Source organism: Pedobacter rhizosphaerae (genome assembly GCF_900111155.1).
Taxonomy (GTDB): domain Bacteria; phylum Bacteroidota; class Bacteroidia; order Sphingobacteriales; family Sphingobacteriaceae; genus Pedobacter; species Pedobacter rhizosphaerae.
In genome coordinates, this window is the sequence record NZ_FOGG01000001.1 from 230,208 (window position 1) to 287,878 (window position 57,671).

Consider the following 57,671-nt stretch of genomic DNA (forward strand, 5'->3'; position numbering starts at 1 on the left):
AACAGTTGCGAATACACGAATTCCTGAGCCAAAATCCCTTCATAAGGCTTAAGTGTGAGGCTGGGATCCAGAAACTTTAATGCCGCACCAATTACATTTTGTTTATAGGCATCTTTATAGGCATGCAGTTCATCACCTATGCGGTAAAGAATGATACCCCCAACAAGGCCAAGCGCAATTAATGCGACCACACCGGCAGCTGGAAAGCCCAAAACAAAGCCTAAAATAAGCAGTAAAACCCCTAACCCAATGCCCAGGTAGCCTTTGGTTTGGGCCGCAGAAATTTTCTTGCGTTCAACTTCCATTGCAGCCAATACATTTTGCAAGGCTACATTGTTCTTTACGTCAAATTGCATTAATTGTTAAAAAGCTCTTTTGCACTGATGTTTTTACGCTCTTCAGCTGCGGTTTCTAAAACCGTTTCCGGACGGAAATTCAGCATACCAGCAAATAAACTTCCCGGGAACATCATAATGGCATTATTATAATCGGTTACTGCCGAATTATACGTTCTGCGGGCTGCTGCAATCTGTTCTTCACTTTCTGTCCAGGTGGTTTGCAGGTTAATAAAATTGGTATTGGCCTTTAAATCCGGATAGTTCTCTACATTAAGCATCAGCCCATTAATGCTGCTGCCTAGCTGCGTATCAATTTGCGCTCTTTCCGCATCGCTCACGTTGCCAGAGGTGGCTTTAGCCCTGAGTTCTACTATTTTAGTTAGCGTACCTTGCTCGTAGTTGGTGTATTGCTTTACCACCTCAACCAAATTGGGGATAAGGTCAAAGCGCTTCTTAAGCATAACATCAATAGCCGAAAATGCATTGGTAACCTGGTTTTTTTTACCAATAAGAGAATTGTAGAAGAAGATACCGATTAACACCAGGAAACCGATAACAATTGCGATAATCATAGTTTGTTTTTTTAAGGTTTAGAGTATAAATATAAAAAAAGGTTACAATTGTTTGGGTGTTACCGGCGATGCTGTTTTTCTAAACGCTCTTTTTGTTGCCTTCTTTTCAGCCTTTTTTGTTTGCGTAACAGGTGGTTTTCTCTCATTTGCTTAAAATTGGCAATGTGTTGCTGTATTTCTGCCTGCTTTTCTTCGGTAACGCCTACGCTGTGTTTAATTCCAATGTAAAGGCTACGCCAGATGAGATTAAAGAATGAGGTATTGGAAGGGCGTTGATAGTTTACATCTGCGGAGATGAATTTTCCATCTCTTGATGGATTTTCGGAATTAATAATCAGTGCATTGGCCAATATAGACAGCAGCCCCCGGGTAACCAGGTGGTCTTTTTCCGGATCATTACGCATTAAGGCAACCGAGAGGTCGTAATAAGAGAAATCTACTTTACCCCTGGCACCAAAGTCGTTGGCGTTAAAATTGAATTTAAGCTTCTCCACATTGCCGCGATTAATTCTAACTAAACCTAGCGGCTTTGTAATGGAATTTAAAACTCGGGCATTAAAGTTTTGTAAAACACCGCTGTAGGCAAAAGTGCCATCCCGGGCTAATAGGTTGAATTTAAAATCTACGTCGAGCTTTCCTTCGCCAAGTAAATAGGACGTAAGCTTTACATCCATAATGGGCTTCCCGGCTTTAATTTTAGCAATGTTGGTCGCATTGCGGATAATTCCTGAAGTTTTTTCAAAACTAATTTTTCCGCGTTGATTACTCTCCTTGTTATAGGCCGCGTAGGTAATGTCAATATCCTTTAACTGTATTTTCTCTGCCAGTATGGGCGCATTTATTTTTTGCAAAAGCTGATGCGGAAAGCGGCCAATTTTGTTTACATCGGGTTTTGGTTGAAGTGCGTTATTAGCGAAAACAGAAACAAAACCATTGGCAATGGCCATTTCTTTGGTTCGAAGCTCTTGTTTGCTGATGTAAAGGGGAAGATTAATTCCGTTCATCATGATGTCGTTCATCTGAATGCTGAATCGATCTCTGGCATAACCTGCTACCTGGCCAAATTCCATTTCGCCATGTAAAGGCTCCAAGGCAAATTTATTTATCCGCAGTTTTCCTGTTGAAGCCCTAAAATCCAGCTGGTTCAATTTAATGTGGTACATTTTATCGGGTGTAGGATAAACGTAATCTTTAAGGTTGATCACCACATCTTTAAGTAGATACAATCGTTTAGGATCATCGGCCGAGGTAGAATCTACCAGTAAATCGATCAAAGAAATATTCAGGTCGTCTATGGTAAACGGAACCTCGTTACCAGCATTTTTGTTGATGTATTTAAAGCTCGCGTCCCTAAAAAGGATGTTTTTGATGCTGAATTCCTTTAAGTTTTTTGAGATGTATTCGTATGGCGATTTCATGGGTCTAAGCGGACGATCTTCATTGAAATCGAATTGCCTGTTTACCATGGTCACCTCTGGTTTATCAAACACCACTTCTTCCAGCTGTAATTTATGTTCGCGATAAAGTGTTAAGGGATGAAACCGGTTAACCACCAGTTTTTTTAGTTTTATACTGTAGAGGTTATTGGGGGCTTTTTTCAGTTTAATCAGTTCATTATACCTTAGGGTGTCTGGCGTAATGATTACATTTTTGAGTGTGGCGTGCCCGGTGAAGATATTGGTAGTAACCGTTGTAAAGTTTATGGTATAGAGGCTATCAGTAGAGGTGTACAGCAAGGTTTTAATTCTATCTGTAAGTAAAGGCCTCGATTTAACATTTAAAAACCATGCCGTAGCCGCTAAAACGGCAAAAACCACTAAAGATATGCCTGCAAGCCATTTTATTAGTCTGAAGCGATGATTAGAAGTATTCGGCATTTAAAAAATGGGAAATGTTTACATAGCAATATACATTTTAAATTGCTTTGTTGAAAAGTGTCAATCAATTTTTCTCTCGCCTTGCTTTTCTGGCTTCCTTTCTATCGGCCCTTTTCTGTTCTCTTATTTTCTTGGCAACCACCTTTTGTTGTTTCACCGGGTCTTTAACGGGTACAATTCCTACGCCTACAATATCTCTGATGCCAACGAAAATGGTTTTCCACATCAGGTTAAAGAAAGAGGCCGATTTTATTCTCGTGTTGGTCATGGTAGCCGTTCTTGGGCTTTCTCCTTTGGAAGGGTTTTCATCCTTCACCAGGATGGTGTTGGCCAAAAAGGAGAGTAATCCCTTTTCCTTGGTGCCTTCGCCATCAATATTATCAGAAAGCATTTTAACTTTTAAATTGTTATACCGCATATTCAGCGTTCCCGAAGCATTTCTTTGGTTCCCGTTAGCCTTAAAATCTATATGTTGCACGCGGCCACGCTCAATCTCTACCAGCCCCAGTGGTTTTGAAAGTGGGTTAAGTTGAGTAAGATCGAAGTTGTCCATGCTGCCACTGTAAGCAAATGCCCCATTTTTATCGTTCAGGTTGAAATCAATTTTTACATGCAGTGCCCCGCTTCCCATTAAGCTGGTGTGCAGGCTGGCAATGGCATGATTTTGTTTCAATAACCTTAAACTATCATTGGTTACGTTGAGGATGTCTCCATGGAGCGATTTGAAATCAACCGACCCTGTCTTTTTACTGGCAGGGTTGTACTCCCCGTATTTCACATCCACGTTTTTTAACCTAACGGTATCTATGCGAATGGGGAATGCTAATCTCCTTAAGGCTACATGAGGAAAATTTCGCCCCTTATCCAATCCTGAAGATGGCGGAGATTCACGACTCATAAATACCGCTACCTGTGCCGGACCAATTCTTAGCGACCCTGCATGGAGTTTTTGATCGGTATTGAGCGCTACAAAGTCTACCTGCCTCAGTTCTATCTGCTGGAAATTTAAGTTGTAGCGGTCTTTCTGAACATTGTATTTTCTGCTGAAGGCAAGTTCTGGATAAAGTGGAGTTAGCTTTAAACCTTTAATGGTTATTTTTTTTTTTGCTGTAGATCCATTGATGCTATCTATCCGCATGTTGTACATTTTATCTTTAGTAACCGATTTGTACCCAGCAATATCAAAGGCAATATCTTTGGTGTAATAAAAACGGGTGGTATCGTTGGCCGATAAAGAATCTAAAAGAAAGTCTTTAACCGATACATTGAGGTGTTTTATAGAATTCACCACTTTTTTACTTCCCGCTTTATTGATGTAATCGAAATCGGCATCAACAATTTTAATGGTGTTAATGTGGATGGATTTTAGGGTTTTGGATAGCTGTTCGTATAGGGACTTTTCTACTTTGGTGGTATCTGGTTTTTTAGTCACCTTACTAAAGGTTACATTAATGGACGGTTTTTCGAGGATAATGGCACCTACAATTGCCTGTTTTTTAAAATAGGCCGTTAAAATACCAACGCGACTAACCTGGAGCTTCTTCAGTTTAAGCTCAAAGGTATGCGCTGGTGCACGATGCTGGATTTTTAAACTATCGTATACCTTTTGGTTTGTGCTGAGGGTAACATTTTGCAATGCCATGCTCCCGGTAAGAATATTGATGCGAACATCTTTAAAATCTATATTATACAAATGATTGGAGCCGTTATATACGCCTTCCTTAATTTTTTCCGTAAGAATAGGTTTCCATTTGGCATTGATAAATATGGCTCCAAAGGCTAAAATTAATACTAATGTGCCGAATATGGAACCAATCCAAACCCAAATGCGGTTTCTTTTCTGAACATCCATTTTTTTTGGTTTTCATTTAGAACAGATATAGGGGGTAAAGGTTTGTTTTTCTTGGATAGCTTTCTCTTAGATGAACTTAGGAGGTGACTATTTGTTGTGAGTTATGTGTTGCGGATCATGATGTTTAAACTAATTAGCCACGGAAACACGGAATACACGGAGGGGAAATTGGGGAATTTTGGTACTGATCTTAGGTTCCTTAGATGCCTAAGGTGGTTGGATTTGTTGTGAGTTACGGGTTGCGGGTTATGGGGCATGATGCTTAAGTTTCTCTGTGAAATACTTGGTGGGCTTTGTGGTTGAAAAGTGGTAAGTTATAAGTTATAAGTCTGGGCGAATAACTAAGGTGCCTAAGGCGGCTTAAATGGTTACGGGTTGCGTGTTTTGGGTTGTGGGGCTGGAAGCATAACTGAGCTGCCTGAGGTGGTAAAATATGTAAGATAGTTTGATGGAAGATGGACTCTTTTTCTCTGTGAAATACTTGGTGGGCTTTGTGGTTGAAAAGTGGTAAGTTATAAGTTATAAGTCTGGGCGAATAACTAAGGTGCCTAAGGCGGCTTAAATGGTTACGGGTTGCGTGTTTTGGGTTGTGGGGCTGGAAGCATAACTGAGCTGCATGAGGTGGTAAAATATGTAAGATAGTTTGATGGAAGATGGACTCTTTTTCTCTGTGAAAAACTTGGTGTTCTCCGTGGTTAAACGTGCCGCGCTCACTAATTTGCTTAAATCTATTCAAAATAATCAAAGTGTAAACATTTCAACTAAATATGTCAATTTGTCACTTTTAATTAAATTTATGTATTTTTGCAATCCCAAAATCTTTTTATGAAATGTTAGATTTACAAGTACAGGATAAAACGCACGATGAGGCTAGACAAGGAGAGGCTTTAATTATAGAAACGCCTCAAAAAGCAGATGCCCGTAAATTATATATTGAGAGTTATGGTTGTGCGATGAATTTTGCAGATAGCGAAATTGTAGCTTCTATTCTTTCTGAAACTGGTTTTGAAACCACTGGCGATTATCACCAGGCAGATGTTATATTTATCAACACCTGCTCGATTCGCGAAAATGCAGAAACGCGCGTAAGAAATCGCCTGTCGCAGTTTGGTGTAGAAAAACGCCGTAACCCGAAATTAATTGTTGGGGTTTTAGGCTGTATGGCAGAGCGTTTAAAATCTAAATTTTTAGAAGAAGAACGTTTGGTTGACGTGGTTGTTGGCCCGGATGCTTACCGTGATCTTCCTAACTTAATTGAACAGGTAGAGGAAGGCCATAAAGCGGTTAACGTTTTATTGTCGAGAGAGGAAACTTACGCAGATATTAGTCCGGTACGTTTAAACAGCAATGGCATCACTGCCTTTATTTCGATCACCCGTGGTTGTAATAATATGTGTTCATTCTGTGTGGTGCCATTTACCCGCGGACGAGAGCGTAGCCGTGATGCACATTCTATTGTGGAAGAGGCCAAGAGCTTGTTTGCAGGGGGATATCGTGAAGTAACATTACTGGGGCAAAATGTCGATTCTTACACCTGGAAATCAGAAGATGAAACAGAAACGGTAAACTTCGCCCAGTTGTTGGAAATGGTGGCTTTGGTTGATCCATTGTTGAGGGTTCGTTTCTCTACATCACATCCTAAAGACATTACCGATGAGGTTTTATACACCATCGCCAAATACGATAACATTTGTAACTATATTCACCTGCCTGTACAATCGGGAAATACCCGTGTATTGGAGTTGATGAACCGTACCTATACACGTGAGTGGTATATCAACAGAATTGATGCAATTCGGAATATTATTCCTAACTGCGCTATTTCTACAGATATCATCGCAGGGTTCTGCACTGAAACGGAAGAAGAACACCTGGAAACTTTAAGCATGATGGATTATGTGCAATATGATTTTGCGTATAATTTCACCTATTCTGAGCGTCCGGGTACTTTGGCTGCCAGAAAACTTGAAGATGACATTCCTGAGGATGTGAAAAAACGCCGCTTAGCTGAAATTTTGGCGAAGCAACAAGAACATTCTTTAATGCGTTTACAAGAGTGGGTGGGTAAAACTATTCATGTATTGATTGAAGGAACATCTAAAAAATCTGACAAAGACTATTGCGGTAGGGGAGACAGCGGTGCTATGGTAGTATTTCCTGCCATTGATGGCGTTAAACCTGGCCAATATGCAGATATTTTAATAGAGAAATGTACTTCAGCTACTTTAATCGGTAAAATCATCTAGTTGCAGGTGGTAAGTAATAAGTTACTTAGCCAGTACCTAACACCATTTGATCGAAAATAGAAAGCTACAAACCAGATTTAGGCATTTAGGCTTATAACTTACAACTTATAAGTCTTTACTGCAACCCATAACACAATAAGGAATGGATACACAAAATATAAAACAGCGTTTCGGAATTATTGGCAACTCGCCATTATTAAACCGTGCTATTGATATTGCCAGCCAGGTTGCGCCTACAGACATGTCGGTATTAATAACCGGAGAGAGTGGGAGTGGTAAAGAGGTTTTTTCGCATATTATCCATCAGCTAAGTGCCCGTAAACATGGTGCTTTCATTGCCGTAAACTGTGGCGCTATACCAGAGGGTACAATAGATTCAGAATTGTTTGGGCACGAGAAAGGCTCTTTTACCGGTGCGCACGAAGCGAGAAAAGGTTATTTTGAAGTAGCCAATGGCGGAACCATTTTCTTAGATGAAGTGGCCGAGCTCCCTTTGGGTACACAAGCCCGCTTACTGAGGATTTTAGAAAGTGGTGAATACCTTCGCGTAGGATCATCTAAAGTGCAGAAAACCGATGTAAGGATTATTGCCGCAACAAACGTTGATGTATATAACCGCGTTAAAAACGGTAAATTCAGAGAAGATTTATACTACAGATTAAATACAGTTCCTTTACGTATACCGCCTCTGCACGAGCGTAAAGAAGATATTTATCTTTTATTTAGAAAGTTCGCAGCAGATTTTAGCGATAAATACCGCAGTCCGGGCTTACAATTGGAGCCAGATGCGATTCAGATTTTAACCAACTACAGCTGGCCGGGTAACGTGCGCCAATTGAAAAATATTGCCGAGCAGATTTGCGTGCTGGAGAAAGACCGTAACGTAACAGGTCAGGCTATTTTAAACTATATCCCCAACGAAGCCGGAAGTAATTTGCCAATGGCGATCAATTCCACATCAAAGGAAGATTTTACAGAAAGAGATATTTTGTATAAAGTGCTTTTTGATATGAAGAAGGATATGGTGGAGCTTAAAAAGCTGGTGGCAGAAATTATTCAGCATGGCGGCAATACCGCTACGGTGCTGGCCGATAATCCACAGTATATTAACCAACTTTACCGGGATGTAGAGTTGCCGGTTGGCCAGGAGCATGCCTTTACCATTCAACAACCGACACCTAACAACAACAATAGCAACAACGATTACTTTGCGCATGATGCAGAGGAGGTAGAAGAATCTTTGTCGCTGGTAGATAAAGAGTCGGATTTGATTAAAAAAGCACTGAAAAAGCACAAGGGCAAGCGCAAATTTGCTGCGCAGGAACTGGGTATTTCAGAACGTACGCTCTATAGAAAAATTAAAGAGTTAAATTTATAAGTACTGGCCAACTAGGTTTATGAAGATTAAGTTATTTGGATTACTGATTATTGCTGCACTAAGCTCTTGCGCTTATTCTTTCGGAGGAGCCTCCATCCCTGCAGAAATGAAAACGGTAACCGTTCGGATATTTGAAAATAATGCCCCTTTGGTGGTGCCTACATTGAGCAATCAATTTACAGAAGCGGTAAAAACCCGAATCAGGAACCAGACGCGTTTAAGCATTACACCAAATGAGGGACAAGCTGTTTTTGAAGGGAGAATTACAGGCTACGATATTAAACCTATTGCGCTACAATCTAACAGTATGCCTACCGCTGCAGGAAACCGCTTAACCATTACAGTTGCGGTAAAGTTTACCAATACCTTAGATAGTAAAGGTAGTTTTGAAGAAAGCTTTACCCGTTACTACGATTTCTTAAACGGGGCATCTATTCAGTCGCTTTTACCTGCGGCGATAGAAAACATCAATAAACAGTTAACAGAAGATATATTTAACAGGGCATTTGCTCAGTGGTAGTTGTAGCTGTATTGAGCTGATTAATTTGAGCTTAACTGCACATTTTTCCGTTCGGCCGTTCACAACCTGAAACTAAACTTTTCAAAAACCACCTACATTTTTTAACTTAGCAGCAAACCGTAAAAATGGATAACAAACAGCTTTTGGCAGATTTACTCTCACAACCGGGCAAGGTTTCGCCAGAGCATGTGCCTTTTTTGCAAGAAATGCTGCAGCAATATCCATTTGCACAACCCATTCATCAATTATTGGCGAAGGCCGATGCACAATTTGTTCCGAAGGCAGCACTTTACAGTACAGGAGCTTCTTTATACCATATTTTGCAAACTACATTTACCCCTGAGGAGGTGGAAGTAGAAGCAGAACCTTTAATGGTTGAAGAAAAGGAGGCAGATGAGCAAGAGGTTTTTGAAGAGATTACAGAACATCAACCGGAAATACAAAATACTGCTCAGCCTGTAAATACAGAAGCGCCTAACCCTATTCCGGGAGTGGATAGCCAGCTGGTTGATTTACCTGCACAGGATGATTCTTTTATTGAAAGCGCAGCGGCGATTGATTTCTTTGCCTTTGAAGAAAAGGAAGAGCTGATTACCGTGCCGGCAGCACCTTTAATTGAAACCATTGTTCCTGATGAGCCGGAAGTTAATTTTGTTTCCAAGTATGATGATGACCAGTTGCCCTACACTTTTTTGTGGTGGCTGGCCAAGACCCGTAAGGAGCATGAGCAAATTTTTCAGCCTTATGCGCAACCGCGACCTGCTGTTGCCCGCAGACCAGAAAATAATCAGGTGCAAAATCAGGCTGAGTTTCAACAGCAATACGTAGAGCATATTTTTCATATTCAAACCCCATTTGAAGTAGCAGATCATTTGGCAGAATATCCTGTTGCTGATGCAAAAGATGCTAAGGGGGCAGAAATTATAGAAAGATTCTTAAAAGAAGACCCCACTATAAAGCCGCCAAAGCCAGAGCAGATTGATAATGAAAATAAGGCGAAGAAAAGCGCTGAAGATCACTACGACCTCGTTTCGGAAACACTGGCCAAAATTTATATCGAGCAAATGCTTTATCACAAGGCCATAGATACTTATAAAAAATTAAGTTTGAAATATCCAGAAAAAAGTGGTTACTTTGCCGACCTTATCCAATCTATAGAAAAGAAATTTTAAAACATATTTTACAATGGTAACCTTTTTAATCATTTTATTAATTATTGTATGTGTAGCCTTAGGCTTATTTGTATTGATACAAAACCCTAAAGGTGGCGGTTTAGCTGCTGGCGCTGGAAGTAGCAATATGTTCGGTGTACAACGTACAGGTGATGTTCTGGAAAAAGGCTCATGGATTTTGTTAACCCTAATTGTAGTGTTAACCTTAGGAATTACTACCGTTGCAAAAACAGGTGGTAGTGCTACAGCTGTTGGAAATTCAGCTATTCAAGAGCGTTTAGATAAAACACCTTCTCCATCTCCAATTGGTGGTGCGTTAAACAACAGTAAGCCTGCGGCACCTGCTCCAGCTGCTGATACAACAAAGAAATAGTCAATTTATTTTGATCAAATGAAAAGCTTTCCTCCAAAGGGAAAGCTTTTTTTGTTGGTTCATTAGTTCATTGGCTCATTGGCTCATTTGGTTCATTGGGAAGTAACATCGCCAGCCTGAGGTGGGTGGGTAAGGATTAGCCGTCGATTCGAGGACAGTACAAGTTCTGCTGTCATCATTCTCGCACATGCGGGAATCTTAATGCCATCCCTGGTGCTTTAGATGGACAAGTATCTCACCGCCTTACATTAACCTGTACCTCCTTGAATAAAACCAGGCGAGTTATGATCGCCATTGCACTTTCTGGTTTAAAAAGATTAGCCACGGAAGCACAGAATACACGGAAAATTTAAATCTTTTTGCTTTGGGGCTTAAAAGCCTGATTTTGTACTTCAACGAACCAAAATCTAATTTTTACTCTGCCAAGCTGACACTTTAATTAATCTATATTCTACATTTGTTTATAAAATTGACAGAAGGGGTGAAAATTTGTCCCTGAAAACTACTTGGCACAAAAAGTGTTGTTTGACTGACTGTTAAAAAAAATTAAAACAATATATAAAATAATAAAAGTTATGGCATTAAACCTAAAACCAATTGCCGGCACATCGAACAGGGTAATTGTTGAACCCGCTGCGGCAGAAGAAAAAACTGCATCAGGTTTGTATATTCCTGATACTGCTAAAGAAAAACCATCTAAAGGAACTGTAGTTTCAGTTTCGGAAGAAGATTCTGAAGGGAAAAAACCAAGTGTTAAAGTTGGTGACGTAGTTTTATATGGTAAATATGGTGGTACCGAGCTTCCTTATAACGGTAAAGATTATTTAATCATGCGTGAAACTGATATCTACGCAATCGAAGCATAGAAATTAGTTTTGAAGACTGAATGCTCAAATGAGTATATCATTCGGTCTTAAAGGAAAACAATCAAAATAATTAATTAACAAATTGAATGCAGTATTAGGGTTTGGGAGGGTGCTTTTAGGAAAGTTGCTCATTCTATATTCTTTCATCCACGCATTCAAAATTAACAACAAACATGTCAAAACAAGTAAAATATAACGTAGAAGCACGTGACGCCCTGAAAAGAGGTGTTGATATTCTTGCAAATGCAGTAAAAGTAACTTTAGGCCCGAAAGGACGTAACGTAATTATCGATAAAAAATTCGGTTCACCAGCCATTACTAAAGATGGTGTTTCTGTTGCAAAAGAAATTGAATTAAAAGATGCAGTAGAGAACATGGGTGCTCAAATGGTTAAAGAAGTAGCTTCTAAAACAGCAGATATTGCTGGTGATGGTACTACAACTGCAACTGTATTGGCTCAGGCTATTATTACTACAGGTATTAAAAACGTTGCTGCAGGTGCAAATCCAATGGATTTAAAACGTGGTATCGATAAAGCAGTTACTGCAGTAGTTGAGAACTTAAAATCTCAATCTCAGGCAGTGGGTGAAGACAACAACAAAATTAAACAAGTTGCGTCTATCTCTGCTAACAACGATGAAGTAATCGGTTCGTTAATTGCCGAGGCAATGGGTAAAGTAGGTAAAGACGGTGTAATCACTGTTGAAGAAGCAAAAGGTACTGAAACTGAAGTGAAAACAGTAGAAGGTATGCAATTCGACAGAGGTTATTTATCTCCTTACTTTGTTACCAATGCAGATAAAATGGAAGCAGAGTTAGAAAACCCTTACATTTTAATCTACGACAAGAAAATCAGCAACATGAAAGAATTGTTGCCGGTATTGGAAAAACAAGTTCAAACTGGTAAACCACTTTTAATCATTGCAGAAGATTTAGATGGTGAAGCTTTAGCTACTTTGGTAGTAAACAAAATCCGTGGATCACTGAAAGTTGCTGCTGTTAAAGCTCCAGGTTTCGGCGATAGAAGAAAAGCGATGTTAGAAGATATCGCCATCTTAACTGGTGGAACGGTAATTTCTGAAGAAAGAGGTTATAAATTAGAGAATGCTGATTTATCTTATTTAGGTCAGGCAGAAAAAGTTGTAGTTGATAAAGACAACACAACAGTAATTAACGGTGCTGGTAATGCAGATGACATTAAAGCACGCGTAAACCAAATTAAATCTCAAATCGAAACGACTACATCGGATTACGATAAAGAAAAATTACAAGAGCGTTTGGCTAAATTAGCTGGCGGTGTTGCAGTTCTTTATGTAGGTGCAGCGAGTGAGGTTGAAATGAAAGAGAAAAAAGACCGTGTTGATGATGCTTTACATGCAACTCGTGCAGCTGTAGAAGAAGGTATTGTTGCTGGTGGTGGTGTAGCTTTCATCCGTGCCGTTGAAGCTTTAGCAGATCTTAAAGGTGCTAATGACGACGAGAACACAGGTATCCAGATTATCCGCAGAGCGATTGAAGAGCCATTGCGTCAAATTTGCGAAAACGCAGGTATTGAAGGTTCTATCGTAGTTCAAAAAGTTAAAGAAGGTAAAGCTGATTTCGGTTATAACGCACGTACTGATGTTTATGAAAACTTAATCGGTGCAGGTGTTATCGATCCTACAAAAGTGAGCCGTGTAGCTTTAGAGAACGCAGCTTCTATCGCAGCGATGTTATTAACAACTGAAGTAGTTTTAGCAGACGAGCCTGAAGAAGGTGGTGCTCCGGCAATGCCTCCAATGGGCGGCGGTGGTATGGGCGGTATGATGTAATACCTTCCGTTTAAAACACTTTCGTGTAAAATATTCCCTCAAGGTATAAAAGCTTTGAGGGTTTTTTTATGCCAAAAATTGCAGAAAATAGGGTTTTAGGTCGAGTTAACTGGTTCATTTAGTTTGGGTTGATGTAAAGTTTTAAGTGTGTAATGTAAAAATTACGTACTTTGTAGCTAGATATTTATTAGCGCGTATTATAGTGGGCTACTTACAGGTAGGTATACTATGGGGAGGTAGATTTTGCCAAACTAATCTGCTTTCCGGAAACGCAATAAAATGATTCCCTACTGTTATAGATGAAGAAGACCTGTTGTATAAGGAGATGGCCCTTTATTGCCCTATTTTTTGGGGTGCTTTTTTATGCATCTACCAGTTTCGCTCAAATTACGATTAATCCCATTGATATAGGGCCATTTACCCCTGGAAGCACGATTGGAGCCCCTTTTTCTATTGCAAATGGTTGCGCAGATCAAGGCAATCAATTTCAATTATACCTCTCTGATGAGAATGGAAATTTTGCTGCAGAAAAACTGATAGGTAGTTACACCGGTTTTTATAGTACTTATGTAAATGGTATTCTTCCTGCTGCCTCTGTTCCCGGAACAGGGTATAGGGTGAGGGTTAAATCTACCAATCCCGTTTCTGTGAGTAGTGTATCTAATGCTTTTGAAATTAAGGCTGGTACCGCTGTACAGGCTCAGTTAGGTTCAAGTCAGCTAAACCCAGCTAATGCCGAAACTTTTGGTACTTGTATTAGCAAAGCTGATAATCAGTTTTTTATTGAAAACCAATCTACATCAACGAGTACGGTTATGGCAACCATAACCGATGAAGTAAATCACAGCAGCACCACATTAAATTTCCCTGTAGCCATACAGAGCTTTACCGCCCAACAAGTGCATTATACCATTGTAGCTAAGGCTGTAATGCCCGATGGATCTGTAGGTACAAAAGCTTATCTTTTAATCAATAACAAAACGATAACCGCTTTTGGTACTTCTGGTAATAATGTGGTGTGTTTGCCTTTGGGGCAATTGGAGTTCAATGTGGATATTACTTCTGCGGCGGGTATTCAAAATAATTTCCCTGGCGATAGCTATACTATTAATTGGGGAGACAATAGTACTTCGGTTTATACGCTTTGCGAAATTGTTGCGCTAAACGGAAAGGTTAGCCATACTTACACCAGGTCCTCCTGTGGCAGTACCTCAGTGTCTAGTGCCGGTACAATCTACAATGCATTTGATGTGAGTATTAATGTTTCAAATGCCTTTTGCGGTAATGTGGGCACTCCGGTTTCCTCATCGGCAAAGGTGGTGGTTAAACCTATAAACTCTTTTTCTTTTGACACGCCTGGCTGTACCAATGTCAATATTACATTTACCAATACCTCTGTTTTAGGCGAAAATCCGAACACCAATACCCCAGGATGCGTGCCTAACGTAGTTACTTATAATTGGTTTGTAGATGGGGTACCTGTAAAGGTTAATCAGCCAAGATCTTATAACTTGGTTTACCCCTTTACTACGCATGGTGAACACACTATCCGCTTAGAATCTAACAGTAACGGTGCCTGTAATGCAGACCCGGTGGAGATGAAGATCTGTATCCAGGATCCGCCAAAGCCTGCTTTTACATTGCCCAGCACTACGGTTTGTACGCCAACCATACTGAAGCCTACAGATAACTCAATTATTGATAATATCTGTAATAACGATGCTACTTATAACTGGAGGGTTTCTCCGGCAGTTGCCTTTGTAAACGGAACGATCGCTGCGAGTAAGGAGCCAGAGTTTAATTTTACTGCACCAGGAATTTATACCATTGTTTTAAATATTTCTACTGCTTCTTGCGGTTTCGTGGCTTCTGCTCCGCAAACAGTAGTGGTAAATGCTACACCTGCAGCTACGCTTTCGGCTGATATTACTTTGTGTAATTTGGCTACTTACGATTTTAACAATACCACTTCGGGGCCGACACGGACTACTTTTTCGGGAACCTCACAAGAACTTGCCGATACTTATACCTGGAGCATTACTGCAGCGGCGGGAGGCACTTTTACCTTCACCGGAGGAACGAATGCCAACTCAAAATATCCCTCCATACAGTTTAATAACTACGATGAATATACCGTAACTGTTACCCATAAAAATAACTGCGGCACAGTAACTAAAACACAAAAATTAACTTTTTCATCTGCTCCCGTGGTAAATGCCGGACCAGATCAAACCATTTGTTATAACGATACGCAGTTTACTTTGGCAGGAAGCATTACCGGAACCACTACCAGTCAAAGCTGGATTGGTGGCGCAGGTATATTTACCCCCAACAGGAATACGCTCAATGCTGTTTATACGCCAACCGCTGCCGAAAAAACTGCAGGAAGTGTAAATCTTAGGCTGAGGGCGATTACAGGTTTATCGGGTGTTTGTGCGCAGGTAGATGACGAAGTGGTTTTGAAAATCCAGCCAGATATCAGCATTAAAAGCGCCCCATCTAAAATCATCTGTACAGGTAATACGGTTGCTTACACTCCAACTACATCGGTAACCGGCGTAACTTTTACCTGGACAGCCACTGGTTCTACCAATGCCACACGGTATTCGGCTTCGGGAACAGGAGATATAACCGAGGTGATTACGAACACGGATGCAACTGCAGATGCGACTGTAACTTATATCATTACGCCGCATAAGGATGGCTGTGATGGAACGCCTTTTACCTTTACGGTTACCATTACACCTAACCCAACGGCTTCTGCAGCGGCACCAAATTTAACTATCTGCAATAAAAACTCTGCGGCAATTACATTGTCCTCCAATTTAACGGGCGCAAGGTTTACTTACACCAGTAGCATAACGGGAAGCATAACCGGAAATTCAAACCGGACTACCGCAAGCGCCGGAACACAGATAAACGATGTTTTAACGAATTCTGGGACTACTGCGGGCTCAGTTACTTATACCATAACACCTTTTTCTGCCGGTGGATGCCCGGGTACGCCAACCACCATTACCATTACGGTTTTACCAAGTGCTACTTTAGCCAACGCAGGGGCAGATGAAGCCATTTGTAATGCCAGTACTTATACTTTAAATGGAAATGCCGCTGTGGTAGGCACTGGAAAATGGACCATTGTTACTGCCCCAACTGCGATCACTTTTGCCGATGATACCCAAAACAATACCCAGATTTCGGGTTTGCTACCTGGTAGCACCTATACCCTAAGGTGGACTATTGCCGATGCTGGTTGTAGCAACAGCAGTGATGATGTACAGATTACCGTTAACCCATTAAGTGTAGGCGGAACAACCACCGGCGATGTGGCCGTTTGTGCAGGAGCGAACGGAGGAAACATTTTCCTGGCTGGCGAGGTTGGTAATATCATCCGCTGGGAAAAATCAATTGATAACGGTACCACATGGGCAACAATTGTTTCAACAGCCAACCCTTATGTTTTTTCAAACTTAACCGTTAGCACGCAGTTTAGAGCAGTCGTACGAAGTGGTGCCTGCGCTGAAGCCTTGTCATCGGTGAGTACGGTTACCGTTAATCCGGGAACTGTTGTGGCCAATGCGGGTAGCGATCAAAGTTTATGCAGTGGCAGTGGCATCAGCTTAAGCGGCAATAACCCAGCGCCAAATACAGGTTTGTGGACATTGGTTTCGGCTCAAACTGGGGTGGTCATTACCGATGCTACACTGTATAATACTACTATTACTGGCCTTGTTCCGGGGCAAACGTATACTTTCAGGTGGACTATCTCTGGTTTTGCCTCTTGTCCACCTTCTTTTGATGAGGTAACCATTACTTATTATTCGCCGGTAACCAATAATATATCAGCCGCAGGAGCCCCAAGCTGTGCGGGGCAAAATGTAACCATTACTGGCGATGTACCCACAGGTGGAACGGGAACTTTTGCCTACCAATGGCAAAGCAGTCCGGATGGAACCACCTGGAGCAATGTGCTATCGGCTACCAATAAGGATTTAACCCTTGTGGTTACAGCACCTGCATTTTTCAGGCGATTGGTAAACAGCACCATTTGTACTTCAACCAGCAATGCTGTTCAGGTGACTGTACTGCCTGGCCTTGCCAATAATCAGATCTCTGCAGATCAAACCATTTGCCTGGGTGCTGCAGTTAGTCAGCTCGTAGGTACCCCACCAACGGGTGGAAATGGAACCTTTAGTTTTCAATGGCAAGCCAGCACCAATGCTACGGTTTGGACGGATATATTGGGAGCTACATCTGCAAATTATACCCCACCTATTCCAACGGCAACTGTTTACTACAGGCGATTGGTAAGCAGTGGACCTTGTGCAAGTAATATCAGCAACCCGGTTAAAATTACGGTTAACCCTCCTGCAAAAGCAGAATTGGTTTTTGTTGCTGATAAAGGCTGCGCACCATTCCGTTTGGCCGCTACCAATATATCGGCTACGCCATATCCAGATAGGAATGCGGTTTATACCTGGTTTGCCAACAATGTTCAAATTGGTACTGGAATCACTTTTCCGGGTTATACCATTGCTACCGACAATGAAAGTGTTGTGATCAAATTGGTTGTGACCAGTAGCTTGGGCTGTAATAGTGATGAAACCAGCCATATTTTTAGTACACAGCAAAATGTAACTGCGGCATACGCTCAAAATGTTACTGCTGGTTGCGGCCCCTTAAATGTTGCTTTTACCAATATTTCAAACTCCTTAACGGCCGCAACTTTTAAATGGAATTTTGGTAATGGCACTACTTCAAATCTCGCTCAACCTCCGGCAGTTACTTATCAGGCCGACCCTACGGGAAAGGATATTACTTATACCATCACGTTAGAAGCTACAACACCATGCGGCATTACTTCGCAAACCTCAACGGTATTGGTAAAGGGTAAACCTGTTTCCGTTTTCTCTCCAGATAAAACAACCGGGTGTTCGCCACTTGCGGTAACGTTCAGCAATACCTCTCCTGGAAATTACACCAGTTATACCTATGATTTTGGTGATGGTACACCTCCGTTAACGGTAACCGATAAAAATAGTGTAAGCCATACTTATACTACTTTGGCTGTGAGAGACTATATCGTGAAAATGACCGCAACTAATGAATGTGGAACTAATGAATCACAATATTCTATCCGGGTTTCGCCTAATGATATTACGCCAGAACTCGTAGTCAACAGCAATCAATTAAGAGGTTGTGCACCGTTAAAGGTCGATTTTTTTAACAATACCAAAGGTGCCAGTACTTTTGTATACGATTTTGGTGACGGAAGTACAACTGTAACCCATGCTGCTCCGGAAACAGTATCGCATACTTTTACGCAGCCGGGTAAATATACCATTACTTTATACGCTTCAAATAGCTGTTCTAATGCCTCTACTACCGAAACCGTTGAGGTGTTGGCTCAACCTACCGTAAGCTTTAGCGGAGATAAAACTGTGGGCTGCGATGGAGTAACAGTAAAGTTTAAAAATACCAGCTCAGGTGCCATTGGTTATGTTTGGGATTTTGGAGATGGCACACCAACTTCCAATGCCATAGAGCCTACCCATATCTTTAACGGGCCGGGTAAAAACTATTCGGTTACACTAACAGCAACCAATACTTTAGGCTGTACCAATAGCGTAACCCTAAACGAATATATCAATATTGCACTTCCACCTACGCCATCTTTTACGGTAAGTCCGGGAAATGAGCTTTCCATTCCGAATTATACTTTTGGCTTTAAAGATACCAGTGTTGGCGCGGTTAGCTGGGAATGGGATTTCGGCGATGGCGCTAAATCGACACTTCAAAATCCATCACATACCTATGCCAATGAGGGTGTATACAATGTAACGTTAAAAGTATTAAATAAAGAGGGCTGTCCGGCTATGGTTTTTCAATCGGTTAGGATTATTGGAGTGCCCGGTTATTTAAACCTGCCTAATTCTTTTATGCCTGCCAGCGCTAAAAATGAAATCAAAAATTTTAAAGCCAAAGGCCGTGGAATAAAGGAGTGGGATATGAAGGTGTTTAATAAATGGGGACAAGTACTTTGGGAAACCACCAAATTAGATGATGGATCTCCACAAGAAGGTTGGGATGGTACTTATAACGGTCAGGAACAACCGCAAGGAGTTTACTACTGGAAAATAGAGGTAAAGTTTATTAACGGAAGCGATTGGAAAGGGGTGTCGCTAGATTCATCACCACCAAGAAAAACCGGTGTAATATATTTAATAAGATGATGGGGAGAAGGATAATATTACTCATACTCGTGTGGTGGCTACCCTTAATCGGTGCCGCACAGGATCACATTTATTCGCAGTTTTACAATGCGCCGATTTATTTAAATCCTGCTTTAACGGGGCAGTTTGAAGGAGATATCAGGTTCAATGCCCTGTACAGAAATCAATGGACCGGTTTGGCAAGCGATTTTTCTTACATGACCGCTTCTGGCGATTTGAATCTGCATAATATTAATAGTGGTGTAGGTTTAATTTTCAATAGAAGCAGTGAGGGAACAGCCTATTTACTTAAAAATAATATTGCAGCAAGCTATTCTTACATCATAGGAGGGGATGATTTTGCGCTTTCTTTTGGTCTGCAAGGTGGTATTACCAATCAAAAACTCAATTGGGATAAGTTGGTTTTCGGCGATCAGATTGATATTTCTTCAGGATATATTCCCGGCAGTATTTCGGGGGCAGAAAGGCCAAGTGTAGATAGCCGTTACTATTTTGATGCCAACGCAGGCGCAAACCTGGTATATGGTAAATTTATGATTGGTGCAGCAGCACATCACCTGAACAAACCCGATGAATCGCTTTCTGGTTTTCAGGCTAAGCTACCCATGCGCATTTCGGCCAATGTGAGCTACCAGATCACCCTGATTCCCGATCAATATGATCGTGATGGTTCCTACCTGATTCCTTCCATCGTGGCCTATAAGCAAAAAAATGTCATGTCGTACAGCTTTGGTACGCAGTTTAAGTATAAAGGAGTTAATGCCGGGATTTGGTTCCGCAATGATGGAAATTCGAATGGGAACGATGCGGTTGTTTTCTCCGTGATCTTCGATATTTTTAATCGCCGTACCAATGGCGAAAAATTTAGATTGGGTATCAGCCATGATGCCACAACTTCTAAAATAAACTACAGCAATACAGGAGGAACCTCTGAAGTTGGTTTGGGCTACGAAAAATATTGGCCAAATAGTTCTAATGGTGGTAGGGCAAATGGCTTAAGATGTTATGATTTTTATTAATTTGCCTAAAACTTAGATAAGGCAATGAACGATATCCTGGATAACAGCCATTTTATTACGCAAAGCGAAGTAAATAAATTTCTATTGGCTACTTTATTGTGCGGCTTAATCGGTGCAGAAAGAGAATACAGGAGTAAATCTGCCGGATTAAAGACCATGATGATGATTGGTCTGGGATCAGCCTTATTTACCATTTTATCCATCAGGATAGGGCTAAGCAGCCACGATAGGATCGCATCTAACATTGTAACCGGAATAGGTTTTTTAGGGGCGGGTGTAATTTTTAAAGAAGAGAACAGGGTTAAGGGCTTAACAACTGCCTGTATCATTTGGATTGTAGCTGCAATAGGAATGGCCGTTGGATCTGGTTTTTATGAACAAGCTATTGGGGTGACTGCGGTCGTATTATTAGCCCTCATCATTTTTCCGTTTTTAGAAGAGATTGGCGATCGCCGGTTTACCAAGAGAATTTACCGCATTGTTAAAAAGCAACATAAACATGGTGATTTGGAAAGTTATGAAGAGGTTTTTCGAGAAAATAGGTTAAAGCCACAAAGAGGTAAGCACCAATTGGTAAATAATATCATTACCGGCAACTGGGTAGCCACCGGAACACCCAAAAATCATAAAAAGTTTGTAGAACGGATGCTCAAAGACGATGACATCATTGAGTTCGATTTTTAAACCCATGGTCCGTGACCCACGGACCATTAAGGACCATTAATAACACGGACCATTAATACGGTGAATCAAAATTAATTTCTGATCTCAAAAAACAATGATAGCTTTGTGTAGCTAACATTCGTAATGATTAAGGAACAGATCTCCGTTTTTGATATTTTTAAAATAGGTATTGGCCCCTCGAGTTCACACACTTTAGGCCCTTGGCGTGCCGCACAACAATTTACCGCATCTCTTACTCAAAACCACCTTTTAAATGAGGTGGAGCAGGTTAAAATACTGCTTTATGGTTCTCTTGCAAAAACAGGTAAGGGGCACGGAACTGATGTTGCTATTTTACTGGGCTTAACTGGTGCCGATCCGGTAACTTTTGATGTTGATGCCGTTACACCCACCTTCGAAAGCATTCAAAAAGATAAAAAATTAAAACTGGCAGACCAGCTGCTAATCGACTTCGATTATACCAACGATCTACTTTTTCTTTTTGCGGAAAGCCTGCCTTTCCATCCAAATGCGGTTACTTTTCAGGCTTTTTTAAAAAATGGCAAAGCCTTTTCAGAAACGTATTATTCTATTGGCGGAGGCTTTGTAGTAAAAGAAGGAGAAGACAATAGTAAAAAAGTACAGGTGGATTTGCCCTTCCCGATAGAGAAAGCAAAAGAGCTACTACACTGGTGCCTGTCTACCGGTTTAAAGGTGAGCGAGATTGTTTTGGAAAATGAATCAGCCTGGAGGCCTGAGTCGGAAACTAAAAAAGGAATTCTACAGCACTTTGCGGTTATGCGCGATTGCATTTACCGGGGCTGTCATACCACTGGTTTTCTCCCTGGGGGATTAAACGTTGCGAGAAGAGCCTTTCCTCTCAATAAGCGATTAATCGGACAAACTGAATATCACGATTTTAATAGCTGGGTGCAGGCCATCAGAAAAGGTGGAAACGGATTCAATTACATACTGGATTGGGTAAGTTGTTTTGCTTTAGCTGTAAACGAAGAAAATGCATCCTTTGGCAGGGTGGTAACTGCGCCAACCAATGGAGCTGCGGGGGTGATCCCAGCAGTATTGCAGTATTTTCTGGTATTCTGCGACGGCTATTCGGAAGAGAAGATTATTCAATTTATCGCCTGCGCGTCAGAGATTGGAAGCATTTTTAAAAAGGGCGCAACAATATCGGCTGCTATGGGCGGTTGTCAGGCTGAGATTGGTGTTTCCTCCGCAATGGCGGCAGCAGCCTTAACCGAGTGTTTGGGCGGCTCTCAGCGTCAGGTTTTAATGGCCGCAGAGATTGCAATGGAGCACCACCTGGGCTTAACCTGCGATCCGATAGGTGGTTTGGTTCAGGTTCCTTGTATTGAAAGAAATACAATGGGAGCAATCAAAGCAATTACGGCCAGTCAGTTGGCCTTGCAAAGTAATCCCGATAAGGCAAAAGTAAGTTTAGATGCTGTAGTGAATACCATGTGGGAGACTGCACTCGATATGAATGCCAAATACAAGGAAACTTCAGATGGTGGCTTAGCCACGAATATTCCAATTAGCTTACCGGAGTGCTAGTAAAACAACACTTAGGTAAGATGGTGTGATGTAAAATGGATGGAAAAAACCAAATTGGTGAAAATGGGAAATGTTATCTTGGAAAATAATCTTTCCAATCCATCTTCCATTTTTCCCTTTTACATCTCCCCACCTATATCAACTCACCACCTCATCACCCTCACCGTCTCCACTTTTCAACCGCTTTTTTGCATTTTCATGACCAATGAACAGCATTATTACAGTTTTGACATTCACTTAACGTTAACAAATTAATAAATTAGCGGCCTTATTAATTCATAAAAATGACTAAACACACAAAACTGGGTTTGGTTGGCTTGGCATTATCGTTATCTACCCTGGTAACTTATGGTCAGGACAATCTGGTAAACTCCTTAAAAAACAATCAAAGCGACAATAGTAAAGCAGCATTTAAATTTACAGAAGTAATCAACCTGGCTAACACGCCGGTTCAGAACCAAGGCTCTTCTGGTACTTGCTGGAGCTATTCTACCAACTCTTTTCTAGAATCTGAAATGATTAAAGCAGGAAAACAGCCTGTTGTTTTATCTCAGTTATTTACCGCACGCAATGCTTATGTAGAAAAAGGTAAGAACTATGTACGTATGCATGGAGCAGTATCATTAGGTGATGGAGGTGCTTTGCATGATGTAATTAACATGTACAGAAAATATGGTGCAGTACCTCAGGAAGTTTATACCGGACTGAACTACGGCACTAAAACCAACAAAACAGGAGAGTTAGGTGATATTGAAAAAGGTGTTCTAGAAGCGGTTGTTAAAAATGCTAACGGAGAGTTAACGCCTAACTGGATTAAAGCTTACACAGGTGTAATTGATGCTTATTTAGGGCAGGTTCCAGAAAATTTTACTTACAATGGTAAAAAATATACCCCTAAAACATTTGCCAATGAGGTAGTTGGTTTAAATGCAGATAACTATGTTGAACTTTCTTCTTTTAACGACCATCCTTTCTACAGCAAATTTACTTTGTTGGTTCCCGATAACTGGTCGTTTGATCAGGTTTATAATGTGAAGGTTAATGAATTAACCGATATTATCGATAATGCATTAAAAACGGGTTACACTGTAGCCTGGGCAACAGATGTGAGCGAGAAATCTTTCAGCTGGAAAAATGGTGTAGCTTACGTTCCTGCAGTTCCATTTGCAGATATGACTATGGCACAAAAGGCAGAGATGTTCGATGGACCAAAACCAGAAATGGAGATTACTCAGGAAAACCGCCAGTTGGCTTTCGATAACTACCAAACTACTGATGATCATGGTATGCACATTGTAGGTTCAGCTAAAGATCAAACCGGTAAGGAATACTATATCGTTAAAAATTCTTGGGGAGCTACCAACGATTACAAAGGTTATTTATATGTAACAAAAAATTATGTAAAATATAAATCAACTGCTATATTGTTGAACAAGGCTGGTATTCCAGGCGCAATCTCTAAGAAATTAGGATTGTAATCAACAAGCTAAATAATTCGAAAGCCATGGTAATTTATTTACTGTGGCTTTTTTTAGTTTAAGGGTAAGCTAGAGGACTGAAGCAGAAAGATGCCTGAGGTGGTTAAAAGAACAAAGAGTAAGGAGCAAGGAACAATGATAAAATCATTACCATTCACTAAATCTCCTTTAATCTGCGGGAGAATTAAGAAGAAGACTAAACTTTAAAATCTGGTAAGGTGCTTGAGGTGGTTAAAAGAACAAAGAGTAAGGAGCAAGGAACAATGACAAAATCACTTCTATTAACAAATCTCCTTTAATCTGCGGGAGAATTAAGAAGAAGACTGAACATTAAATTTTGCTAAGGTGCCTTAGGTGGTTAAAACAACAACGATCAAACCCACAATCTCGATACTTGCTACTCACATCTTGATACTAAAAAATCCCCAATTGCGTCAGCACAAACCACCATACCCCTGTTGTAATAAACGATAACAAAATCCCGATCCCCACAATCAGATTAGATAATTTTGGGTTTAGATTATATTGGTCTGCAACTACACCAGCCGTTAATAAAGTCGGCATGGCCATCTCAAAAATGGTGACTTGGGTAATCAGCCCTTTCAATGCCAACAGTACGGCAATCACTATCAGTACAAGTGGTGCTAAAATCAATTTGTACAATAAAGCAAAGCTGATGGCTTTCCATTCGCTAAACCATCCACCAAACCTCAATTGTAAGCCGATAGAAAATAAAGCCAGTGGACCAACTGTACCTGCAAGTTTATCGAACAAGGGATTCAGGACGCTAATATCGACGAATCTGGGTACTGTTAAGGCTAGGATACAACCGATTAACGGGGGGAAAGTCAATACTTTTTTGAGCACCAGTTTGGCACTTAGTTTTTGTTGTTGCGAAGAACGGATAGCTACAATGATTCCAATTGTAGATAACAGGGTAAACGTTACCTGATCACAGATAATGGCTGTGCCGAATTCCTTTTCACTAAAATAGGCTGCAATTAAGGGCAAGCCAACAAATGTAGTGTTGCTTAAGGAGCTGGTTAGTTTAAGCCCTCCAGAAGTGGCTTTACTGATTGTTTTGAATCGGCTGTACAGGGTAATAAATACCCAGCCAAGCATCCATACCAAAATGGGAGCAAGGGCCGGAAAAAGCAAATCTTTAGTCCAGGTTATGTGAGGAAGATATTTAAATGAGGTGGCAGGTAATGCCAGATAGATAATCCATGCGTTAATACCTTTGTGTGCATCTTTGGGTAAAACTTTACGTTTGCGGAAAAGAATACCTGCAATGATGCATAAGCCAATAAGAATAAAATTTGCCATTGATGAGGCAAAGATAGCCTATAAAAGAAAAACGCCAATAAGAAATTGATCTATTGGCGTTTATATATGTAAATTAATGTTACTTCAAATGAGCTCTTAAGAACCAGGCCATTTCTTCGTGTGTTTCCATCAGACCCGTAATAAAGTCGCTCGTTCCGGCATCGCCGTAGTCGTTCGCAATTGGGTTAATGTTTCCCCTGATGAATTCAATGATCGCTTCGTGGTCAGCAAGTAAGTCTTTAATATAGCCTAAGCTATCGTTATGACGCTCACTGTATTCTGTTAAATGGGTTAAAGCTAAAAAGTTTTTTAAGGTTGCAGGAGCATAGTGGCCAATTTTACGAATCCGTTCTGCTACGCTATCAATAAATTCATCCAACTGATTGTACTGCTCTTCGAAGAACTTGTGCTTAGCTAAAAAGTCAATGCCTTCTACATTCCAGTGTGCATTGCGGGTTTTGGTATATAAAACATATTCATCAGCTAATAATTTAGCTAATTGTTCTGATACTGCTTGTCTATTTTCGGTACTGATTCCAATTTTTGCTTCCATTTTTGATTGTTATTTTGATACACCTAATTTACTCTTTTAGGTTGTGAAAATGGAAATTGAATATCATTATTGTGTTAAAAAAATAGCCTGATAAAGCCGGTTACACAGACGGTTTTGGCTTTTTCTTTTTAGACCACACCTTTTTCTTTCCGTTGTTTTTAGGATGAGTTTTCTTCTCTTCTACATGCTTAATTTCTATGGCTGCAACGGCTTCTGGAAGTGGGATTCGCGGAACCTCTTTCTCAATTAGTTTCTCAATATTATCAAACTTACGTTTATCTCTTCCATTTACCAATGTAATTGCAGTACCAGTGGTTGCAGCTCTCGCAGTACGGCCAATGCGGTGTACATAATCTGCAGGATCATGGGGTACGTCGTAGTTAATTACCAGATCAATACCCTCTACATCTATTCCTCTGGATAAAACATCCGTTCCAATTAAAATAGGAAGTCTTCTGTTCTTGAAGGCCAGTAAAATATCTTCCCGTTCCTTCTGCCCAAGATCAGAGTGGAAAGGCTCAGCTTTAATGCCTAAACCTTTAAAAGCCTTATGAAGGGCTTTAACTTTTTCTTTAGTGGAAGCGAAAATAATACTGCTTTTGTATTGATCGGCCTTAAAAATTTCAGTTAATAAAGCCTGTTTCTGTTGGTCGTGGATGTTATATGCCTGTTGGTTAATTCCTTCTGCAGGTTTGGCAATAGAGATGGTAATCTGCTTAGGCTCATGGAGAATAGTGCCTGCCATTTTACGGATTTTAGGAGCCATAGTAGCCGAAAATAAAAGCGTTTGACGCTTTTTAGGCAAGTAGCTTACAATCCGCATAATGTCGTCATAGAAGCCCATATCCAACATTCTGTCTGCCTCATCTAAAATAAGGTGCTGCAAATGTTGAAGCTTCAAGGCACCGGAAGAAAGGTGAGCCATTAATCTACCCGGGGTAGCAATAATGATATCCACTCCCTCACGCATAGAACGCTTCTGTTGTTCATAAGCAATGCCATCGCCACCACCATAAACAGCTAAAGAACTGATGTTGGTGAAATAAGCAAGCGCCTCAACCTGTAAGTCGATTTGTTGAGCCAGCTCTCGCGTAGGCGCTAAAATCAAGGTATTGTTGTGTCTGTCGGCTGCCCGACTAATTTTATCCATTACAGGTAAAAGATAACTGGCTGTTTTTCCAGTCCCTGTTTGAGCGCAGGCAATGAGATCGTGATTCTCTAAGATTACCGGTATAGCTTGTTCTTGTATTGGAGTAGCGCTTTTATATCCCATGGCCATTAGGCCTTCGTATAAATCGGGGTTGAAATTAAAGTCGTTAAAATTCAATCTGTTATATTTATAAAATAAGGCAAAAGTACCTTAAATTACCGCTAATAGCAAATACATTGTGAATAAGGAATAAATACATTGATTGTTGATTTTTTAATGCATGGCATTGAGCTTCGGATCAAATCGTTTTTTATAATCTTTATACTCGCAACTTGATACTTGCTACTCACATCTCGCTACTCAAAAATAAAGCCCCGACAAATATCGAGGCCCTGGCATTATGATAGACAAAACTAATCCACTGCAATGTTTTTTGCCGGTGTGTTCGTTTCGGGATTTTTAGGAAGATTTACTTTTAAAATACCATCAGCATAAGCTGCAGAAATCTGATCTGCAAGCACTTTTCCGTTTAGGGCGAATGCACGCTCAAAGTTTCCATTACTGTATTCTCTTCTGCTGAATTTTTTAGCCTCTTCAGCTTGCTCATCAGCAGTGTAAGAAATCGTTAATACATCATCTTTGGTGATCACCTTTAAATGTTCTTTCACCAGATTGGGCGCGTATACATGGATAATAAAGTGTTGATCAGTTTCTTCAATATTGACAGGAACTTTTCTGAAATGTGCTTCAAAAAATGGGTGCTGATGCTTGAAATGTCTTCCAAATCGACCTTCTCTAGGTCTGCAATCACCATAATTCATTTTGCCGTTATGGCATCTATGTTCGTTATACATAATTTTTGTTTTTAATTTTTACTAATTGTTTAATAGTTGTAGTGGCTTCTTCAGCTGCTACTTTTGGAATGCTAGCCCTTCGATATAGAAGGGATATTTAATTTTTGCGCAATTAAATGGGCAAAGGGAAAGGCCGCAGAGAAAACGATATAATCAAAATTTACACCGCTAACCTTTTCCATGATGTCGTCTATCAACTTCATGGGATGTAATAGTGCGCTAATCAAGCCAGAATCTGGCTTATCATTAAGGCTTTCATTTGCATCCTGTTCAAATATGTCTAGATCTGTTCTATAGTATTTGAAGCTTGCCCCAATCTTTTCAATAGCCTTTTTAAACCCATTTGAACTGAAAAAGGTAATTTTTTCACCACGATCAACAAGGGTAGAGGCTAAGTCTAGCGCCGAGTCAACCTCGTGCTTATCTGGGATGGATAGAAAAAGTACGTTCGACATCTTTAATGCGTATAAATTGTTGATCTTTTTGCGGTATCAACCTGAGTTGGGGCAGTATCCAAAGCTTTATTGAAATGGTGGTTGAACCCTTTATTTTTCCAATGTTCCTGACAATGTTCGTGTTGGTAATGGTGATTACTAAAATCTAACCGGTCACGATACCCACGCTGAACTGCCAATACATTTAAACTGTAAAATGTTCCTGCTGCGGCCGCTAAAGCCAAAAAAAATCTAAATGCTCTCATAATTTCAGTTGATGTTAATTTGGGTTATCTTTCCATTGCCTTGAATATTTGGTCGGTACCAGCTGTTGTCAATAGGAACAATAGGTTCGTTATAAAAACCAAAGTCCTGTCTATAATACTGCATGAAGTGCCGGCGTTTAGCCTTAAAGTACATCTTAAAGATTAAGCCAATGAACAGGGCAATGAGGATAAATTTGAATACAAATGGTACGAAGAAAAGGGTAGCGCCCAGCACTATTCCAAATCCTATAGCTCTTAATATTTTGATCATGTTTCTATCTTGTTTTTAAAGTAGACGCAGGACTTTTATTTTTACTTTAAAGATTTTTATTTTTTTTTGCCTCGCGCTCTGCTGCGGTAAAAATGATTGGTAGTCAAAAAACTTTCTAACCATATGGGCCATAGAAGAAAAATATAAGCAGTGCTAATAACCACCCCCAGCCCCTCCTAAATTAGGCGGAGCAGGACTGTGCTTCGGACAAATAGGAACCCTGTAGGTTCTTGTGCCTTGCCCAATTAACCCTTCGCTTTAAGATCCCGCCTGTGCGAGGATGACGATGATTGATAGGAATGCTGTTGGCTAGGAAAGACCTTTATTCTTTAGAGTTGTAGTGAGATGCTACAACTAGGTTTAATAGTCTTCTGCATCCAGCTCTGTGTGCTTCGCGAAATAACTTTGTGGCCTCTGCGGTAAAAATGATTGATGTGGTCGTAGCGAGACGTTACAATTAGGTTTAGGTTAACCACCATGCCTGGCTCTGCACCATGCAACTCCCCGCCTTTTTTCAAGGAGGGGGTGCGAAAGCCTGTGTTGTTGCGGGGGTGGTTGCTGCGCATTGCTCAATGACCCCTTCGCTTTAAGATCCCGCCTGCGCGAGGATGACCTATGATTGATAGGAATGCTTCTGGCTAAGTAAGACCTTTATTCTTTAGCGTCATAGTGAGATGCTACAATTAGATTTAATAGTCTTTTGCATCCAGCTCTGTGTGCTTCGCGAAATAACTTTGTGGCCTTTGCGGTTAAATGTGTTACGGGTTGTGTGTTACGAGTTACGAATCAAGTCTCTGGTTCGTGGCGCACGCACCAGTTCATGTTGCCTGGCGGCTACCCACTGTCTCGCACACCCTTACCTTAAAAAGTAGGCGTGTGGGATTTTCGATGCCTTGCATGAGAATTAGCTTACTTCGTGAAATAACTTTGTGGCCTTTGCGGTAAAAAATGATTGATCTAGCCGTAGCGAGACGCTACAACTAGAAATGATTTATTCTTCTCTTCTTCTTCTCCAATCCCGGCATCTGTTTTTGTACTCTTCTCTAAATCGGTCCTGATCTTCAGTACTCATATTTCGCCATTTTTCTCTCATTCCAGTCCCTCTGTGACCAAATTTGCCAGGTCCGCCGCCTCTACCGAAACTACCAAAAAGCAAGCGACATAAAACCAACAGGCCCAATGCCTGCCAGAAGTTAATGGGCTTGCAAAATACCACTTCAGGTAAGATAGAATTCCATAAAAATTTAACCACATAACCCAAAGCCGTAGCAATCAGAATTGCTCCTGGGATAAAAAAAAGAAGTTTTTTACCTCGACTAAAATTTCTACGCCTCATAACAGCAATTTAATAGTTAATAAATTCTTGATATAAATGTTGTAAACGATTACGCAGATGTTTCACCGCATAACCCTTTCTTGATATTAATGTTTTAATGTTTTCGCCCGTTTCATTGGCTATATCCTGAAAAGTACGTTCCTCTAATTCATTCTGAATAAACACGTAGCGCTGGTTTTCTGGTAGCTCCTCCAATGCTGAAAATAGCTGGTCCCAAAATAATTTCTTCAAACTTTCCTCTTCCGGGCTATAGGTTTCGGCTAATAAAATCTCTCTGAAACTGATTTCGCCATCCTCATCCTCAAAACTTAAATCTTCCAAAAGCTGATCCTTTTGCTTTCGGTATCGATCGGTAATCTTGTTTCGCGCAACGCGATAAAGCCAGCTCCCTACCTGCTCAATAGCATTGGCTTCTGGCTGGTTGCTCAGTTGGTACCATACATCCTGTAAAATGTCTTCTGCATCCTCATCCGTATTCACCCGTCCACGAATGAAACTAAACAGGCGCTTACCGTAATCGGCAACAGCAGAAATGATATTTTGAGGTTCGTTTTTTGGCACTATTTGTTCTTTGATAAACCAGTAGACGAATGAAAATCAATATTACTTTAAATTTTATTCATTTTTTTTAATAAATATTTAGATCTCTTTTAATCAAAACAAAAGCCCCTACAATTTGACATGGAATAGCCAAAGCGTAAGGGCTTCGAAGTAAATCGAATCAGAAATTATTTCAACGTTCCGGTAGGGTTTGTCCCTTTATCTACAATCGTTTTAATATTTCCCGATAAATCTGAAACGTAAATTTTGCTTTGAGTAAAGGGTTTTTCTGCCCCACTGTAAAAAATGCGGTCGTCTGTAGTAACAAATAAATAGGGTACATTTACTCCTTTAGGCGAAATGCGATCTACTTTCTTACTTGCCAGATCTAATATATAAACAGCCTCACTTGGGCCAGTTAAGCCCTCCAGAATATCGGTGTTACCAACGTTGAAGATTAATTTTTTCCCGTCGCTGGTATAAAAGAAGCGGTTACTGCTGGCCACAGAAAAATCTTTACCAATCAAATCAGCAATGAGTTTTGTGTCAACAATTTTACCCTGGATATCAAAGGTGTACAAATGATTCAGGTCATGTCCCAGTAGTTCGGTTTCATTTTTCCAGGTTGGTGCATAAACGTTAATATTAGATGCACTATCAATTGTTTTGTATCCCGTATTATCGGTTTTAATCACGCCAATTTTCCAAAGGCTTTTAGGATTAAAGATGCTAAAGGCTACAGTTGCGCCGCTAGGCGACCAAACCGCCTGGTAAAAATTGTTGCTGTTCACCTGAAGCTTACCCTGACTTTTATTCTCCATATCGGCTATCCAGATGCTTCGGCCACCGGTAGAATCGGTTAGGGTATAAGCAAGCTTATTGCCATCGGGCGAAATCGCAGGATCAGTAGCCCCACCAAAGGAAATTTGCTTTAAAGTATCAATACTCGTGGCCACAATCTTCTGTCCATCCTGATAGGCTAAGGCAATGGCTTTTTGGCTTAACGCAACTGTATCTAAAAGTGCTGTTGGGGGAGTTTGTTCGGTATTGTTACTGTTGCAGGCAGTCATTAATCCGAGGCAAGGGATAAAGTATTTTAGGGATTTAAGATTAAAGTTCATATTGCAATTTTACGGATTGTTTTTAAACAAAAAGATTCAAGCCCTTTCGAAACTTGAATCTCTCTTAATTTATGATATTCTGTAAACTTAACTCTTCTTTTTATCGGCATAACCGAAAACTTTCTGTAAAAGGGTAGAACTACGCGCATTTATATTGCCTCTTATTTTAAGTTCCTCTTTAGCTACTTCAATAAACAATCCATCAATGGCTTTTTGTGTTACATAAGCCGTTAGGTTCGTGTTAACAGGCTTTACCAAGGGCAGTCTGTTGTACTGTGTAGTTAAATCGCTGTAGTATTTGGTTGCATTAACTTTGTTGAGGCTGGTGGTAACAATCGGACTAAATTTTTCGGTCAGTTGTGCAGAAGTAACTCTTTTAAAATATTCTGTTGCAGCATCAGTTTTCCCTAAAAGGATGTTGGTGGCATCGGTAAGGGTCATCTGTTTGATGGCAGAAATGAAGATAGGTTTTGCTTCCTTAGCAGCATCTTCAGCGGCGCGGTTTAAACTCGTAATTACATTATCGCAAAGCGAATTCAGGCCAATTCCCCGAAGCGTTTTCTCTACTTTTTGTGCTTCAGGTGGCATGAGAATTTTAACCGCCAAATTACCTAAAAAGCCATCTTTTACCGATAGTCGATCGGCACCTGCCGAAACCCCTAATTGCAGGGCTTCCTTAATACCTAAACCAATTTCTGAGGTGGTGGGTGCCCCGGCACTCGTAGCAGAGCTGCTTTGCCTGTCGGTAACCTTTTTAAAGATGTCGCTTAGCTTAATTTGGCTATGTGCCTGTTCTTGCGTAAAAAGCAATAAAGCTACGGCTGTTAATAGGATATTTAACTGTTTCATTGGTGTGAGTTTAATTTGACTTAGCAAAACAATGGCCAGAAATCTGGTTTGGATGTTTAGCTCAAACAAAGATATGGCTTTTGAACCTGTTTAAATGTTAAATTTTATTGGTTTAGCCTGCAACAATAATCCTGTATTGTTTCCTAATAATTTAGTTTAGCGCCCACATACTCGAAAATATTTTTTATACTTGAAAGATAAATTTTCGTTAGCTACCCAATTTTTGAAGTTCATAAAAAATACAGCTGGCAAACGCCAGTATGAAGATGCCGATCTTATCGCCGAGTATAAAGACACCGGCGATTTAGATGCATTGGGTACCTTGTACAATAAGTATATGCACCTGGTTTTCGGGGTTTGCTTCAATTATTTTAAAGATGAAGAGCAGAGCAAGGATGCCGTTATGCAAATTTTTGAAGAACTGGTGCAGAAACTAAAGGCGCACGAGGTTCAAAACTTTAAAAGCTGGCTCCACGTTTTAACCAGAAATCATTGCCTCATGGCCCTTCGTAAATCGGCCAGGCAGAATAATGTTTCTTTAGACGATACTTTTGTGGAAAATACTGATTTTGTGCATCTAGATATCGACAACACAAAAGAAACGCAACTTACCATAATGGAAAAGTGCATGGAAACTTTGACGGAAGAACAGCGAAAAAGCGTAGATTTATTCTATCTGCAAGAAAAGTGCTATAAAGAAGTAGCTGAAATTACTGGATATGATATGCTAAAGGTGAAAAGTTATATCCAAAATGGTAAGCGAAAGTTGAAGATTTGTATAGAAAAAAATAGTGGTGAATAAGGATTGGTTAGATATTGATGTGCTGGAAGATTACCTTGATGGTAAGCTTGATGCTAAAGCCATGCATTTTGTAGAGCGCCAGGCTTTAGAAGATCCTTTCGTTGCCGAAGCACTCGAAGGTCTGCGCCAATCTCCAAAGCGTAAACAGCACCTTTCTCTTTTACAAAAACAACTCTACCACCGGATTGCTAACGAACCAGTTAGACGTAAAATGTGGGGCATTACCACACAACGTTTAAGTATTGCAGCTACGGCAACTGTTGCTTTTATTGCAGTGAGTATTTTATTCTTTATGCGCGAAACCAACAATAGAAATGAAGTGGCTAAACGCAAGGAGGCAGGGGTAATGGTTAATCTGGATACCACTACCGCCATAGCTGAGGCTAAACCAACAATTAAAGACTCTGCAGCAATAGACGGGACAGAAACACAAAAAATACTGATAGATAAAGCCATAAGGAACGCCAAAACAAGCGATTTAGCTAAAAACACCAAATCTTTTCAATCCGAGGTAAAGGCCAGGCAACAACTCCAGGCTGAAGTGCAGGCAGAGCAGGAAAGAAAAGCCGTTGCTTCCTTGGCGAAGGTTCAGGCGATGGCTGCTGCGGCACCATCCTTGGCCAGTAACAAGCCTGTTTACATGGGAAGCGTAGTTGCGCAAGACGGCAAGCCTATATCGGGAGCAGTTGTTAAAACGGCAAGCGATAGAAATGTAACGGCTACAGATGCCAATGGCTTTTTTGCCTTGCCGCTGGATAGTGCCGATAAAAGTAAGGAGATACTGGTAAAGGCACAGGGGTATAATGATAAAGCAGTTTCAACAGACCCAAATGCTATCCGGATGGCCTTAAGTGGAGATAAATCTTTAAACGAAATAGCGTTGATCACCGGATCAAACGGAAGGAGAAAAGAAGCCATAGCTGCACCTAAAATTGTACTTAGGGCCGATCAAAATTTAGATGGTAAATCGAAGGAAGAAATCACAAAGCCCATTCCGGTTTCAACGATCGATTACAACCAGTACTTAGAGAATAACAATAAGCTTTATAATCCAAAAGGCCCCGCACAATACGTTATTGTGAGTTTTAAGGTGAAGAAAAATGGAAGGCCTGCTGATGTAAAAGTAATTAAGGGCATTGATAAAAAAGCAGATGCAGAGGCCCGGCGTTTAATTTCTACTGGGCCAGATTGGGTTCTGCCAAAAACGGGTACAGACCAGGTAGAGATGAGTATAAAGTTCTAGTCACTCTCGGGTAAAGGCATATGGTATTAACTTAAGGAGAAAACTAAAATGAATTGCCCTTCGACAGGCTCAGGATGACAATCCATTTTAGTTTTCGACTGATTCAGAAGGTCTTCGACTACTTGTCCTGATTTCACATTGGGAAGCTCAGGACAGCATTTAGCTTAAGTTAATAGCGTAGGTGGTGAAGCCTGAAACGCGCGCTTTGTTAATTCGTATTTTCTCATTCCTTTAAATTAATCACATGTATAAGTTACCGTATTATCAGGCTGATAATCAGGATGAAGTTTTAGCCTTCATGCATCACCACAGCTTTATTACCCTTATTGGGTTTGATGGCGATTATCCTGTAGCAACTCAGGTGCCCGTTAAAACTGTTGTTAAGGGCGAAAGGATTAAGCTGGTTGGGCATATCATGACCAAGACTGATCACTATAGCACATTTGCCCAAAATCCTAAGGTAATGGCTTTATTTACAGGGGCGCATGCTTATATCAGTGCTTCTGTATATGAAAATCCGGCTTCAGCTTCCACGTGGAACTATAAAACAGTACAGGCAAAGGGGATGATCAAACTCCTCAGTACTGAAGAAACTTATCAGGTGATTAAAGATATTACAGATCATTATGAAAATGAGGATAGTCCTGCTGCATTCCACAAAATGGATGAAGCGTACATTCAAAAGCATTTAAAGGCCATCACCGGATTTGAAATCGAAGTCACCCATATTGATCATGTATTTAAGATGAGTCAAAATCATTCAGCAAAGAATAAAGAAAGTATTATTGCGGATCTCGAAAGGAGTGGAGATGTGATGGCTAATGAGGTTGCGAAGGAGATGAGGAAGGAGAAAATATAAGTTCACTTTGTATTCTTTATGCTTTATTTCAATGCAGTAAAGAAGTGGCTCTCTCCTAACACCATTTAGAATCAAACTTGCCTGCGCTTACATGTCTTAAATGGTAAAAGTATGCGCTTTATCTTTGAACCATATAAGCCATATAAGGAAAATGTAAGCCCTGCTTTGTGCCTTCTCTCTGTGCGCTCTGTGGTAAAATCGGCTCATCGCCTTTAATCTGCGGGAAAAACCAAACCCTAAAAACAAAAAAGGCTAAAACAATCAAGTCTTAGCCTTCCGAGTATATTAAAGGATTTTGTTTTATTTGAAATAGTAAATCAAACTATAAATAATGGCTGCTAAAGTAGCAGAAACCGGAATAGTTAAAATCCAGGCCCAGATTAAATTAATGGTTACTCCCCAACGTACAGCAGAAACGCTTTTCACAACACCCACACCCACAATTGAACCCGTAATGGTATGCGTAGTTGAAACAGGAATAGCAAAATGCTCTGTAATACCTAAGGTGATTGCACCTGCACCTTCAGCAGCAACACCTTCCAGTGCAGTTACCTTGGTGATTTTAGAGCCCATCGTTTTTACAATCTTCCATCCACCACTCATTGTTCCCAATGAAATTGCAGAATAACAGGCAATAGGCACCCAGGCAGGTAGCGCTTCAAAATCAGGAATAACTTTCGATGCAATTAAAGCTGTAGCAATAATACCCATTACTTTTTGGGCATCGTTACCACCATGGAAGAAACTTAATGCTGCAGATGACAATAACTGTAGTCGTTTAAACCATTTTTCAGCTGTTGCTGGTTTGGCATGCCTGCAGATATTGATGATAATCAAAGTTAAAACCACCGAAATCACCATACCAATCACTGGCGCAAGCACGATAAAGGAAACGATTTTAATCACGTAACTCATGTTTACTGCATCCAGCGCACTGGCACCTGTTAACATGGCATGTGTCATCCCAGCTCCTGCAAAACCACCAATTAAGGTGTGCGATGAACTGGAAGGAATACCGTACCACCAGGTTAAAAGATTCCAGACAATTGCAGCAACCAGTCCAGCCAGAATTACTTCTAGCGTAATGTATTGCTCAATAACAGTTTTGGCGACAGTATTAGCCACTTTGTGATCGGTAAAATAGAAATAAGCTGCAAAATTAAATAGAGCGGCCCAAAGTACCGCCTGAAATGGCGTAAGTACTTTTGTAGAAACGATTGTTGCGATAGAGTTTGCCGCATCGTGGAAACCATTGATGTAATCGAAGGCAATAGCCAGAATTACCACAACAACCAATAAGGTAGTTACCATGTTTATTTTGGATTAGGCGTTTTTAACAAGGATAGTCTCCAGTACATTTGCAACATCTTCACATTTGTCTGTAGCTTTCTCTATCGTTTGTAAAACCTCTTTTTGTTTAATTAATTCAATCGCATTCGTTTCGTATTCGAATAGACGGGCAACCGCCAGTGTAAATACGTAATCGGCCTGATTTTCGCCGCTATTGATACGGATACAAGCATCAGCAATAACACGGATATTTTTAAAGCTTCGTAATTCTTTAATCGCTTTATCAATATCTGTACACATTTCTACCAAAAGCTCAGCTATTTTAACAATAGGTTCGTTAATGGTGTGCATGTTATACATCTGCATGCGGTTAGCTGTGCCATAAATGTAATCCGCAACATCATCAACGGCAGTTGCCAATTGGTGAATATCCTCTCTGTCGAAAGGCGTAATGAAGTTCCTACTCAATTCAAGAAAAATAGAATGGGTAATATCATCTCCTACGTGCTCCAAACGTTCAATCTCTTTAAAGATAGTTTTTCGGCTTTCTGGGTCAGCGGTACTAACCATTTCTAAAAGGGTCTCTGCAATTTTTAAAGCATTGCTTCCTGCTTGCTCAAAAAGAGGATGAAACTTCTTGTCTTGTGGTGTAAAGAACTTAAAAATATTGTTCATGTTAATTTTTAATATGTTGCAAAGCTACGAGGCCAATGTTAAGTTAATGTTAAGTTCTTAATTATCTTAACACTTTGGAAGTTAGCATAGATTTTGCCAAGAGGAGGTCTGGTAAATTAGTTCATTAGTCATTGGTTCATTCGGCGTTTCAGGTGCCTAGATTGCGCTTTGAGCCTTTGTTCATTAGTTTGCCACGGAAACACAAAATTCACGGAAAAAACAGAAAAAAAATGTAGTAAAGTTGTACTTATATGAATTAAATGGTAATATAGATTTGATTTGAACCATAATACTAAGCTCGTGATCATCTTAGGTTTCTAAGTATCTCATTCGGCGTTCCGGGTGCTTAACTTGAGCTTTTGTTTATTAGTTTGCCACGGAAACACAAAATTCACGGAAAAAACAGAAAAAACTTAATGCTAAGTTGTACTTATATGACTTAAATGGTAAAATAGATGAGATTTGAACCATATTATTAAGCCCGTGATAATCTTAGGTTTCTAAGATGCCTGAGGTGGTTAAAAATTTAAACAGCTTACCCGCCTTTTTGTAACGTAAACGCGAATGTAGTTCCAATATTTGGTGTGCTTCTAACAGAAATAGTTTGTTGGTGGGCTTCTAAAATGTGTTTTACAATCGCTAATCCCAATCCTGTTCCGCCAACTTCTCTTGCCCTGTGGGTATCGATTCGGTAGAAACGTTCAAATAAACGAAGGAGGTGTTTTTCTTCTATCCCAATACCATTATCAGTTACTTCAATTAAAAACTGATCATGGAGTTCAAAAATCTTAATGGCGGTTTCTCCATTCTCGACACCATACTTAATGCTGTTTACAATTAAATTGATTAAAACCTGGCGGATTTTTTCCCTATCGGCCTTAACCATGGTCACAGCAGTATATTTATCCTTAAAGAAAAGGGTAATTTTTTTAGCCTTTGCGCGGTCTTCCAGGTTGTCCATCACCTCTTTTGCCAATAGCACAAAATCAAATTTTTGGTAGTTAATAGGCGATTCGCCGGTTTCCAGCTTCGAAATTACATCTAAATCGTTAATGAGATAACTTAATCGCTCCACATTGTTACCCGCTTTTTTCAAGAAGATCATGGCCTGATCCGGATCATCCTCAATGCAATCTTGCAGGGTTTCAATATAGCCCTGAATGGCAAAAAGGGGCGTTTTAAACTCGTGAGATACGTTGGAAAGAAATTCTCTTCTAAACTGTTCCTGCTTTTTTAACAAGTCGATTTCCTTCTTTTTTGCTCCTGCCCATTCCTTTACCTCTTGCTCCACATCGTTGATGGGATCGGCGCTAACATATTCACCCAAAGCATCTTTTAAGTCTTTCCCTAATTTGAGGTTGTGAATGAGTTTATAAATTAGTTTAATCTTGGTATAGATATATTTTTCCAGTAAATAATAAAAAACCAGGAAGCTGCTGAGGAAGGAAACGCCAAATGAAATGGCCAGATAATATAAACTGTGCTGAAAATAAAAGTTAACCAAACCAATTGATAAGGCCACAGCAAGGGCAGTAAATAGGACCAAAACACTTAATTTCATGCTGCAATTTAGCAGTTTTATGTTAATCGTGTGTTAACTCAACTGCTTTTCAGTTAAATATTTCCAGTACCTTTTGGGTACGTGCTGCAAATGAAGTTTGGTGTTTTTACGGGCTACAATATTGGCACTTTTAAAATAATCTTTCCACAAGAGCGCATAAAGCTGCTCTTTTTCATCGGTTAAGGCAGGGGTTAAGTTTTGTTGCGCGCTTCCTTTTTCAAAATTGATACTAACTTCTTCAACGGTATCCAGGTTGTAGTGTAAGCCATATTTTCTTTTTAAATCGTAAATAATCCATTGCTGGTCTGCATAGCGGTTTTTGAAGTGATTGGAAATTAAAGGCAATACATTAAAGTCAGGATCTATGCCGGCATAAAAGATATTATCGGCAGTTTGCTGAAAGCGGATAAAAGCCTCCATGCGGTGTTTTTCTCGTTCTACACTTTTGGCGTATTTAGATAGTGCAATAACATGCTCATTCCCATAATTATTTTCTGCCCCTTTCTGTTGCTGAAAAATATAGCAGGAGAACTGAAACAAATGATGGTAAGCATCTGGAAGTTCTGATAGATAACTACAATAGAATTTACGGAGCCAGTCTTTCTGCAGCTTTTTTTGCAAACCTGCCCACACCCGATCGGCCTTACCCTGATCGGCAATAATTTCCAAACTTTCTGCAAAGGCCTCGGGTTGAAAAATCTCAGCAGATTTTAAGGTAACTTTTCCCGGCTTACGCTCAAACCATTCAAAAACACTTGTTAAAAGCCCGGTAAGGGATCCATCAAAAATATAGGTCATGATGAAATGCGTTTAATGACAAATACAACTAAAACAGAAGAAGCTGATTTTGTGCCGTTTTGAGATACTTACTTTGGCTGTCAGCTAAAATAAAGGCCTTAATTTCCGTTCCCTGATAATCTTTTAACTGATATGGACTATCTGCGCAGGAGATAAAATGTTTCGCTCTGTTATAGGCTACGCCTATTTTCTTCAGCTGATCTATGCGTAATCTGCCGAACTTCCTGGCCTGAACAATTTTCTTTGCCGACATCACACCGATGCCTGGTACACGTAAAATCATTTGATAATCGGCCTTGTTAATATCAACCGGGAAATGTTGCATATTTCGAATGGCCCAGCTCAATTTAGGATCAATGTCTACATCCAGGTTTGGGTTTTCATCATTCAGAATTTCCTGAACGTTGAAGCCATAAAAGCGCATCAGCCAGTCTGTTTGGTATAAACGGTTTTCTCTCAGTAAAGGAGGTTGTGTTCCTAAAATAGGCATGCGGCTATCATTGCTAATGGGAATGTATCCCGAATAATAAACCCGTTTAAGGGCAAAATTTTTATAGAAGGTATTTGCGGTGTACATGATGTCCTTATCACTCTCGGGTGTGGCACCCACTACCATTTGTGTACTCTGGCCGGCGGGTACAAATTTGGGTACATGCTTAATCAGCTTTTTATCCTCCCCAAACTGAACAATGTTTTGCTGAACAAAAGCTAAGGGCTTAATCACATCGGCATGGCTTTTCTCGGGAGCTAACAACTTTAAACCAGCCTCTGTTGGCATTTCCAGGTTAATACTCATCCTATCGGCATATAGGCCAGCCTCCTTAATCAATTCGTCGCTTGCTCCGGGAATGGTTTTTAGGTGTATGTACCCATTATATCTTTGCTCCAGCCTTAATTTTTTAACAATAAGGAGCAGGCGTTCCATGGTAAAATCGGCATTTTTAAAAATGCCCGAACTGAGAAATAAACCTTCAATGTAATTTCTCCTGTAAAAATTCATGGTTAGTTCCACCACCTCATCCACAGTAAAAGCTGCGCGCTTAACGTCATTGCTTTTTCTCGAAACGCAAAAGGCACAATCGTAAATGCAATGGTTGGTAAGCAGGATTTTGAGCAAAGAAACACAACGCCCGTCTTCGGTATAGGTATGGCAAATGCCAGAAGTATGCGAATTTCCTAAACCTTTATTATCATTTTTTCTCGTTCCACCACTTGATGAGCAGGAAACATCATACTTGGCCGCATCAGCCAGAATGTTTAACTTTTCACGAATCCTTTCAAACATAATCTTCAGTTAGCTAACAAATATAGTTTAAAAACTAAAAATATTAGTAATTGTTGTTAACGAAGATACTCTGAAAAGGAGTGATAGGCTTATTTACCTTCCCATTCTTTATAAAACTGATCCAGGTACTGAAGCATAAACTGATGACGTTCTTCGGCAATGGCTTTGCCGCTTACTGTATTCATCATGTCTTTAAGCTTGAGTAGTTTTTCGTAAAAGTGGTTTATAGTAGGGGCGGTGGTATTTTTATATCCTTCTTTATCCAGATACTCCTTAAATTTAATTTCAGGATCATAAAGTACACGGTTTTTAAAGCCTCCATAGGTAAAAGCCCTGGCAATACCAATGGCACCTATGGCATCTAAGCGGTCAGCATCCTGCACAACCTCCATTTCTTTCGAACTGAATTTAACCTCGTCAAAACTATTTTTGAACGACATGTGCTGAATAATGAGCTTCACCTGATCAATGATGGATTGATCTACCGCGATAGATTTCAAAAAGTCTTCTGCAACTTTAGGGCCTAATTCTTCATCTCCACCGTTAAACTTAGGGTCGGCAATATCATGCAACAAGGCCGCAAGAGCTACAATAAGTTGGTCTGCCTTTTCGGTTTCATTAATGGTTTGAGCAGTTTTAAAAACACGCTCAATGTGAAACCAATCATGACCAGCTTCTGCATTTTTTAAAGTTTCCTTAACGAAATCTATGGTTTTGGAAATGATGATATCCTGCATAATCTATTTTTTGCCAAAGATATTGGAAAAATATGCAGGAGGGAAGAAATGATTTCAACAGACCAATGCTACACCGCTTTGGCCTGTCTGTTTTCGTCTTCAGCAATAATTTTAATCAAATCATTGTGATTCATAGTTAAAAAATGGGTTACCTGCACCTCTAAAATAGCTGCTATCTGAAATAACCGATCCACTGTAAGCTTACTGTAGCCCAACTCTATTTTGCTATAAGCATTCTGAGAAATTTTTAGCTTGGCAGCCAAATAATCCTGAGTATAATCCCTATACTCTCTAATTTTTCTAATGTTTCCAGCTACGTTTTTTGTCTTTACGTTCAATAGATCTTCCATACAATATTTAGGTATTTAAACAACTTATAGGGGTATATACGATGATTAAATCGGTTGAGATTTCAATTTATAAAAAAATTAATTGACCTCTATATACTTACCTGACTTATTGTTAACAAGGATAACAACCAAAACAGTCCAAATGTTTATGGCATTCTTTTTCGTTATTTTTCGCAGTTTAGCGGAGAAAAAAGAATAGGGGAATTAGAAAGACATTCTTTATCTGTGATGTGTTTACAGAAGAGGTAAGAAATGGAGAGCGTTAGTTTAGCGTATGATTTATTCTGTAATCAATGGAGCCCTTTTAGAACCATCGTAAAGCTCGTATTCGAGCAACCGGCAATCTAATTTTCCATTGTAAAATTCAATCTTCTTAGCAGCCTTAAGTCCGATCTTTTTAGCCAGATCCGGGTTTCCTGTAAAAATGTAACCCGAATACCCCTTGCATTGCTGCTTCATATAATCGCCCATGCGTTTATAAGTAAGTTCCAGCTTGCTATGAACGCCTAAACGCTCTCCGTATTCCGGATTGAAAACTACAGCGCCCTTTCCGGTTTCCGGAACAGGAGTTTGTTCAAAATCACAAACGTGAAAGTCGATAAGCGTGTCTACCCCAGCTGTTTTAGCATTCTTTCTCGTTACCTCTACCGCATCTTCCGAAATATCTGAGGCCACAATCTTAAAGTCGATATTTTTAATCACCTGATCCTTTAATATCCGGCGTTCAGCAAAAAAGACTTGTTCATCGTAGCCAATAATATGCATAAAGCCGTAGTTCATTCTATATAAACCAGGAGCGCGATTGGTTGCAATTAATGCCGCCTCAATGGCTAAAGTGCCCGATCCACACATGGGATTAATAAAGGGAGACTTTTTATCCCATTGGGTTGCTAAAATTACACTCGCAGCTAGCGCCTCCAGCATTGGGGCTTTTCCAGGTATTTTGCGGTAACCATGTTTGGCCAGCGTTTCGCCAGAAGTATCTATAAAAACATCTGCATCTGCATCTTTCCAGTACAGGTGAATAACCGTTTTGTTGGCATCAGAACCAGAGTTTGGTCTGATCCCTTTTTTCTCTTTCATCCGATCTACAATGGCATCCTTAACTTTAAGGTTAGCAAAAAGTGGTGTTGTAATGTGCGGGTTATCCACATTCGAGGTTACCGAGAAATATCCGGTAAAATCAATGAGCTCTTCCCATTCTATAGCTTTAATTTCATTGTACAAATCATCAGGATTTTTTGCACTAAAGCTTTTTATGGCGTATAAAATCTGACTTGCACAGCGTAGGTTTAAGTTTAATTTAATGCACTCTGTAAGGGTAATGTTTAATTCTACTCCTGTAGAAAAAGCCCTTTCTATGGTATATCCAAGCGCTTTTACTTCATCTTGCAGATAGGGAGAAAGGCGTTTGTTGCAGGTAATAATAACCTTGCTTTTATTGTGGAAAACTTGCGTCATAATGTATGCGAAGTTATCAATAAAATTATTGAGATTTGAGGTTTATAGTACAAGTTATGGAAATTAAAGGAAAAGTACACGAAGTAGGTGCAACGCAGCAAGTGAGCGAAACGTTTAAAAAACGTGATTTAATAGTAGAATATGCAGAAAATCCAACATACCCAGAATATATTCGTTTTGAGGCTTTGCAGGATAAAACTGCTTTATTAGATACATTCAAAGCTGGCGATGAGGTTGAGGTTTTCTTTAATTTACGTGGCCGTCCATGGACAGATAAAACAGGAAAAACATCATATTTTAACAGTTTGGTAATTTGGCGTATCAATGCTATTGCAGGAAATGCAGCAGCACCAGGTGCCCCAGCTTATGCAGCTCCGGTTGACGTTAGTAGCGCACCAGGAGAAGATGATGATTTGCCTTTCTAAATAAAGAATCTTTTTTAAGCAAACAATTTTGAACCAATGCCGGGGCTTTTGCCCCGGCATTTTTTTTGGCCTTTTATTTTTACAAGCCTGTTTTCAGTTTACAATTCTCAGCTATGCCTCCAGGCGAAAAACTAACCCAAAACCAACAGTCAGTTTACCCGCTTCATTTACAGTACTGTTACGTGTTAAAATATGTTAAAACCAAGGTTAAAGCCTGTAGATTAAGTAATTTTGATATTTGTAGCACTATATTCATCTCAATCGTTTAAGCTACGAACACACAGTTAATGAAAAAAAGAAGTTTTTGGTTAATCACTGTCCTCATGACAGTAGCACTCCTTGGTGTATTTGTAATGCAATTGTATTACATCAGGGAAGCGTATAGCCTAAAATCACAACTTTTTGATGAACAGGTGAACCAAACACTCACCACTGTGGTAAATAAAGTTCAGCGCTTAAATGTAGCCGATCACATCAATAAAAGAGATGCTGAAAATAAGATGCAGTACGAAGAAGAGCTTAGACAGCGGGAGTTGGATATTAAAGATTTGAAGCAGCAGTTTGTGCAGGAGCAGGAGATTAGAAAAGGAGAGCAGCAGGTACAGGTAGAGAATTATTTAAATCAGCAGGATAGTTTAATTCGGGTGTCGTACCGAAGAACACAAATCCTTTCAGAAAACACCTTTAAATCGCTTTCAACGCCAGCCCCACGAATTGGCAGGTCGCTTCTGGATGTGCAGATGGACGCCGTTGTAGATGGAGATTTTAACCTGAAAGCCTACAGTATGCGTTCCAGATTGGCTTCGCCTGATGTGAAGACCTTTAATTTTAGAACTGCCAGAACTTTACCGGATACCATTAGGTACCTGGGCGAAGATCCCATGACAGGCAAACCGCTCTTAATTGCCCTGCCAAAACTTTCTGATGAATTGGTACAGAAATTTAAAAGAGAGGATAAGCTGGCCAAGTTGAAATTTGATCAGCAATTAAGTGCCTTGAGTAAAGGGATTAAGCCTTACAGCGCTTCTAGCTTATTGCAGGACGTGGAAAAGGAAATGCGTGAGGTTAATGTTCCAATTTACAAAAGAATTGATTCGGGTAACCTGGCCCGGTTGTTAAAAAGAGAGTTTTTAAACCACAACATCGATCAGGTATATGATATGCAGGTTAAACTTGCCCGAAAAGACTCTGTTCTTTATATCATGGCAAACAGTGGCAATCCGAATTTTGAAGATAACAAAACCTACAAAGTCCCTATTTTCAGTAACGATATTTTCCGCGATCCGGGAACATTAATGGTAAGGTTTCCCTATAAAAATTCGGCCATTTTAACTAACCTCAGCTTTACGCTGGCCTCATCAATAGGCTTATTGCTGGTATTGGTGTTTATTTTTTCTTACACGCTTTATGCGATATTGAAGCAGAAGAAAATTTCTGAGATGAAAACCGATTTCATCAATAATATGACCCACGAATTTAAAACGCCTGTGGCCACCATTATGATTGCCAGCGAAGCGTTGAAGGATTCGGAGGTTACCGAAGACAAGGCAAGGCTGAAACGGTTGGCCGGAATAATCTATGATGAAAATGTGCGTTTGGGTAACCATATTGAAAGGGTGTTAAGCATTGCCAGGCTGGAAAAGAACGAGCTAAAAATGGAGAATACAGAGGTGGATATGAACGATCTGATTCTGATTGTACTGGATAGCATGAGCTTGCAGCTGCAAAAACGCAACGCCGTAATTCATGTCAATACCGACGCAGAAAATGCCGTGGTTTTTGGAGATGAGCTTCACCTCTCCAACGTGCTTTACAACCTGATCGATAATGCCAATAAATACAGTGCAGATACCCCCGAAATTACCATTTCAACACGAAACACCAATAAACATGTTATTATAGAGGTTACCGATAAGGGTATAGGAATGACCAAAGAACAATCTAAACGGATATTTGACCAGTTTTACAGAGTACCCACGGGTAATTTGCATGATGTAAAAGGCTTCGGTTTAGGACTTAATTACGTACAAGATATTATTAAACAATTAAACGGCAGTATAAAGGTAAGTAGCGAAAAAGATAAAGGAACAACCTTTGAAATATCCTTACCTTTATAAAGCTGTCGTTACAAAAGCAGGCTTATCGATACAAAAGAATGGCTAAGGGTAATTCAGGTATTATTGCATTTGTTAAAATTGCTTAACCATAAATTAAACCCTTTTGCAAAGTCAGAATCAAATCTCTGGCGTTGCTTACGCCGCTTATGTGAACAAAATAAAAAAGATGAAAAAAATACTTCTGGTAGAGGACGATCCGAATTTAGGTTTATTGCTTCAAGACTATTTGCAGTTGAAGGGTAAGTTTGATGTTACGCTATGTACTGATGGCGATGAAGGCTTGCGCACTTTTAACAAGCAAAACTTTGATTTATGCATTCTGGATGTGATGATGCCTAAAAAGGATGGATTTACGTTAGGAAAAGACATCAGAAAGGTAAACTCACATATTCCGATTATTTTTGCGACAGCGAAAACCATGCTCGAAGATAAATCTGCTGCTTACGATTTAGGTGGTGATGATTATATCACTAAGCCTTTCCGTATAGAGGAATTGCTGTTGCGGATTAATGCCATGTTTAAACGGGTGGCTAATCGCGGTACGCAAACAGAAGAAGAAGCGGAGACGCAGTTCTCTATCGGTAAATATATTTTCGATTATACTACCCAGATTATCTCGGCAGGAGAAGAAAACCAGAAACTATCTACCAAAGAGGCTGAATTACTGCGGTTACTTTGCCTGAAGAAAAACACGGTTTTAACGAGGGAAGAGGCACTTTTAAGCATCTGGCATGATGACAACTACTTTAATGGTAGAAGTATGGATGTTTTTTTAAGTAAACTACGCAAATACCTTAAAGGAGATCCTAACGTAGAAATTATCAACGTACACGGTAAGGGTTACAAGTTGCTGGTAAGCTAATTAAATATATAAGTTTTCCTGAACCACAGGGATGATATTTCTTTCCTGCGCCAATGTAAACAGGGTGTCTATCGCTTTGCGCCCTTCTGCACCCAGGTTAATACTGTATTGGTTTACATAGAGCTCAATGTGTTTATACATCACCGATTCTTCCATTGCCTGTGCGTGCGCTTTAATAAAATCAATACCAGATTTAGGGTGTGCAAAGGCATATTCCACCGACTGGCGAATCAATCGGTTCACTTTAAGTTGAACGGCCCGGTCTAAGGTTCTGTTAATTACAATACCGCCAAGAGGGATGGCACAACCTGTTTGTTTTTCCCAATAATCGCCTAAATCAACAATTTTAGTCAATCCTTTATCCTGGTAGGTAAAGCGGTTCTCATGAATAATTAATCCCAGATCAATTTGCTCATTCAGCAAGGCATCCTCAATCTCAGAAAATACCATTTCCTGTTTATTCTGTAAACCCGGATAAGCAATACCCAGTAAGAAGTTGGCAGTGGTGTATTTTCCCGGAATTCCTATTTTGAGGTTGTGGTTTTCTTTTGCTAATTCGGCCTGAAGTGTTTCTGGCGTATATTTTTTACTAATTAACAACGGGCCAACACCAAAGCCCAGTGCACTACCAGCATCTAGTAAGGCATATTGATGGGCTACGTAAGCAAAAGCATGAAAACTTAGCTTGGTAATATCCAGTTCGGCCCTTAAAGCTTTTTGATTTAATGTTTCTACATCATCAAATAACACTTCAAAATCTAAACCTTCAGTATCGATTTTGTGATGAATCAATGCGTCGAAAATAAACGTATCGTTGGGGCAGGGAGAAAAACCTAGGGTAAGCTTCATATGTCAAAAATAGGAACTCAGATAAATTACTTCGTCATACTCAGTTCATTTCTCCAATAAAAGAAATGGCCCAATCGTTTAAGTTCTTAATAGCTAAGCCCATTTTCCAATTGTCTTTATTGCGGGGCTCCACGTAGTTGGATATGCTTCTAACCTGCAAACAATCTATATGCTGTTGGTTACAGGCGTAAAAAACTGCGGCACCTTCCATACTTTCGGTAGTTGGATTTAACCTTTGTACCAGGTTTTTAATGCTCTGTTCGCTACCACTTACCCGATTAACTGTTACGCCAGTGCCTTCTGTTAGTCCCGTTTTTTGGATGCTTGTGGCGGTATAATGGTTTTCGCCAAAACCCAGGTCGTTAATGGTTAGAAATTCATCGCCGTTTTCGGCACCCAATTCTGCAAAAGTATCGGCAGTAACACTTACCAGGCTTCCCAGAGGGATATTGCGATCGAAACAACCTGCAATACCCAGATTGATAACCAGGTTATATTTAGGCGATAAGTATTTACCAAGTGAAAAGGCAGTGGCTACCATGCCCACGCCTGTAATTAGTACATCAAAATTTTTGCGCTCACTAAAATCACCTTCACCAAGGTTAAAATGCTGATAGAAAATACTCAACTCTGCTTTGGTTGCGGCAACTATTAATGTTTTCATATTCAAAGATAAGTTATTCTAAAAATAGCAAGGCAGGTAATTTGAATGGGAGAGAGGGTAAAATATTTAACGTAGAGCAGGCGAAATATTTAACCACAGAGCGCGCAAAGTTTAATCACAAAGGACACAAAGTTTATTCCCACTGCTTTAAACATGATTTGAGCGATATACAAAATAACTCAGCGTTAAATGAGCTTATATGGCTTATATTGTTCAAGTTTTTTAGTTAAACTTTACCATGTAAGACATATAAGAAGTATAAGTGTAGCGTGTATTTGTGTTTTCGTGGTGAATGCTAATGAGCATAAACTTTAAACCACCCCGCCACTACATTGGCCTGTACACCCCCTCCTTAAAAAGTAGGGGAGTTGGGATCTAAGCGTTAAATGTGCTTACATGGCTTATATGGTTCAAGTTTTTCGTTAAATTTTACCATGTAAGTCATATATGAAGTATAAGTGTAGTATGCCTGTGTGTCTTGGTGGCGAAATATTTAACCGCAGAGCGCGCTAAGTTTAATCGCAAAGGGCACAAAGTTTATTTCCACTGCTTCAAACATGATTGGAGCGATATCAAAAGTAAGTTTAGCTTTAAATGAGCTTACATGGCTTATATGGTAAAAGTTTTTTGGTTAATTTTTTACCATGTAAGGCATATAAGAAAGTATAAGTGTTGTGTGCTTCGTGTCTTGGGTGGTGAATGCTAATGGGGTATGAAGTTAAAGAAGCCGGCATGCCCGCCATCTTCCATTCTTTCCTTTTACGTTCCCTCAAATTATGTGGTTTTCGTCAAGCTTTATCCTTTAAGCGCCAAGCTTAAACCTTTATCTGTATATTTGCATTTTATTTTATAATAATGATTTATATAACGAGAAAAGCATCGTTCAACGCAGCACATAAATTATCTCGCACCGATTGGGACCAGGATCAAAATGACGCTGTGTATGGCAAGTGCGCAAACCCTAACTGGCATGGTCATAATTACTGGCTATATGTTACCGTAAAGGGAGAAGTAAATCCGGAAACAGGTTTCTTAGTAGACTTAAAATGGTTAAAGGATGTGATGAATACTTATGTTGTAGACAAGGTAGATCATAAAAACCTTAACCTTGATGTTGATTTCATGAAAGGTAAGTTGGCTTCTACAGAAAATTTGGCCATCGAAATCTGGAATCAGCTAATAGCTCCAATTGCAGAAAGTGGCGCAATACTCCATTCGGTTAAGATTTATGAAACCGAAAATAATTATGTTGAATATTTCGGTTAATCTAATCCGCAAAACACACCTTATATTTTAATGGAAAATAAAGACGTTTTAAGAGAAGAATCGATAGATGGGTATGTAAAAATAGACCGCTATAACGATTTGAAAATTTCTGCCGTTGCAGATCATTACAAAGATATTTTAGGGCAATTGGGTGAAAATCCTGAGCGCGAAGGCTTACTGAAAACACCTGAACGTGTAGCTAAAGCTTTGCAATACTTAACCCATGGTTACGATTTAAAACCTGATGAGATTTTAAGGTCGGCTATGTTCGAAGAAGATTACAGCCAAATGGTTGTAGTTAAGGATATTGAAGTGTATTCGATGTGCGAGCACCACATGCTCCCGTTTTTTGGTAAGGCACATATAGCTTACATCCCTAATGGTCATATTGTAGGTTTAAGTAAAATCCCCCGTGTGGTTGATGCGTTTGCCCGCAGATTACAGGTTCAGGAACGATTAACCAATGAAATCAGAGATTGTATTCAAAATACACTTAACCCTCAGGGGGTAGCTGTTGTGATGGAATGCCGTCACTTGTGTATGGCCATGCGTGGTGTTCAAAAACAAAATTCTGTTACCACCACTTCAGCATTTACAGGCAGTTTCTTAAGCAATGATAAAACAAGAGCTGAATTTTTAAGATTGATTACAGCAAGTTTAGATTAATAATAACCAAACAAATATCAGGTATTAAGAAAGTAAAGTGTGATTCTTTTTCTTAATACGCTAATCCAATAATAATGAGAGCATATATTTTTCCTGGACAGGGAGCGCAATTTGTAGGCATGGGTAAAGATCTTTATGAGAACCCATTAGCGAAAGAACTTTTTGAAAAAGCGAATGAGATTATCGGTTTCCGCATTAGTGATATTATGTTCGGCGGAACAGATGAAGAATTAAAGCAAACTAACGTAACCCAGCCTGCAATCTTTTTGCACTCGGTAATTTTAGCTAAAGTTTTAGGCGATAGCTTTAAACCTGATATGGTAGCTGGGCACTCTTTAGGAGAATTTTCTGCCTTGGTTGCTGCAAATGCATTAAGCTTTGAAGACGGATTAAGATTGGTTATTGCACGTGCCAATGCCATGCAAAAGGCATGTGAGGCACAGCCATCAACAATGGCAGCAATATTGGGTTTGGCAGATGAGGTTGTAGAGCAAATCTGTTCAGGTATTGATGCTGTCGTAGTACCAGCAAACTACAACTGTCCGGGGCAATTGGTTATTTCGGGAAGCATTGAAGGTATTGACCTGGCTTGTGCCAAATTAACTGAGGCAGGTGCAAAAAGAGCATTAAAGTTAAATGTAGGTGGTGCATTCCACTCTCCATTAATGGAACCTGCTAAAATTGAATTGCAGGCAGCTATAGAAAATACGGCAATTTCTGCCCCTGTTTGTCCGGTATATCAAAATGTAGATGCCAAGCCATATACAGACCCGGCACAGATTAAAGAGAATTTAATCAAACAATTAACGGGTGCTGTACGTTGGACTCAAACCGTTGAGCACATGTTGGCTGATGGTGCTACCGAATTTGTTGAAGTAGGACCAGGTAATGTTTTACAAGGATTGGTTAAAAAAGTAAGTCGCGAAGTGCAAACCAGCAGCGCAACTATTGCTTAAAACCGTTCAACATAAAATCATTTCAACGCCATGAACATCACTGTTTATGGCGTTATTTTTTATCAATAATTAATATCTTTATCAAAATCGATGAAATTGAGCTTTGGTGTAAAAATAAGATTCCTCTTACTCATATTGGGTTGCTGTTTAATAGTAACATCAATTTCTTTAAGTCGATTTAGCACCAAAAGCCAGCTACTGGAACATGATGGACAGGAAATTCAGGATAATTTATTAGCCAAAGAACGAATAGTAGAAAAATTTCTGGCAGATGCAGCGCAGGTTGACCTGGCTAAAAATCTTCATCTTAAGCCCAATACCGCGAAAGATTTTTTAGAAACGTACAGGGATGTAAGTGGTATAAATATTTTAACCTATCAAAACAACATTCTAAAGTTTTGGAGCAGCAACAGGGTTACCGATATAGATCCATCCACCATCAAAATGGGCACCTCTGTATTGTTCTTTTCTAATGGTTGGTATGAGGTTATCAGGAGCAAAAAGGGCGATTTTGACTTTATCTTTCTCATCCTCATTCAATCCCAATATCCATTTAGAGAAACCGAGTATTTTAAGAATGATATTGACCCGCTCTTGTCTACAAATCAGGCCCTAACCTTAGCTTCCTTTACCGATAAGGAGGTTTATACAATTAAAAGCTTAGACAATAGGTTTTTATTTGGGCTAAAAGTTAAGCCCGGCTATACCGACGACTTTACTTCTAAAACACAGATATGGATGTTTGTTGCCGGTATGCTGTGTATTTGCATGTTCTTCAATTCATTGAGCTCATATTTTGCTAAGCGCGGTTATTTGGCAGGGGGTACTATCTTACTTTTTGCCTTTTTCTTCGTGTTTCGATATTCAGATTTACATTATGGCTGGTTTTCTAATCGTTTTGCAGTTAATTTGTTCGATCCAAGAATATATGCCGAAAGCTTTTTACTGCCTTCTCTTGGCGGCTTCCTGTTAAATGTGATTACGGTAACCTGGTGGCTACTTTTTGTTTACAATCATAAAGAACAATACCAATTTCCCGGATGGATAAAACGCAATAAAGTAATCGGTCTCGTTATTCATATCGTATTACTCCTCTTTATCGGGCAAATTACCTTATTGGCAGATGATGCCTTCTTTGGACTGATTTATAATTCAAAAATCAACTTCGATATTATTAATATCCTTAAACTGAGTGGATCGAGCTGGGTGAGTATCGTTATTCTGTGTTTGGTTTGGTTTCAAATTTATTTAATTACCATTATTTCAACCGAGATAACCAAGCCATTAAACGTAACCAATACAGAGCGGATAACCATTTTTCTGATTGGTTTTTTAAGTGTATTTATTTATAAATTAAGCACCGATTTTACAGCATTCTTCATCGTTTTTGCACTTGTTTTCTTTATTGTAACCCGCGCAAATTATGTAAACGACAAGAAGTTCTCTGTTGGCCTTTTTGCCATTGTATTCTTTTGTTTGGCCTTCAATACTTCAATTAAGTATATCAAGTATAAGGATATTACCGAAAGAAGCTGGAGAGAGCCCATGGCCAGAAAAGTTCAGTCTTCTGAAGATCCAAATGCTGTATTGGCACTGGGCTCGCTGGAAAAACAGTTGTTGGGTGATGAATTTTTACTTCGTTTTTTTAGTCAGGACGAAGGCTCCAGCTATCAGGTATTAAAAAACCATATCAAAAACTATTTAGATGGTTATCTGAACCGGTACGACTACCAGATTTATGCTTACAATACCGCAGGTAAACCTACTAACTTGCAGGAAACACAACCGCTAAACAAGTATAAAGGCCTGGTGCAGTCGGGCTCTGTGAAGATAGATAGCTCTAACTACTTCTATCAGGTTAATAATACTTTTGGTTATCAGGATTATTTTGGGATTGTTCCTATGGTTGATAAGGGGAGCCTTTTAGGAACACTGGTTATCGAACTTCGTTCAAAACCGTACAATTACAACAACCGGCTTCCGGATTTATTGGGCGACCATAAGATGATGAAGGATGAGGATTTTAGGGGGTACTCTATAGCGCTGTATAGTAACAATGTTTTGCTTAACCAGTCGGGAAATTATACCTATCCCTTAAACGGGAATAGTTTTAAAGGTAAAAAAGATGATTTTGTGGTGAGTAATGATGACTTGCTGCATTATAGCCATTTAATTTATAAGCCTAGTGATAGTAAAATGGTTATTATCAGTAAGGAGAAGGTAGATTACGTAGAACGTTTAGCTGCATTATCGTTCTTCTTTTTGGTCTTTATTATTTTCTCGCTGGTTCTTTTTGGCCTGGTATGGCTGGTTAAAAATTTAGATGATGACAAAATTGGCTGGTTTAGCATTAACCGGTCATTGATGATTAATGCCAATAAGATTTTATATAAAACCCGGATTCAGGTTTCTATTGTACTATCGGTGGTAGCTACGTTGATTATTGTGGGCTGGGTAACGTATTATTACATGAATTTGGAGTACAGGGGGCAGCAAGATGCCTTTTTGAAGGATAAGATTAGAAAGGTACAGCAGAATTTTGAAAAACAGATTTTCAACCATGGTATTATCACCAATGATGAAAATGCCATTGCCGATTTTAACAATTTTGCCGATATCAATAATGCAGATTTAAACCTTTACGATATCAATGGTAATCTGATTATGACCACCTATCCAAAACTTTATAGCTATAAAATTGTGGGGCGAAAGATGGGGGCTAAGGCTTATACTTTTCTCAATAAGCTTCATCGTTCAGAGTATATCAACAATGAGGAAGTTATTGGCAGTTTAAAATATGCTGCGGCTTATGCACCTATTCGCAATGCGCAAAATAGAACAATTGCCTATATCGGATTACCTAACTACTCTAACGAAGAAGAGTATACAGATAAGATTGCACTATTTGTTAGTAACCTGATTAATATTTATGCCCTGGTGTTTGTGGGTATTGGTGTGCTGGCGGTATTTTTAGCCAATCAGATCACTAACCCGCTTACTTTTATTCAGGAGAGCATTAGCCGTACTAAGATAGGACAGCGTAATGAGCCTATAGTATGGAGGAGGCATGACGAAATTGGTTCATTGATCAAAGAGTATAATAACATGATTGCCGCTTTGGAAGAAAGTGCCAGAAAGCTCGCCCGATCTGAAAGGGAGAGTGCCTGGAGAGAGATGGCCAAGCAGGTTGCCCATGAAATTAAGAACCCTTTAACGCCTTTGAAATTAGGCGTGCAGTTGTTAGATAAATCCTGGAAGGAGAAGGATCCAAACTTCGAGAATAAGTTTATTAAATTCAGTAAATCATTTATTGAGCAAATTGAGAGCCTTTCTAAAATTGCCTCAGAGTTTTCGAATTTTGCAAGAATGCCAGATACTAATTTAGAGAAGCTTTCTGTATTGCCTATTCTTGCACAGGCCAGAGAGGTTTTTAAAAGTACTTCCAATGTGGAGATCAATATTTCGGATAAGACGGATAAAAATGTGCTGGTAATGGCCGATCACGATCAGCTTTTGCGAACGTTTAACAACTTATTTAAAAATGCCATTGAGGCGATGGACGGAGAGGCGCTTTGTTGTATCACGGCTGTATTATACAACGATAAGAGCCACGCTTATGTAGAAGTGAAAGATAATGGTAAGGGTATTCCGGCAGATTTTCACGAGAGGATCTTCGTTCCTAACTTTACTACTAAAACATCGGGAACAGGTCTTGGCTTAGCCTTTGTGAAACAGGCGATAGAAAATGCCGGAGGTACGGTAAGTTTTACTTCGGTAGCCGGAGTAGGAACAACATTCTACCTCAGTTTCCCGCTAGTTTAATCAATTGAATAAGGAAGTTTATCTTAAATCTATTTGAGCTTTACCCATGGTGCTTCCGTCGGTATATAAGATAACGGTGTAAATGCCCTTAATAAAAGGCTTAGGGTTAGTCCAGTCTATAGTATAGGTTGTTTCATCGTTATTGTAATCAATGAAGATAGAGTGGCTGTACTGCATATCCTGCCCATCTGCTTCGAAACGGTTGCTATCTTCAGCCAGCAAATTTCCAGCAGGGTCAAAAACCCTCAGGTAAATATTGTGATGACCTTTTTCTGCCAGCTCGTTAGGAATAATATTAAAGCGTACACTTAGCTTTTCTGCAGTTGATGACTTGGTTACTTCTACTTTTTTCCCGCTTGATTTAGTTCTGAACGCGATGATATCAGCATCTTTAACCTTTAGGGCAGCTGCCGTTTTTACTTTAGCGTTTAGCGCTGTGTTTTCCGTTTCCAGGTTTGTAGCCCTGGTGCCCATATTTTTAATGGCATTCTCCAGGCTATCTCTACTGTTTTTTAGAAAGGTATTATCCTTTTGAAGTTGAATAATCTGATCGTTGTAGTTTTTAACGAAAGTTTTAAGCTCATCAATCTGTGCATTGGCCTTGTCCAGCTCTCCCTGGGTAATCTGTCCTTTTTCCAAAGCCACCTTTAATTCAGCAATTTTTTCTCTCGCTAGCTTTTGCTCCTCAACCAGTTTGTCGTTCAGATCTAAATTAAGGGCATTAACCTTATCCAGTTCAACCTCTATTTTTTCAACCTCTAAACGTAACTTGTCCTTTTCAGTACTGACGGTTACAAATCTTTCACTTTGTTGTCGGTCTTTAAAAAACAAGTAGGCATTGGTTCCAATAAGGGCGGCAATAACAATAACTAAAAAGTAAATTTTGTTTCTATCACCCTTGTTAATCTTCTGTGGTTCCATTTTTATTTAAGCTGTATCTTCTCCAATTAATATATTCTTGAATTTCCATAGGTAAATGGTTATACAGTAATTTTAAAATAGGGCGCAAATTAAAATTTTTATTAAACTTATATGAGTTTTTAAAAAAAATCGTTTACTTGCTAATGTTCGTTGGGTTAAGGCCTAATTGAGCATTAACACACCAATTGAATCAAAAACAAGACATTATAATGTTCAAAAACTTTGTATACGCACTTTTATCTTTAATTGTTCTACCGTATATCTTAAATGCACAACCATTATCAAAAATTGCACCAAAAAGAGAGTTTCGTGGGGTTTGGGTTGCTACTGTAACCAATATTGATTGGCCATCAAAGCCGGGCTTGTCCATAGATCAGCAAAAACAAGAACTTATAGGGATACTGGAACGTCACAAAAGTCAGGGTATGAATGCCATTGTTTTGCAGGTAAGACCAGCAGCTGATGCCTTCTATGCGAAGTCGCGAGAGCCATGGAGCCAGTGGTTAATGGGCAAGCAAGGCCTGGCACCAGCACCCGGATACGATCCGCTTGCCTTTGCGATAAAGGAGGCCCATTTTAGAGGAATGGAATTGCATGCCTGGTTTAATCCTTATCGTGCCAGTATGAATAGTACTACCTCCCTGGCAGAAAATCACGCTTATAAAAAACATCCCGATTGGTTTTTTACTTATGGCGGCAAAAAGCAGTTCGATCCCGGGATTCCGGATGTTAGGGCCTACATTGTTCAGGTAATTTTAGATGTGGTTAAGGAATATGATGTGGATGGGATTCATTTTGATGATTATTTCTACCCTTATCCCATTGAAGGGCAACGGATAGATGATGGCAATACTTTTTATAAAAATCCCAATAACTTCTCCGATATTAAAGATTGGCGTCGTAATAATGTCGACCTGCTGATTAAAACACTTGCAGATAGTATTCATCACTATAAAAAATGGGTCAAATTTGGTATTAGTCCCTTTGGTATCTGGCGCAACAAGCATGAAGATCCGGAAGGTTCTGCAAGCAGTGGATTATCTAATTACGCCGAGCTGTATGCCGATAGCCGTAAGTGGGTAAAGGAGGGTTGGGTAGATTACATCAATCCACAAATTTATTTCACTTTTAGCAGGCGTGTTGCTCCTTACGCCACATTGGTAGACTGGTGGAGTAATAATAGCTATGGCAGGCATGTTTACATCGGTCAAGGTGCTTATCTGGTTAATTCGAGGGCAGAAGCTGCCTGGAAAAACCCTTCAGAAATACCCAATCAAATTCGATACCTCAGAAACAGTAACCGGGTTCAGGGGAGTGTATTTTTCTCTTCTAAATCAATGATGACGGTAGCAAGGGCAGTAGGCGATTCATTAAAAAACGATTTATATAAAT

49 protein-coding genes (2 of these 49 cut by a window edge) are annotated in these 57,671 nt (G+C 39.8%); 23 read left to right on the top strand and 26 right to left on the bottom strand.

What is annotated here, in order from left to right:
* The 4 genes from BMX11_RS01010 to BMX11_RS24890 form a co-directional block, all read right to left on the bottom strand.
* Nucleotides 1–356, bottom strand: partial view of a DUF3137 domain-containing protein gene (locus BMX11_RS01010; protein WP_090879995.1) — the 5' end (the start) only. Its footprint begins 601 nt before the window's first position; 356 of the gene's 957 nt are visible here — the first part of the coding sequence; the start codon lies at nucleotides 354–356; its stop codon lies beyond the left edge, outside the window.
* Nucleotides 356–910 (bottom strand): LemA family protein, encoded by a 555-nt coding sequence (locus BMX11_RS01015; protein ID WP_090879998.1) that lies wholly within the window; start codon nucleotides 908–910, stop codon nucleotides 356–358. Before BMX11_RS01015 ends, BMX11_RS01010 begins: the two co-directional genes overlap by 1 nt.
* A 59-nt stretch (nucleotides 911–969) precedes the next feature.
* Nucleotides 970–2,787: a hypothetical protein gene (locus tag BMX11_RS01020; protein ID WP_090880000.1), complete on the bottom strand. Its 1,818-nt coding sequence runs from the start codon at nucleotides 2,785–2,787 to the stop codon at nucleotides 970–972.
* A 64-nt stretch (nucleotides 2,788–2,851) separates the two neighbouring features.
* On the bottom strand, nucleotides 2,852–4,639 hold the full coding sequence (locus BMX11_RS24890) for a DUF748 domain-containing protein (protein ID WP_090880002.1): 1,788 nt from the start codon (nucleotides 4,637–4,639) through the stop codon (nucleotides 2,852–2,854).
* Nucleotides 4,640–5,469: 830 nt separating this feature from the next.
* Here BMX11_RS24890 and miaB point away from each other — a divergent pair.
* The 12 genes from miaB (at nucleotide 5,470) to BMX11_RS01085 (ending at nucleotide 23,970) form a co-directional block, all read left to right on the top strand.
* Complete coding sequence (miaB, locus tag BMX11_RS01030; RefSeq protein WP_090880004.1) at nucleotides 5,470–6,885, top strand: tRNA (N6-isopentenyl adenosine(37)-C2)-methylthiotransferase MiaB; 1,416 nt, start codon at nucleotides 5,470–5,472, stop codon at nucleotides 6,883–6,885.
* Nucleotides 6,886–7,027: 142 nt separating this feature from the next.
* Entirely contained in the window at nucleotides 7,028–8,263 is a 1,236-nt protein-coding gene (locus BMX11_RS01035) for a sigma-54 interaction domain-containing protein (protein ID WP_090880006.1), read from the top strand.
* 19 nt (nucleotides 8,264–8,282) lie between these two features.
* Complete coding sequence (locus BMX11_RS01040) at nucleotides 8,283–8,783, top strand: LptE family protein (protein ID WP_090880008.1); 501 nt, start codon at nucleotides 8,283–8,285, stop codon at nucleotides 8,781–8,783.
* 125 nt (nucleotides 8,784–8,908) lie between these two features.
* Complete coding sequence (locus BMX11_RS01045; protein ID WP_090880011.1) at nucleotides 8,909–9,955, top strand: hypothetical protein; 1,047 nt, start codon at nucleotides 8,909–8,911, stop codon at nucleotides 9,953–9,955.
* A gap of 13 nt (nucleotides 9,956–9,968) precedes the next feature.
* The gene (gene secG, locus BMX11_RS01050) at nucleotides 9,969–10,328 is read left to right on the top strand and encodes a preprotein translocase subunit SecG (RefSeq protein ID WP_090880014.1); all 360 of its coding nucleotides are present in this window, start codon (nucleotides 9,969–9,971) and stop codon (nucleotides 10,326–10,328) included.
* A gap of 575 nt (nucleotides 10,329–10,903) precedes the next feature.
* A complete protein-coding gene (locus BMX11_RS01055) occupies nucleotides 10,904–11,194 on the top strand; it encodes a co-chaperone GroES (RefSeq protein ID WP_090880017.1) in 291 nt (96 codons plus the stop codon).
* A 173-nt stretch (nucleotides 11,195–11,367) separates the two neighbouring features.
* On the top strand, nucleotides 11,368–13,005 hold the full coding sequence (groL, locus tag BMX11_RS01060; RefSeq protein ID WP_090880020.1) for a chaperonin GroEL: 1,638 nt from the start codon (nucleotides 11,368–11,370) through the stop codon (nucleotides 13,003–13,005).
* 299 nt (nucleotides 13,006–13,304) lie between these two features.
* On the top strand, nucleotides 13,305–19,238 hold the full coding sequence (locus BMX11_RS01065; protein ID WP_090880022.1) for a PKD domain-containing protein: 5,934 nt from the start codon (nucleotides 13,305–13,307) through the stop codon (nucleotides 19,236–19,238).
* Nucleotides 19,235–20,257 carry a PorP/SprF family type IX secretion system membrane protein gene (locus BMX11_RS01070; protein ID WP_090880025.1) on the top strand — a complete coding sequence of 341 codons (1,023 nt, stop codon included), beginning with the start codon at nucleotides 19,235–19,237 and terminating at the stop codon, nucleotides 20,255–20,257. Before BMX11_RS01065 ends, BMX11_RS01070 begins: the two co-directional genes overlap by 4 nt.
* 24 nt (nucleotides 20,258–20,281) lie before the next feature.
* Nucleotides 20,282–20,941, top strand: coding sequence for an MgtC/SapB family protein (locus BMX11_RS01075; protein WP_090880028.1), 660 nt, complete (start codon nucleotides 20,282–20,284; stop codon nucleotides 20,939–20,941).
* A 123-nt stretch (nucleotides 20,942–21,064) separates the two neighbouring features.
* The gene (locus BMX11_RS01080) at nucleotides 21,065–22,492 is read left to right on the top strand and encodes an L-serine ammonia-lyase (RefSeq protein WP_090880031.1); all 1,428 of its coding nucleotides are present in this window, start codon (nucleotides 21,065–21,067) and stop codon (nucleotides 22,490–22,492) included.
* A gap of 284 nt (nucleotides 22,493–22,776) precedes the next feature.
* Nucleotides 22,777–23,970: a C1 family peptidase gene (locus BMX11_RS01085; protein ID WP_090880034.1), complete on the top strand. Its 1,194-nt coding sequence runs from the start codon at nucleotides 22,777–22,779 to the stop codon at nucleotides 23,968–23,970.
* A gap of 414 nt (nucleotides 23,971–24,384) precedes the next feature.
* Here BMX11_RS01085 and BMX11_RS01090 read toward each other — a convergent pair whose 3' ends face one another.
* The 11 genes from BMX11_RS01090 to BMX11_RS01140 form a co-directional block, all read right to left on the bottom strand.
* Nucleotides 24,385–25,296 (bottom strand): AEC family transporter, encoded by a 912-nt coding sequence (locus BMX11_RS01090; RefSeq protein WP_090880037.1) that lies wholly within the window; start codon nucleotides 25,294–25,296, stop codon nucleotides 24,385–24,387.
* A 79-nt stretch (nucleotides 25,297–25,375) separates the two neighbouring features.
* Nucleotides 25,376–25,849: a Dps family protein gene (locus BMX11_RS01095; RefSeq protein WP_090880041.1), complete on the bottom strand. Its 474-nt coding sequence runs from the start codon at nucleotides 25,847–25,849 to the stop codon at nucleotides 25,376–25,378.
* Between the two features lie 100 nt (nucleotides 25,850–25,949).
* The gene (locus BMX11_RS01100) at nucleotides 25,950–27,176 is read right to left on the bottom strand and encodes a DEAD/DEAH box helicase (protein WP_175474437.1); all 1,227 of its coding nucleotides are present in this window, start codon (nucleotides 27,174–27,176) and stop codon (nucleotides 25,950–25,952) included.
* 236 nt (nucleotides 27,177–27,412) lie between these two features.
* Nucleotides 27,413–27,853, bottom strand: coding sequence for an Hsp20/alpha crystallin family protein (locus BMX11_RS01105; RefSeq protein ID WP_090880044.1), 441 nt, complete (start codon nucleotides 27,851–27,853; stop codon nucleotides 27,413–27,415).
* Between the two features lie 71 nt (nucleotides 27,854–27,924).
* Entirely contained in the window at nucleotides 27,925–28,308 is a 384-nt protein-coding gene (locus BMX11_RS01110; RefSeq protein WP_090880047.1) for a glycosyltransferase, read from the bottom strand.
* Nucleotides 28,309–28,310: 2 nt separating this feature from the next.
* Nucleotides 28,311–28,553, bottom strand: a complete 243-nt coding sequence (locus tag BMX11_RS01115) for a hypothetical protein (RefSeq protein WP_090880050.1) — start codon at nucleotides 28,551–28,553, stop codon at nucleotides 28,311–28,313.
* 4 nt (nucleotides 28,554–28,557) lie between these two features.
* On the bottom strand, nucleotides 28,558–28,824 hold the full coding sequence (locus BMX11_RS01120; protein ID WP_090880053.1) for a hypothetical protein: 267 nt from the start codon (nucleotides 28,822–28,824) through the stop codon (nucleotides 28,558–28,560).
* A gap of 991 nt (nucleotides 28,825–29,815) precedes the next feature.
* Nucleotides 29,816–30,160, bottom strand: a complete 345-nt coding sequence (locus tag BMX11_RS01125) for a hypothetical protein (protein ID WP_090880057.1) — start codon at nucleotides 30,158–30,160, stop codon at nucleotides 29,816–29,818.
* Nucleotides 30,161–30,169: 9 nt separating this feature from the next.
* Entirely contained in the window at nucleotides 30,170–30,721 is a 552-nt protein-coding gene (locus BMX11_RS01130; protein WP_090880060.1) for an RNA polymerase sigma factor, read from the bottom strand.
* Between the two features lie 167 nt (nucleotides 30,722–30,888).
* Complete coding sequence (locus BMX11_RS01135; RefSeq protein ID WP_090880063.1) at nucleotides 30,889–31,821, bottom strand: TolB family protein; 933 nt, start codon at nucleotides 31,819–31,821, stop codon at nucleotides 30,889–30,891.
* An 87-nt stretch (nucleotides 31,822–31,908) separates the two neighbouring features.
* A complete protein-coding gene (locus BMX11_RS01140; RefSeq protein WP_090880066.1) occupies nucleotides 31,909–32,670 on the bottom strand; it encodes a DUF4197 domain-containing protein in 762 nt (253 codons plus the stop codon).
* A gap of 223 nt (nucleotides 32,671–32,893) precedes the next feature.
* Here BMX11_RS01140 and BMX11_RS01145 point away from each other — a divergent pair, with 223 nt between their 5' ends.
* From BMX11_RS01145 to BMX11_RS01155, 3 genes are all read left to right on the top strand, one after another.
* A complete protein-coding gene (locus BMX11_RS01145; protein WP_090880358.1) occupies nucleotides 32,894–33,472 on the top strand; it encodes an RNA polymerase sigma factor in 579 nt (192 codons plus the stop codon).
* Complete coding sequence (locus tag BMX11_RS01150; RefSeq protein ID WP_090880069.1) at nucleotides 33,465–34,715, top strand: hypothetical protein; 1,251 nt, start codon at nucleotides 33,465–33,467, stop codon at nucleotides 34,713–34,715. The genes BMX11_RS01145 and BMX11_RS01150 overlap by 8 nt, the downstream gene beginning before the upstream one ends.
* A 244-nt stretch (nucleotides 34,716–34,959) precedes the next feature.
* Complete coding sequence (locus BMX11_RS01155; protein WP_090880072.1) at nucleotides 34,960–35,574, top strand: FMN-binding negative transcriptional regulator; 615 nt, start codon at nucleotides 34,960–34,962, stop codon at nucleotides 35,572–35,574.
* Between the two features lie 300 nt (nucleotides 35,575–35,874).
* Here the strand turns inward: BMX11_RS01155 and BMX11_RS01160 are convergent, their stop codons facing one another.
* The 8 genes from BMX11_RS01160 to BMX11_RS01195 form a co-directional block, all read right to left on the bottom strand.
* Entirely contained in the window at nucleotides 35,875–36,885 is a 1,011-nt protein-coding gene (locus BMX11_RS01160; protein WP_090880076.1) for an inorganic phosphate transporter, read from the bottom strand.
* 12 nt (nucleotides 36,886–36,897) lie between these two features.
* Nucleotides 36,898–37,539 (bottom strand): DUF47 domain-containing protein, encoded by a 642-nt coding sequence (locus BMX11_RS01165; RefSeq protein ID WP_175474438.1) that lies wholly within the window; start codon nucleotides 37,537–37,539, stop codon nucleotides 36,898–36,900.
* 535 nt (nucleotides 37,540–38,074) lie between these two features.
* Nucleotides 38,075–39,100: a sensor histidine kinase gene (locus BMX11_RS01170; protein WP_090880082.1), complete on the bottom strand. Its 1,026-nt coding sequence runs from the start codon at nucleotides 39,098–39,100 to the stop codon at nucleotides 38,075–38,077.
* A 33-nt stretch (nucleotides 39,101–39,133) separates the two neighbouring features.
* Nucleotides 39,134–39,898, bottom strand: a complete 765-nt coding sequence (locus BMX11_RS01175) for a TIGR03915 family putative DNA repair protein (protein ID WP_175474439.1) — start codon at nucleotides 39,896–39,898, stop codon at nucleotides 39,134–39,136.
* Between the two features lie 28 nt (nucleotides 39,899–39,926).
* The gene (locus tag BMX11_RS01180) at nucleotides 39,927–41,183 is read right to left on the bottom strand and encodes a putative DNA modification/repair radical SAM protein (protein WP_090880089.1); all 1,257 of its coding nucleotides are present in this window, start codon (nucleotides 41,181–41,183) and stop codon (nucleotides 39,927–39,929) included.
* An 89-nt stretch (nucleotides 41,184–41,272) separates the two neighbouring features.
* Nucleotides 41,273–41,920 (bottom strand): HD domain-containing protein, encoded by a 648-nt coding sequence (locus BMX11_RS01185; protein ID WP_090880092.1) that lies wholly within the window; start codon nucleotides 41,918–41,920, stop codon nucleotides 41,273–41,275.
* 68 nt (nucleotides 41,921–41,988) lie between these two features.
* On the bottom strand, nucleotides 41,989–42,270 hold the full coding sequence (locus BMX11_RS01190) for a helix-turn-helix domain-containing protein (RefSeq protein WP_090880095.1): 282 nt from the start codon (nucleotides 42,268–42,270) through the stop codon (nucleotides 41,989–41,991).
* A 279-nt stretch (nucleotides 42,271–42,549) separates the two neighbouring features.
* The gene (locus BMX11_RS01195) at nucleotides 42,550–43,731 is read right to left on the bottom strand and encodes a THUMP domain-containing class I SAM-dependent RNA methyltransferase (RefSeq protein ID WP_090880098.1); all 1,182 of its coding nucleotides are present in this window, start codon (nucleotides 43,729–43,731) and stop codon (nucleotides 42,550–42,552) included.
* A gap of 56 nt (nucleotides 43,732–43,787) precedes the next feature.
* On the opposite strand from BMX11_RS01195, the gene BMX11_RS01200 reads away from it, so the two are divergent.
* From BMX11_RS01200 to BMX11_RS01210, 3 genes are all read left to right on the top strand, one after another.
* Nucleotides 43,788–44,156: a DUF3127 domain-containing protein gene (locus BMX11_RS01200; protein WP_090880101.1), complete on the top strand. Its 369-nt coding sequence runs from the start codon at nucleotides 43,788–43,790 to the stop codon at nucleotides 44,154–44,156.
* Between the two features lie 323 nt (nucleotides 44,157–44,479).
* Nucleotides 44,480–46,273, top strand: coding sequence for a sensor histidine kinase (locus BMX11_RS01205; RefSeq protein ID WP_245738549.1), 1,794 nt, complete (start codon nucleotides 44,480–44,482; stop codon nucleotides 46,271–46,273).
* Between the two features lie 166 nt (nucleotides 46,274–46,439).
* Complete coding sequence (locus tag BMX11_RS01210) at nucleotides 46,440–47,135, top strand: response regulator transcription factor (RefSeq protein WP_175474440.1); 696 nt, start codon at nucleotides 46,440–46,442, stop codon at nucleotides 47,133–47,135.
* Here the strand turns inward: BMX11_RS01210 and BMX11_RS01215 are convergent, their stop codons facing one another.
* Together BMX11_RS01215 and mqnB are read right to left on the bottom strand one after the other, a co-directional pair.
* Nucleotides 47,136–47,984 (bottom strand): menaquinone biosynthesis family protein, encoded by an 849-nt coding sequence (locus tag BMX11_RS01215; protein WP_090880107.1) that lies wholly within the window; start codon nucleotides 47,982–47,984, stop codon nucleotides 47,136–47,138.
* A 40-nt stretch (nucleotides 47,985–48,024) separates the two neighbouring features.
* Nucleotides 48,025–48,648, bottom strand: coding sequence for a futalosine hydrolase (gene mqnB / locus BMX11_RS01220; protein WP_090880110.1), 624 nt, complete (start codon nucleotides 48,646–48,648; stop codon nucleotides 48,025–48,027).
* 855 nt (nucleotides 48,649–49,503) lie between these two features.
* On the opposite strand from mqnB, the gene BMX11_RS01230 reads away from it, so the two are divergent.
* The 4 genes from BMX11_RS01230 to BMX11_RS01245 all read left to right on the top strand — a co-directional run bounded on the left by BMX11_RS01230 (nucleotide 49,504) and on the right by BMX11_RS01245 (nucleotide 55,358).
* Nucleotides 49,504–49,914, top strand: a complete 411-nt coding sequence (locus tag BMX11_RS01230; RefSeq protein ID WP_090880116.1) for a 6-pyruvoyl trahydropterin synthase family protein — start codon at nucleotides 49,504–49,506, stop codon at nucleotides 49,912–49,914.
* A 30-nt stretch (nucleotides 49,915–49,944) separates the two neighbouring features.
* On the top strand, nucleotides 49,945–50,580 hold the full coding sequence (gene folE, locus BMX11_RS01235; protein WP_090880119.1) for a GTP cyclohydrolase I FolE: 636 nt from the start codon (nucleotides 49,945–49,947) through the stop codon (nucleotides 50,578–50,580).
* A gap of 74 nt (nucleotides 50,581–50,654) precedes the next feature.
* Nucleotides 50,655–51,536 carry an ACP S-malonyltransferase gene (fabD, locus tag BMX11_RS01240; protein ID WP_090880122.1) on the top strand — a complete coding sequence of 294 codons (882 nt, stop codon included), beginning with the start codon at nucleotides 50,655–50,657 and terminating at the stop codon, nucleotides 51,534–51,536.
* Between the two features lie 90 nt (nucleotides 51,537–51,626).
* Nucleotides 51,627–55,358: a sensor histidine kinase gene (locus BMX11_RS01245; RefSeq protein ID WP_090880126.1), complete on the top strand. Its 3,732-nt coding sequence runs from the start codon at nucleotides 51,627–51,629 to the stop codon at nucleotides 55,356–55,358.
* Nucleotides 55,359–55,376: 18 nt separating this feature from the next.
* Here the strand turns inward: BMX11_RS01245 and BMX11_RS01250 are convergent, their stop codons facing one another.
* Nucleotides 55,377–56,279 carry a hypothetical protein gene (locus BMX11_RS01250; protein ID WP_090880129.1) on the bottom strand — a complete coding sequence of 301 codons (903 nt, stop codon included), beginning with the start codon at nucleotides 56,277–56,279 and terminating at the stop codon, nucleotides 55,377–55,379.
* 209 nt (nucleotides 56,280–56,488) lie between these two features.
* Here BMX11_RS01250 and BMX11_RS01255 point away from each other — a divergent pair, with 209 nt between their 5' ends.
* A protein-coding gene (locus BMX11_RS01255; RefSeq protein ID WP_090880132.1) for a glycoside hydrolase family 10-like protein crosses the window boundary here: on the top strand, nucleotides 56,489–57,671 show its 5' portion. Its footprint extends 362 nt past the window's final position; 1,183 of the gene's 1,545 nt are visible here — the first part of the coding sequence; the start codon lies at nucleotides 56,489–56,491; its stop codon lies off the right edge, out of view.

Bases quoted from the DNA above. Each gene is read 5' to 3' on its own strand.
- BMX11_RS01115 (WP_090880050.1), bottom strand. From the start codon at position 28,553: ATGAGAGCATTTAGATTTTTTTTGGCTTTAGCGGCCGCAGCAGGAACA.
- BMX11_RS01200 (WP_090880101.1), top strand. From the start codon at position 43,788: ATGGAAATTAAAGGAAAAGTACACGAAGTAGGTGCAACGCAGCAAGTG.
- BMX11_RS01105 (WP_090880044.1), bottom strand. From the start codon at position 27,853: ATGTATAACGAACATAGATGCCATAACGGCAAAATGAATTATGGTGAT.
- BMX11_RS01055 (WP_090880017.1), top strand. From the start codon at position 10,904: ATGGCATTAAACCTAAAACCAATTGCCGGCACATCGAACAGGGTAATT.
- BMX11_RS01020 (WP_090880000.1), bottom strand. From the start codon at position 2,787: ATGCCGAATACTTCTAATCATCGCTTCAGACTAATAAAATGGCTTGCA.
- BMX11_RS01040 (WP_090880008.1), top strand. From the start codon at position 8,283: ATGAAGATTAAGTTATTTGGATTACTGATTATTGCTGCACTAAGCTCT.
- BMX11_RS01205 (WP_245738549.1), top strand. From the start codon at position 44,480: ATGACAGTAGCACTCCTTGGTGTATTTGTAATGCAATTGTATTACATC.
- BMX11_RS01035 (WP_090880006.1), top strand. From the start codon at position 7,028: ATGGATACACAAAATATAAAACAGCGTTTCGGAATTATTGGCAACTCG.
- mqnB (WP_090880110.1), bottom strand. From the start codon at position 48,648: ATGAAAACATTAATAGTTGCCGCAACCAAAGCAGAGTTGAGTATTTTC.
- secG (WP_090880014.1), top strand. From the start codon at position 9,969: ATGGTAACCTTTTTAATCATTTTATTAATTATTGTATGTGTAGCCTTA.
- BMX11_RS01245 (WP_090880126.1), top strand. From the start codon at position 51,627: ATGAAATTGAGCTTTGGTGTAAAAATAAGATTCCTCTTACTCATATTG.
- BMX11_RS01185 (WP_090880092.1), bottom strand. From the start codon at position 41,920: ATGCAGGATATCATCATTTCCAAAACCATAGATTTCGTTAAGGAAACT.
- BMX11_RS01045 (WP_090880011.1), top strand. From the start codon at position 8,909: ATGGATAACAAACAGCTTTTGGCAGATTTACTCTCACAACCGGGCAAG.
- BMX11_RS01180 (WP_090880089.1), bottom strand. From the start codon at position 41,183: ATGTTTGAAAGGATTCGTGAAAAGTTAAACATTCTGGCTGATGCGGCC.
- BMX11_RS01120 (WP_090880053.1), bottom strand. From the start codon at position 28,824: ATGATCAAAATATTAAGAGCTATAGGATTTGGAATAGTGCTGGGCGCT.
- BMX11_RS01190 (WP_090880095.1), bottom strand. From the start codon at position 42,270: ATGGAAGATCTATTGAACGTAAAGACAAAAAACGTAGCTGGAAACATT.
- BMX11_RS01170 (WP_090880082.1), bottom strand. From the start codon at position 39,100: ATGAAATTAAGTGTTTTGGTCCTATTTACTGCCCTTGCTGTGGCCTTA.
- BMX11_RS01070 (WP_090880025.1), top strand. From the start codon at position 19,235: ATGATGGGGAGAAGGATAATATTACTCATACTCGTGTGGTGGCTACCC.
- BMX11_RS01215 (WP_090880107.1), bottom strand. From the start codon at position 47,984: ATGAAGCTTACCCTAGGTTTTTCTCCCTGCCCCAACGATACGTTTATT.
- BMX11_RS01015 (WP_090879998.1), bottom strand. From the start codon at position 910: ATGATTATCGCAATTGTTATCGGTTTCCTGGTGTTAATCGGTATCTTC.
- BMX11_RS24890 (WP_090880002.1), bottom strand. From the start codon at position 4,639: ATGGATGTTCAGAAAAGAAACCGCATTTGGGTTTGGATTGGTTCCATA.
- BMX11_RS01175 (WP_175474439.1), bottom strand. From the start codon at position 39,898: ATGACCTATATTTTTGATGGATCCCTTACCGGGCTTTTAACAAGTGTT.
- BMX11_RS01195 (WP_090880098.1), bottom strand. From the start codon at position 43,731: ATGACGCAAGTTTTCCACAATAAAAGCAAGGTTATTATTACCTGCAAC.
- folE (WP_090880119.1), top strand. From the start codon at position 49,945: ATGGAAAATAAAGACGTTTTAAGAGAAGAATCGATAGATGGGTATGTA.
- BMX11_RS01090 (WP_090880037.1), bottom strand. From the start codon at position 25,296: ATGGCAAATTTTATTCTTATTGGCTTATGCATCATTGCAGGTATTCTT.
- fabD (WP_090880122.1), top strand. From the start codon at position 50,655: ATGAGAGCATATATTTTTCCTGGACAGGGAGCGCAATTTGTAGGCATG.
- BMX11_RS01085 (WP_090880034.1), top strand. From the start codon at position 22,777: ATGACTAAACACACAAAACTGGGTTTGGTTGGCTTGGCATTATCGTTA.
- BMX11_RS01065 (WP_090880022.1), top strand. From the start codon at position 13,305: ATGAAGAAGACCTGTTGTATAAGGAGATGGCCCTTTATTGCCCTATTT.
- BMX11_RS01135 (WP_090880063.1), bottom strand. From the start codon at position 31,821: ATGAACTTTAATCTTAAATCCCTAAAATACTTTATCCCTTGCCTCGGA.
- BMX11_RS01095 (WP_090880041.1), bottom strand. From the start codon at position 25,849: ATGGAAGCAAAAATTGGAATCAGTACCGAAAATAGACAAGCAGTATCA.
- BMX11_RS01080 (WP_090880031.1), top strand. From the start codon at position 21,065: ATGATTAAGGAACAGATCTCCGTTTTTGATATTTTTAAAATAGGTATT.
- miaB (WP_090880004.1), top strand. From the start codon at position 5,470: ATGTTAGATTTACAAGTACAGGATAAAACGCACGATGAGGCTAGACAA.
- BMX11_RS01125 (WP_090880057.1), bottom strand. From the start codon at position 30,160: ATGAGGCGTAGAAATTTTAGTCGAGGTAAAAAACTTCTTTTTTTTATC.
- BMX11_RS01160 (WP_090880076.1), bottom strand. From the start codon at position 36,885: ATGGTAACTACCTTATTGGTTGTTGTGGTAATTCTGGCTATTGCCTTC.
- BMX11_RS01155 (WP_090880072.1), top strand. From the start codon at position 34,960: ATGTATAAGTTACCGTATTATCAGGCTGATAATCAGGATGAAGTTTTA.
- BMX11_RS01230 (WP_090880116.1), top strand. From the start codon at position 49,504: ATGATTTATATAACGAGAAAAGCATCGTTCAACGCAGCACATAAATTA.
- BMX11_RS01250 (WP_090880129.1), bottom strand. From the start codon at position 56,279: ATGGAACCACAGAAGATTAACAAGGGTGATAGAAACAAAATTTACTTT.
- BMX11_RS01140 (WP_090880066.1), bottom strand. From the start codon at position 32,670: ATGAAACAGTTAAATATCCTATTAACAGCCGTAGCTTTATTGCTTTTT.
- BMX11_RS01165 (WP_175474438.1), bottom strand. From the start codon at position 37,539: ATGAACAATATTTTTAAGTTCTTTACACCACAAGACAAGAAGTTTCAT.
- BMX11_RS01075 (WP_090880028.1), top strand. From the start codon at position 20,282: ATGAACGATATCCTGGATAACAGCCATTTTATTACGCAAAGCGAAGTA.
- BMX11_RS01210 (WP_175474440.1), top strand. From the start codon at position 46,440: ATGAAAAAAATACTTCTGGTAGAGGACGATCCGAATTTAGGTTTATTG.
- BMX11_RS01110 (WP_090880047.1), bottom strand. From the start codon at position 28,308: ATGTCGAACGTACTTTTTCTATCCATCCCAGATAAGCACGAGGTTGAC.
- groL (WP_090880020.1), top strand. From the start codon at position 11,368: ATGTCAAAACAAGTAAAATATAACGTAGAAGCACGTGACGCCCTGAAA.